Annotated in this window: 63 protein-coding genes, 4 tRNA genes and 1 pseudogene; 16 read left to right on the top strand and 52 right to left on the bottom strand. The window is 49.0% G+C overall.

Annotated elements, in window-relative coordinates; all coding sequences use genetic code 11:
• Positions 1-9: 9 nt before the first annotated feature.
• The 3 genes from DESHY_RS07715 to DESHY_RS07700 all read right to left on the bottom strand — a co-directional run bounded on the left by DESHY_RS07715 (position 10) and on the right by DESHY_RS07700 (position 3,059).
• Positions 10-708, bottom strand: coding sequence for a YkgJ family cysteine cluster protein (locus DESHY_RS07715; RefSeq protein WP_008411755.1), 699 nt, complete (start codon positions 706-708; stop codon positions 10-12).
• Between the two features lie 190 nt (positions 709-898).
• A complete protein-coding gene (locus DESHY_RS07710) occupies positions 899-2,326 on the bottom strand; it encodes an alanine/glycine:cation symporter family protein (protein WP_008411754.1) in 1,428 nt (475 codons plus the stop codon).
• A gap of 313 nt (positions 2,327-2,639) precedes the next feature.
• A complete protein-coding gene (locus DESHY_RS07700) occupies positions 2,640-3,059 on the bottom strand; it encodes a PPC domain-containing DNA-binding protein (protein ID WP_008411752.1) in 420 nt (139 codons plus the stop codon).
• 141 nt (positions 3,060-3,200) lie between these two features.
• Here DESHY_RS07700 and DESHY_RS07695 point away from each other — a divergent pair, with 141 nt between their 5' ends.
• From DESHY_RS07695 to DESHY_RS14725, 3 genes and pseudogenes are all read left to right on the top strand, one after another.
• Positions 3,201-3,788 (top strand): sugar diacid recognition domain-containing protein, encoded by a 588-nt coding sequence (locus DESHY_RS07695; protein ID WP_008411751.1) that lies wholly within the window; start codon positions 3,201-3,203, stop codon positions 3,786-3,788.
• Positions 3,789-3,826: 38 nt separating this feature from the next.
• A pseudogene (locus tag DESHY_RS14880) lies at positions 3,827-3,898 on the top strand (hypothetical protein); the annotation flags it as partial.
• A 28-nt stretch (positions 3,899-3,926) separates the two neighbouring features.
• Positions 3,927-4,052 carry a hypothetical protein gene (locus DESHY_RS14725; protein WP_008411749.1) on the top strand — a complete coding sequence of 42 codons (126 nt, stop codon included), beginning with the start codon at positions 3,927-3,929 and terminating at the stop codon, positions 4,050-4,052.
• 88 nt (positions 4,053-4,140) lie between these two features.
• Here the strand turns inward: DESHY_RS14725 and DESHY_RS07690 are convergent, their stop codons facing one another.
• Both DESHY_RS07690 and DESHY_RS07685 read right to left on the bottom strand, forming a co-directional pair.
• A complete protein-coding gene (locus tag DESHY_RS07690; RefSeq protein ID WP_048817984.1) occupies positions 4,141-4,995 on the bottom strand; it encodes a 1,4-dihydroxy-6-naphtoate synthase in 855 nt (284 codons plus the stop codon).
• Positions 4,995-5,675, bottom strand: coding sequence for a futalosine hydrolase (locus tag DESHY_RS07685; protein WP_008411747.1), 681 nt, complete (start codon positions 5,673-5,675; stop codon positions 4,995-4,997). Before DESHY_RS07685 ends, DESHY_RS07690 begins: the two co-directional genes overlap by 1 nt.
• 213 nt (positions 5,676-5,888) lie before the next feature.
• On the opposite strand from DESHY_RS07685, the gene DESHY_RS07680 reads away from it, so the two are divergent.
• A complete protein-coding gene (locus DESHY_RS07680; protein WP_008411746.1) occupies positions 5,889-6,476 on the top strand; it encodes a DJ-1/PfpI family protein in 588 nt (195 codons plus the stop codon).
• Between the two features lie 163 nt (positions 6,477-6,639).
• Here the strand turns inward: DESHY_RS07680 and rlmH are convergent, their stop codons facing one another.
• The 5 genes from rlmH to DESHY_RS07655 form a co-directional block, all read right to left on the bottom strand.
• A complete protein-coding gene (gene rlmH / locus DESHY_RS07675; protein ID WP_008411745.1) occupies positions 6,640-7,119 on the bottom strand; it encodes a 23S rRNA (pseudouridine(1915)-N(3))-methyltransferase RlmH in 480 nt (159 codons plus the stop codon).
• A 190-nt stretch (positions 7,120-7,309) separates the two neighbouring features.
• The gene (gene murA / locus DESHY_RS07670) at positions 7,310-8,563 is read right to left on the bottom strand and encodes a UDP-N-acetylglucosamine 1-carboxyvinyltransferase (protein ID WP_008411743.1); all 1,254 of its coding nucleotides are present in this window, start codon (positions 8,561-8,563) and stop codon (positions 7,310-7,312) included.
• Between the two features lie 103 nt (positions 8,564-8,666).
• The gene (locus DESHY_RS07665; RefSeq protein WP_008411742.1) at positions 8,667-9,566 is read right to left on the bottom strand and encodes a peptidase MA family metallohydrolase; all 900 of its coding nucleotides are present in this window, start codon (positions 9,564-9,566) and stop codon (positions 8,667-8,669) included.
• 88 nt (positions 9,567-9,654) lie between these two features.
• On the bottom strand, positions 9,655-10,242 hold the full coding sequence (locus DESHY_RS07660) for a tetratricopeptide repeat protein (RefSeq protein ID WP_008411740.1): 588 nt from the start codon (positions 10,240-10,242) through the stop codon (positions 9,655-9,657).
• 89 nt (positions 10,243-10,331) lie between these two features.
• The gene (locus tag DESHY_RS07655; protein WP_008411739.1) at positions 10,332-11,681 is read right to left on the bottom strand and encodes a LysM peptidoglycan-binding domain-containing M23 family metallopeptidase; all 1,350 of its coding nucleotides are present in this window, start codon (positions 11,679-11,681) and stop codon (positions 10,332-10,334) included.
• Between the two features lie 201 nt (positions 11,682-11,882).
• On the opposite strand from DESHY_RS07655, the gene DESHY_RS13630 reads away from it, so the two are divergent.
• Positions 11,883-12,077 (top strand): hypothetical protein, encoded by a 195-nt coding sequence (locus tag DESHY_RS13630; protein WP_072866196.1) that lies wholly within the window; start codon positions 11,883-11,885, stop codon positions 12,075-12,077.
• Positions 12,078-12,152: 75 nt separating this feature from the next.
• Here DESHY_RS13630 and scfB read toward each other — a convergent pair whose 3' ends face one another.
• The 23 genes from scfB to DESHY_RS07550 form a co-directional block, all read right to left on the bottom strand.
• Positions 12,153-13,505: a thioether cross-link-forming SCIFF peptide maturase gene (gene scfB / locus DESHY_RS07650; RefSeq protein ID WP_008411737.1), complete on the bottom strand. Its 1,353-nt coding sequence runs from the start codon at positions 13,503-13,505 to the stop codon at positions 12,153-12,155.
• A gap of 92 nt (positions 13,506-13,597) precedes the next feature.
• A complete protein-coding gene (gene scfA / locus DESHY_RS13625; RefSeq protein WP_008411736.1) occupies positions 13,598-13,741 on the bottom strand; it encodes a six-cysteine ranthipeptide SCIFF in 144 nt (47 codons plus the stop codon).
• Between the two features lie 147 nt (positions 13,742-13,888).
• Positions 13,889-13,963, bottom strand: a tRNA-Gly gene (locus DESHY_RS07645).
• A gap of 59 nt (positions 13,964-14,022) precedes the next feature.
• Positions 14,023-14,098: transfer RNA gene (locus tag DESHY_RS07640), tRNA-Lys, on the bottom strand.
• Positions 14,099-14,119: 21 nt separating this feature from the next.
• A tRNA-Glu gene (locus DESHY_RS07635) sits at positions 14,120-14,195 on the bottom strand.
• Between the two features lie 14 nt (positions 14,196-14,209).
• Positions 14,210-14,285 (bottom strand) — tRNA-Lys (locus DESHY_RS07630).
• Between the two features lie 273 nt (positions 14,286-14,558).
• Complete coding sequence (locus DESHY_RS07625; protein ID WP_008411735.1) at positions 14,559-15,845, bottom strand: adenylosuccinate synthase; 1,287 nt, start codon at positions 15,843-15,845, stop codon at positions 14,559-14,561.
• 364 nt (positions 15,846-16,209) lie between these two features.
• The gene (gene dnaB / locus DESHY_RS07620) at positions 16,210-17,532 is read right to left on the bottom strand and encodes a replicative DNA helicase (protein WP_008411734.1); all 1,323 of its coding nucleotides are present in this window, start codon (positions 17,530-17,532) and stop codon (positions 16,210-16,212) included.
• A gap of 33 nt (positions 17,533-17,565) precedes the next feature.
• Positions 17,566-19,506 (bottom strand): Lon family ATP-dependent protease, encoded by a 1,941-nt coding sequence (gene lonC, locus DESHY_RS07615; RefSeq protein ID WP_008411733.1) that lies wholly within the window; start codon positions 19,504-19,506, stop codon positions 17,566-17,568.
• A gap of 48 nt (positions 19,507-19,554) precedes the next feature.
• Positions 19,555-20,004, bottom strand: coding sequence for a 50S ribosomal protein L9 (gene rplI, locus DESHY_RS07610; RefSeq protein ID WP_008411732.1), 450 nt, complete (start codon positions 20,002-20,004; stop codon positions 19,555-19,557).
• Between the two features lie 28 nt (positions 20,005-20,032).
• Positions 20,033-20,992: a YybS family protein gene (locus DESHY_RS07605; RefSeq protein ID WP_008411731.1), complete on the bottom strand. Its 960-nt coding sequence runs from the start codon at positions 20,990-20,992 to the stop codon at positions 20,033-20,035.
• A 182-nt stretch (positions 20,993-21,174) separates the two neighbouring features.
• Positions 21,175-21,585, bottom strand: coding sequence for a MarR family winged helix-turn-helix transcriptional regulator (locus tag DESHY_RS07600; protein WP_008411729.1), 411 nt, complete (start codon positions 21,583-21,585; stop codon positions 21,175-21,177).
• 225 nt (positions 21,586-21,810) lie between these two features.
• Entirely contained in the window at positions 21,811-22,044 is a 234-nt protein-coding gene (rpsR, locus tag DESHY_RS07595; protein ID WP_008411728.1) for a 30S ribosomal protein S18, read from the bottom strand.
• Positions 22,045-22,084: 40 nt separating this feature from the next.
• Positions 22,085-22,492, bottom strand: coding sequence for a single-stranded DNA-binding protein (locus DESHY_RS07590; RefSeq protein WP_008411727.1), 408 nt, complete (start codon positions 22,490-22,492; stop codon positions 22,085-22,087).
• Between the two features lie 36 nt (positions 22,493-22,528).
• Positions 22,529-22,816 (bottom strand): 30S ribosomal protein S6, encoded by a 288-nt coding sequence (gene rpsF / locus DESHY_RS07585; protein WP_008411726.1) that lies wholly within the window; start codon positions 22,814-22,816, stop codon positions 22,529-22,531.
• Between the two features lie 144 nt (positions 22,817-22,960).
• Positions 22,961-23,176, bottom strand: a complete 216-nt coding sequence (locus DESHY_RS07580) for a DUF951 domain-containing protein (RefSeq protein WP_008411725.1) — start codon at positions 23,174-23,176, stop codon at positions 22,961-22,963.
• Positions 23,177-23,481: 305 nt separating this feature from the next.
• The gene (locus tag DESHY_RS07575; RefSeq protein ID WP_008411724.1) at positions 23,482-24,621 is read right to left on the bottom strand and encodes an IS200/IS605 family accessory protein TnpB-related protein; all 1,140 of its coding nucleotides are present in this window, start codon (positions 24,619-24,621) and stop codon (positions 23,482-23,484) included.
• A gap of 303 nt (positions 24,622-24,924) precedes the next feature.
• Positions 24,925-25,191 carry a hypothetical protein gene (locus DESHY_RS14600; protein ID WP_008411723.1) on the bottom strand — a complete coding sequence of 89 codons (267 nt, stop codon included), beginning with the start codon at positions 25,189-25,191 and terminating at the stop codon, positions 24,925-24,927.
• A gap of 343 nt (positions 25,192-25,534) precedes the next feature.
• Positions 25,535-25,819 (bottom strand): MerR family DNA-binding transcriptional regulator, encoded by a 285-nt coding sequence (locus tag DESHY_RS14595; RefSeq protein ID WP_008411720.1) that lies wholly within the window; start codon positions 25,817-25,819, stop codon positions 25,535-25,537.
• A gap of 59 nt (positions 25,820-25,878) precedes the next feature.
• Positions 25,879-26,736, bottom strand: a complete 858-nt coding sequence (locus DESHY_RS07565; RefSeq protein ID WP_008411718.1) for a mechanosensitive ion channel family protein — start codon at positions 26,734-26,736, stop codon at positions 25,879-25,881.
• A gap of 106 nt (positions 26,737-26,842) precedes the next feature.
• Positions 26,843-28,237 (bottom strand): aminopeptidase, encoded by a 1,395-nt coding sequence (locus DESHY_RS07560; RefSeq protein WP_008411717.1) that lies wholly within the window; start codon positions 28,235-28,237, stop codon positions 26,843-26,845.
• Positions 28,238-28,321: 84 nt separating this feature from the next.
• A complete protein-coding gene (locus tag DESHY_RS07555) occupies positions 28,322-29,152 on the bottom strand; it encodes a CvpA family protein (protein WP_008411716.1) in 831 nt (276 codons plus the stop codon).
• Positions 29,153-29,167: 15 nt separating this feature from the next.
• Positions 29,168-30,235, bottom strand: a complete 1,068-nt coding sequence (locus DESHY_RS07550) for a YkvI family membrane protein (RefSeq protein WP_008411715.1) — start codon at positions 30,233-30,235, stop codon at positions 29,168-29,170.
• A 148-nt stretch (positions 30,236-30,383) separates the two neighbouring features.
• On the opposite strand from DESHY_RS07550, the gene yyaC reads away from it, so the two are divergent.
• Positions 30,384-30,989, top strand: a complete 606-nt coding sequence (gene yyaC / locus DESHY_RS07545) for a spore protease YyaC (protein WP_008411714.1) — start codon at positions 30,384-30,386, stop codon at positions 30,987-30,989.
• A 99-nt stretch (positions 30,990-31,088) separates the two neighbouring features.
• Here yyaC and DESHY_RS14265 read toward each other — a convergent pair whose 3' ends face one another.
• The 3 genes from DESHY_RS14265 to DESHY_RS07535 form a co-directional block, all read right to left on the bottom strand.
• A complete protein-coding gene (locus DESHY_RS14265) occupies positions 31,089-31,247 on the bottom strand; it encodes a hypothetical protein (RefSeq protein ID WP_162829801.1) in 159 nt (52 codons plus the stop codon).
• Positions 31,248-31,288: 41 nt separating this feature from the next.
• On the bottom strand, positions 31,289-31,942 hold the full coding sequence (locus DESHY_RS07540; protein ID WP_008411713.1) for a phosphoribosyltransferase: 654 nt from the start codon (positions 31,940-31,942) through the stop codon (positions 31,289-31,291).
• Between the two features lie 179 nt (positions 31,943-32,121).
• Positions 32,122-32,622 carry a DUF4446 family protein gene (locus tag DESHY_RS07535; protein ID WP_008411712.1) on the bottom strand — a complete coding sequence of 167 codons (501 nt, stop codon included), beginning with the start codon at positions 32,620-32,622 and terminating at the stop codon, positions 32,122-32,124.
• Positions 32,623-32,754: 132 nt separating this feature from the next.
• On the opposite strand from DESHY_RS07535, the gene larC2 reads away from it, so the two are divergent.
• Positions 32,755-33,939, top strand: a complete 1,185-nt coding sequence (gene larC2, locus DESHY_RS07530; protein WP_008411711.1) for a nickel pincer cofactor biosynthesis protein LarC2 — start codon at positions 32,755-32,757, stop codon at positions 33,937-33,939.
• Positions 33,940-33,944: 5 nt separating this feature from the next.
• Here the strand turns inward: larC2 and DESHY_RS07525 are convergent, their stop codons facing one another.
• A complete protein-coding gene (locus tag DESHY_RS07525; RefSeq protein ID WP_008411709.1) occupies positions 33,945-34,793 on the bottom strand; it encodes a DegV family protein in 849 nt (282 codons plus the stop codon).
• A 262-nt stretch (positions 34,794-35,055) separates the two neighbouring features.
• Between DESHY_RS07525 and DESHY_RS14260 the strand changes: the two genes are divergently transcribed.
• Positions 35,056-35,214 carry a hypothetical protein gene (locus tag DESHY_RS14260; RefSeq protein WP_162829800.1) on the top strand — a complete coding sequence of 53 codons (159 nt, stop codon included), beginning with the start codon at positions 35,056-35,058 and terminating at the stop codon, positions 35,212-35,214.
• A gap of 110 nt (positions 35,215-35,324) precedes the next feature.
• On the opposite strand, the gene DESHY_RS07520 is transcribed toward DESHY_RS14260, so the two are convergent.
• The 14 genes from DESHY_RS07520 to rpmH all read right to left on the bottom strand — a co-directional run bounded on the left by DESHY_RS07520 (position 35,325) and on the right by rpmH (position 45,817).
• A complete protein-coding gene (locus DESHY_RS07520; protein ID WP_008411708.1) occupies positions 35,325-36,020 on the bottom strand; it encodes a DUF554 domain-containing protein in 696 nt (231 codons plus the stop codon).
• Between the two features lie 80 nt (positions 36,021-36,100).
• The gene (locus tag DESHY_RS07515) at positions 36,101-36,976 is read right to left on the bottom strand and encodes a ParB/RepB/Spo0J family partition protein (RefSeq protein WP_008411707.1); all 876 of its coding nucleotides are present in this window, start codon (positions 36,974-36,976) and stop codon (positions 36,101-36,103) included.
• Complete coding sequence (locus tag DESHY_RS07510; protein WP_048817997.1) at positions 36,969-37,730, bottom strand: ParA family protein; 762 nt, start codon at positions 37,728-37,730, stop codon at positions 36,969-36,971. The genes DESHY_RS07515 and DESHY_RS07510 overlap by 8 nt, the downstream gene beginning before the upstream one ends.
• A gap of 769 nt (positions 37,731-38,499) precedes the next feature.
• Positions 38,500-38,640, bottom strand: coding sequence for a hypothetical protein (locus DESHY_RS14035; protein ID WP_008411704.1), 141 nt, complete (start codon positions 38,638-38,640; stop codon positions 38,500-38,502).
• Between the two features lie 114 nt (positions 38,641-38,754).
• Positions 38,755-39,198 carry an Hsp20/alpha crystallin family protein gene (locus DESHY_RS07505; protein ID WP_008411703.1) on the bottom strand — a complete coding sequence of 148 codons (444 nt, stop codon included), beginning with the start codon at positions 39,196-39,198 and terminating at the stop codon, positions 38,755-38,757.
• Positions 39,199-39,384: 186 nt separating this feature from the next.
• Positions 39,385-39,543 (bottom strand): hypothetical protein, encoded by a 159-nt coding sequence (locus DESHY_RS14255; protein ID WP_162829799.1) that lies wholly within the window; start codon positions 39,541-39,543, stop codon positions 39,385-39,387.
• Between the two features lie 90 nt (positions 39,544-39,633).
• The gene (gene rsmG / locus DESHY_RS07500) at positions 39,634-40,356 is read right to left on the bottom strand and encodes a 16S rRNA (guanine(527)-N(7))-methyltransferase RsmG (RefSeq protein ID WP_008411702.1); all 723 of its coding nucleotides are present in this window, start codon (positions 40,354-40,356) and stop codon (positions 39,634-39,636) included.
• A gap of 2 nt (positions 40,357-40,358) precedes the next feature.
• The gene (gene mnmG / locus DESHY_RS07495) at positions 40,359-42,248 is read right to left on the bottom strand and encodes a tRNA uridine-5-carboxymethylaminomethyl(34) synthesis enzyme MnmG (protein ID WP_048817983.1); all 1,890 of its coding nucleotides are present in this window, start codon (positions 42,246-42,248) and stop codon (positions 40,359-40,361) included.
• 10 nt (positions 42,249-42,258) lie between these two features.
• Complete coding sequence (mnmE, locus tag DESHY_RS07490; RefSeq protein ID WP_008411700.1) at positions 42,259-43,644, bottom strand: tRNA uridine-5-carboxymethylaminomethyl(34) synthesis GTPase MnmE; 1,386 nt, start codon at positions 43,642-43,644, stop codon at positions 42,259-42,261.
• A gap of 80 nt (positions 43,645-43,724) precedes the next feature.
• Entirely contained in the window at positions 43,725-44,345 is a 621-nt protein-coding gene (gene jag, locus DESHY_RS07485; RefSeq protein ID WP_008411699.1) for an RNA-binding cell elongation regulator Jag/EloR, read from the bottom strand.
• On the bottom strand, positions 44,320-45,012 hold the full coding sequence (locus tag DESHY_RS07480; protein ID WP_008411696.1) for a YidC/Oxa1 family membrane protein insertase: 693 nt from the start codon (positions 45,010-45,012) through the stop codon (positions 44,320-44,322). Before DESHY_RS07480 ends, jag begins: the two co-directional genes overlap by 26 nt.
• Before the next feature lie 33 nt (positions 45,013-45,045).
• Entirely contained in the window at positions 45,046-45,252 is a 207-nt protein-coding gene (yidD, locus tag DESHY_RS07475) for a membrane protein insertion efficiency factor YidD (RefSeq protein ID WP_048817982.1), read from the bottom strand.
• Positions 45,252-45,593, bottom strand: coding sequence for a ribonuclease P protein component (gene rnpA, locus DESHY_RS07470; protein ID WP_008411694.1), 342 nt, complete (start codon positions 45,591-45,593; stop codon positions 45,252-45,254). The genes yidD and rnpA overlap by 1 nt, the downstream gene beginning before the upstream one ends.
• An 89-nt stretch (positions 45,594-45,682) precedes the next feature.
• Positions 45,683-45,817, bottom strand: coding sequence for a 50S ribosomal protein L34 (gene rpmH / locus DESHY_RS13620; protein ID WP_072866261.1), 135 nt, complete (start codon positions 45,815-45,817; stop codon positions 45,683-45,685).
• Between the two features lie 379 nt (positions 45,818-46,196).
• On the opposite strand from rpmH, the gene dnaA reads away from it, so the two are divergent.
• From dnaA to gyrA, 8 genes are all read left to right on the top strand, one after another.
• The gene (dnaA, locus tag DESHY_RS07465) at positions 46,197-47,522 is read left to right on the top strand and encodes a chromosomal replication initiator protein DnaA (protein WP_008411692.1); all 1,326 of its coding nucleotides are present in this window, start codon (positions 46,197-46,199) and stop codon (positions 47,520-47,522) included.
• A gap of 230 nt (positions 47,523-47,752) precedes the next feature.
• Positions 47,753-48,850 (top strand): DNA polymerase III subunit beta, encoded by a 1,098-nt coding sequence (dnaN, locus tag DESHY_RS07460; RefSeq protein WP_008411690.1) that lies wholly within the window; start codon positions 47,753-47,755, stop codon positions 48,848-48,850.
• Between the two features lie 13 nt (positions 48,851-48,863).
• The gene (locus DESHY_RS07455) at positions 48,864-49,076 is read left to right on the top strand and encodes an RNA-binding S4 domain-containing protein (RefSeq protein ID WP_008411688.1); all 213 of its coding nucleotides are present in this window, start codon (positions 48,864-48,866) and stop codon (positions 49,074-49,076) included.
• A gap of 10 nt (positions 49,077-49,086) precedes the next feature.
• Entirely contained in the window at positions 49,087-50,202 is a 1,116-nt protein-coding gene (gene recF, locus DESHY_RS07450; protein ID WP_008411686.1) for a DNA replication/repair protein RecF, read from the top strand.
• The gene (gene remB / locus DESHY_RS07445) at positions 50,202-50,465 is read left to right on the top strand and encodes an extracellular matrix regulator RemB (protein ID WP_008411684.1); all 264 of its coding nucleotides are present in this window, start codon (positions 50,202-50,204) and stop codon (positions 50,463-50,465) included. Before recF ends, remB begins: the two co-directional genes overlap by 1 nt.
• Before the next feature lie 103 nt (positions 50,466-50,568).
• Positions 50,569-50,841, top strand: coding sequence for a hypothetical protein (locus DESHY_RS14140; RefSeq protein WP_162470941.1), 273 nt, complete (start codon positions 50,569-50,571; stop codon positions 50,839-50,841).
• Between the two features lie 106 nt (positions 50,842-50,947).
• Positions 50,948-52,864, top strand: a complete 1,917-nt coding sequence (gene gyrB, locus DESHY_RS07440; RefSeq protein ID WP_008411683.1) for a DNA topoisomerase (ATP-hydrolyzing) subunit B — start codon at positions 50,948-50,950, stop codon at positions 52,862-52,864.
• A gap of 89 nt (positions 52,865-52,953) precedes the next feature.
• The gene (gene gyrA / locus DESHY_RS07435; RefSeq protein WP_008411681.1) at positions 52,954-55,392 is read left to right on the top strand and encodes a DNA gyrase subunit A; all 2,439 of its coding nucleotides are present in this window, start codon (positions 52,954-52,956) and stop codon (positions 55,390-55,392) included.
• A 69-nt stretch (positions 55,393-55,461) separates the two neighbouring features.
• Here gyrA and DESHY_RS14030 read toward each other — a convergent pair whose 3' ends face one another.
• Complete coding sequence (locus tag DESHY_RS14030) at positions 55,462-55,611, bottom strand: hypothetical protein (protein WP_160162487.1); 150 nt, start codon at positions 55,609-55,611, stop codon at positions 55,462-55,464.
• Positions 55,612-55,801: the final 190 nt, after the last annotated feature.

Raw genomic sequence — 55,801 nt, 5'->3', positions numbered from 1 at the left:
AATGAAAGGTCAGGCCGGGTAAAAGGCCAGCAGGGGCCGGTAATAGGCCAGGTCGATCAACCGGCGGCAAGCCGCCGGGTCATCCAGCAGCAGCAGCAGCCAAATTTCCAGGGGAGCCACAGTCAGGCCGGCAGCCGGCGGCTTAAGCCGGTTTAAGGGCCAATACAGTTCGCTATGGCGGCCGTCCGCATCCTCATAGTAATAAACCAAGTTGGTCAAAGTAAGCTGCTTGAGCACCTCTTCCATGTTGCACCATTCGCCAAAGCTGTCAAACTGACGGGCCTGTTTGTTGCAAATATGCCGGCCGAAAATGCTGCGGCGGCAAACCAGAGGGCGCCCGGCATAAATGGCACAGCCCGCACTTTCCAAAAAGGGGCACCGGCTGCGGCCCTCTTGCTCCAGCTGACCCAAGCGCCAAAGGAAAAACTGCTCCTGTTGCTGTTCCGGCCAGCCGGCCAGGTGGGGCAGCAGGTAAAAAAATTCGATGGGACGGCAAGCAAAGGGGAATTCACGGCAGCACCGGCCGCAGCGGTCACAATCGCCGGTATCCGGGTGACTGCGGATAATATTGTGCATTAGTTGCAGCTTGTTTTGCCAAACTTCCGCAGCGGGTAAAGGAGGAAAAAGCCGGGCTGCCGCTTTGACGGCGGGCACCAGGGCACGCCACCCGGCATATAGTTTTTGGTAATCGAGAGGCAACCTGGTCATCTTGTCACCTGCCCTTTTGGCAGTATCTTATCATGCCGGGGACAGCGGCAGCAGGGTAATTTATCTAAATATTTCGTCAAATTAGGCTAAGAAAAACGGCACTAAGCATCATTTAGTGCCGTAGAGTATTGCCAAGCCTTACCGGCGGTTTTTAATCCCTTTAGCGCTTCAGCGGCAGGGAATGACTTCCTTAGCCGGCCTTACGGTATGTTTCTGCCTCCGGCCAGCACTCTATGTTGCGCAATCCCCGGAGGTTGCTCCGGTAAAACACCGGGTCGAGGCCTTGCCGCTTTTGCTGCAGGTAGTCGTCCAGGGCCTGTTTGGCAATGCCGCCCAGCAGTGCAATGGCGATCAGGTTGGTTATAGACATGAGGGCCATGAACAAATCGGCCATATCCCAGACAATGCCGATTTTCGCCACCGAGCCAAACATAACCATGCCAACCACCGCCAGCCTGTACACCGTCAGCCAGGTTTTGCTTTCCTTGATAAACTCAATGTTGGTTTCCCCGTAATAGTAATTGCCAATTACTGAGCTAAAGGCAAACAGGAATACTGCAACCGCCACAAAACTGCCGGCCCACTGGCCGATATGCGAACTGAGGGCCGCCTGCACCAGCTCAATACCGGTAAGGCTGCCGCCCGGCCGGTATGCTTCAGACAGCAGAACAATGAAGGCAGTGGCACTGCAAACCACCAGCGTATCCACAAACACGCCCAGGGCCTGGACAAAGCCCTGCTTTGCCGGGTGGCTGACGTGGGCGGTAGCTGCAGCGTTGGGGGCACTCCCCATACCGGCCTCGTTGGAGAAAAGGCCTCTTTTAATCCCCATCATCAGGGCGGCGCCCATGGTGCCGCCTACCGCTTCTTCCAGCCCGAAGGCACTGCTGACAATTAATTTAAGTACGGCCGGCAGTTCGGATATATTGGTTAAGCTAATATACAATGCCAGCAAAACATAGCCCCCGGCCATAACCGGCACCATTATCTCCGCCGCCCGGGCAATTCTTTTGACGCCGCCGAAAATGATATAAGCAGTAAAAGCGGTAATCAACAGGCCCATAACAAACCGGTCAACGCCAAAGGCGTTATGAAAGGCCAGGGTTATGGTGTTGGCCTGCACCGAGTTAAACACCAGGCCAAAGCAGATGGTAATTAAAACGGCAAACAACACACCCATCCAGCGTTGCCCCAGGGCCTTTTCCATGTAGTAAGCCGGGCCGCCCCGGAACCCGTCGCCGCTTTTTACTTTGTAAATTTGAGCCAGGGTGGCTTCCACAAAGGCGGTGGCAGAACCGATCAGGGCAATCAGCCACATCCAAAAAACAGCGCCCGGCCCGCCTACGGCAAGGGCAATGGCCACGCCGGCCAGGTTGCCGGTGCCTACCCGGGAAGCTGTACTGATGCAAAAGGCGCCAAAGGAGGATACACCCTGCCGCTGTTTGGAAACGCCGACTCCATCGCCCAGTTGTTTAATCATTTCTCCCAGGTATCTAAGCTGCACAAAGTTGGTTCTGAAAGTAAAATAAATACCAAGCCCAATTAATAATGCAATCAAAACATAAGTCCATAGAATGTCGTTACTAATTGCTATAAATTTTTCCAACGCAGCCAACATCTGCACCTCGCCTTTCTGATAAATAGTTAATTAGTTGCTAAAAATACATTTGTCTTTACAAAATGTAATTTTAGCATGATTTAAACCGAAATTACACAAGAAAATATATCTAAAACAACAGTCGGGCGACAAGTGTAAATATTTAAAATATAATATAAATTGCAAATAAATGCTTTGTGCCCACCGGCAGTCCGCCTTAAAAAATATAAACCTGCATGGCAATGAGTGCAGGTTTCTCAACAAAAATGAATATAAATATTTTTGGTGGCTTAGCATCCCCTGTAACCCGGTCTGCATGGGAACCCGCCTTTATTTAAAATTTAAAAAGGTTTAACCCGATTTCTTCACTGAAAGCCCGGTCCAAACGGCCGTCAATGACATCAATGATAATTTCGGCGGTGGCGCTTACCGTGGCCGAGGTCAGGTGACCGCCAAAGGCCTGATAGGACGAGTCGGTTAAGGTTACATGCAGGTGCAAATAAACCTGCCCGTTCATTTCGGAGATATTTCCCTGCAAACCGGCAATTTCCATGTCACCGGTAAATTCCCGGGGGTGATAGGTTTTGCCGGAGGTTGCAAACAGCCCCACCACCGCTTGCTTAACCGCCCCAATGCCTGTTACAGCAGCCAGCCGGATACCCTCCTGCCGGCAGAGGGTTTGCAGACTGGTTATTATTTCTTCTCCTTTGTCCAACCGCACCACCAGTTTGCTGCCAAATCTTTTATATTCCATCCCAACACCCTCTCTTTTCTTTATCAGTATTTATTATATATCTAGAAAAAGTTTCCTGAAAGAAGCATCCAGGAATTTCTTGTCCTTATGTAGAAAAATAATTTAATTTGTCAAACTACGTGAACGGAAGGTGTTTGTGTTATGGAAATTAATAAAGATTTTGCTCATCTGATGGTAAACATGATAAAACGCCAGGTTAATGAAGAAGTTACTGTTTTCGGTCACGGCGGCGTTGTTATTGCAAGTACCATAGCCGGCCGGGAAGGCTCGGTACACGCTGTTTCCAAACGCATGATGGCAGGTGAAATGGATTATTATGGCGTAACCAAAGAAGAAGCGGCAAAATTAGAGAATGTCCGTGCCGGTGCTAACGTTATCATAAAATATAACAATGAACGGGTTGGCGTTATTGGCATTACAGGCGACCCGGAACTGGTCAAACCTATTGCAACCTTTGCTGCACAGGTTATTGAGTTGCGGCTGGCCCGGGATGAAAGCGAAATGAAAGCGAAAAGCACCGCCCTGCAGTTGAAAAACGGCCTTGAAACTCTTACGGCTCTTATTGAAGAAATGGCAGCCTCTTCCCAAGAACAGGCCGGCACCAGCAGTGTTATGGCGGCAACCGCCCTGGACTCACAAAAAAAAGCAGCAAATACGGAGGAAATTTTAGCTTTAATTAAAGGTATAGCCGACATGACTAAATTGTTAGGCTTAAATGCCCGCCATTGAAGCCTGTCGGGGCCGGCGAAAATGGCAAGGGCTTTAACGTGGTACCCAATGAGGTAAAGAAACTGGCGGACAACAGCGCCCAATCGGTTAAGCAGGTAGGCTTGGTTATAAAGGATATCCAGCAGGCCAACGAACAGGTTGCAGCATATTCACAGCAGCTGTGCCACAGGCAGCGAACAGTTATCCAAAGCGCTGCAGGAAATGGTTGCGGAAATAGAAAAGTTAAACTCCATTGCCAATGAGTTAACCTTATTATATAGCTAAGGAGGCGCTTGCCTCCTTTCAGACTGTAGACAGAGGTTATAAACCACCGATAAGGTTTGTCGATACTCTGTAGAGGCGCTTGCCTCCTTTAAATGTTTACTGCCTGACGCAACGCAGATAAATCCGCCTCAGGCACCAGGCCCGCCTGAGCGGCACGGCCCAGCAGGGCAGCCGCCGCCCGGTAACCTTCCTCGCCGATATGTTCGGTAAACCGATTAACATACAGGTTGATATGGGCCTGGGCCACCTCCGGCGACATTTCCTGAGCATGGCGCATGATGTACGGCATGGGTTCGGCCGGATGCCGCCAGGCATATTGCACGGATGCCCGCAGCCAACCGGCAATGGCTGTCAGGTCTAAATCACGTTTGGCCACTATGGCTCCCAGGGGGATGGGCAAGCCGGTATCAGCCTCCCACCAGTTGCCTAAATCCACCAGCATGTTTAATCCATAGGTATGATAGGTAAACCGCGCCTCGTGAATCACCAGTCCGGCATCCACCAGGCCGTCCCGTACCGCCGGCATAATGGCATGAAAGGGCAATACCACGATCTCGCCCACTCCCCCCGGCACATGCCGGGCTGCCCACAGGCGGAACAGCAGGTATGCGGTTGACCGTTCGCTGGGCACCGCTACCCGTCGACCGGCCAGACCGGCCGGGTGATCGGGACTGCCTGCTTTGTTTGCGGCCAGCAGCAAGGGCCCGCAACCCCGGCCCAGGGCCCCGCCGCATGGCAGCAAGGCATAGCGGGGCAACGCCCAGGGCAGGGCGGCAAAAGAAATTTTTGCTATATCCGGCCCGTTTTCGCCGGCCACCAGGCTGTTGGTGATGTCGATATCCGCATAGGCAACAGCCGGCGGGGGTGCGCCGGGGATCAGACGGTGAACCCAGGCATAGAAAACAAAGGTATCGTTGGGACAGGTGGAAAAAGCAATTTTCATCATAGCACCTCCGCTAATACACAGCCGGCTCTTTTTAAAAGCTCCAGGGCCTCGTTAATCCGCCAGGCCCCCCTATCCCGGGGCCCCACCAGGTTGGAAACAGTGCGTATCTCTAATACAGGCAGGCCGCGTTCCCGGGCCGCCAGGGCAACACCGTATCCTTCCATGGCTTCGGCGGCAGCCCCAGGTACCCGGGCAGCCAGTTCAGCCGCCCGGGCTGCGGTACCCGTCACGGTGGAAACTGTTAGCACCGGGCCGGTTTGCACCGGCAGCCCGGCCGCCAGCAGCCCCCGGACAACCTGATGCAGCAAGTTGGCCGCCACCGGAATACGGTTAGTGCCAAAACCCAATTCCTCAATACTGCAAAAGCCTGCCGGGGTTTCGGCGCCCAGGTCAGCTGCCACGATTTCGTCAGCTACCACCAGGGAGCCCACCGCCGCCCGGCCGGCAAAGCCGCCGCCAATCCCGGCGCTGATAACCAGGTCGTAAGGCGCTTCAGCCAGCGCCCGGGCGGTGCTTAGCGCCGCTTGAACCGGCCCCACCCCGGCGGCTGTTACAACAAATCTTGCATCGCTGCCCAGGCCGCCCAGCAAAGCCTCTCTTTCTGCTGCCACCGCAGTTATTACCAGTATTCGCCGCAGGGCTTTGCTTGGCCCACCGGTTGTTTGCTGTATTTTCATAACCTCTCCTTAGTTAACCATTAATGCTTTTTAAACCCTTTACCATTGTAACACAAAAAACATCAGCATTATCTCTGCATGTTTTCATTAATTTTTAGCCGCAGTTTCATGTCCAGAGAGCGTTTATATGGGATTGCCTTGGATTATCAAAGAAGGAATATTCTAATAATGAGCGTAATATTTAAATATAACTTTTATTGGAGGGATGCGGTTATGTCTGATAAAAAAATACTCATGCTGGTGGGCGACTTTGTTGAAGACTATGAAGCTATGGTCCCATTCCAGTGTCTTAGCATGCTTGGTTATACTGTACATGCAGTATGCCCGGGCAAAAACAGCGGTGATAAAGTGCGCACTGCGATTCACGATTTTGAAGGCGATCAAACCTACAGCGAAAAACCCGGTCATAACTTTGCTATAACTTACGACTTTGATAAAGTAGTGGTAGATGACTATGTAGGCTTAATCATTCCGGGCGGCCGCGCACCTGAATACATCCGCCTGAATGAGCGTGTGTTGGAAATCGTAAGGGAGTTTTCGGCAAAGCATAAGCCTATTGCTTCTGTTTGCCACGGCCAGCAGGTTTTGGCAGCTGCCGGGGTGCTGGAAGGAAAATTATGCACCGCCTATCCGGCTGTAAAACCCGACGTCCTGCGGGCCGGCGCTGCATGGGGCGAGGTGAACGAAACCTTCTCTAATGCTTATGTTGACGGCAACCTGGTGACGGCCGCCGCCTGGCCGGGCCACCCGGAATGGCTAAGAAAATTTGTCGAGCTGCTGGGGGCAGAAATTAAGATATGATATACGAAAGAGGTTGTTTTCCAAAAGCCAGGCTTTGGGAAACAACCTCTTTTCTTTAATTTAATCATTGGCGGATAAAGCAAAAATAGTTTTACCTACATTCCATAACGTTACTATTGTATAAGCATTTGAATATTTATTTAGTTTTACCAATAACCAGCCCTTACTTATGATACGGCTCGTTTTTAATAATCTTGAACCAGCGGTAAATTTGTTCCAGCAGCATCAACCGCATCAGTTGATGGGGAAAAATAAGTTTGGAAAAGGACAGCGTAATGTCGGCCCGCTGCAGGATCTCCGGGGCCAGGCCAAGGGAACCGCCTATGATAAAGGTAACGTCGCTGCGGCCCTTTAAAGCCAGCGCTTGCAGTTGTTGGGCCATCTCCTCGGAGGTATAGAGTCGGCCCCGGGGGTCAAGAACGATGAGAAATGTCCCGGGCCGCATTCTTTTCAGCAGGCGGCCGGCCTCTTTCCGGCGCACCCGGTCTTCCTCTGCCGCTGCTGCATGATCGGCGCAGGATTCATCGGGCACCTCAACGATATCAAGCCGGGCATAGGGGGTCAATCGCTTGAGGTATTCTTGAATGCCTGCCTCCAGGTATTTTTCTTTCAGTTTTCCCACAGCCAGGATGGATATTTTCATGGTCAGCCTCCTGTTCAACTAGCCTGATGTCTTTGAAAATTTGCCGGGCAACCAACGTATGCCTATGTTAATTATAACCTTAAATTAAATACTTCCCTCTTTTGTTAACACTTAAGGCGTGCCGCTGACGGCACGCCTTAAGTGTTAACAAAGTTTGTATACTAAATTCAAGTTAAGCAACACTGCCGATTCAAGTGCGGCGGATGCGGGCACCCAGACTGGTCAGCTTTTGTTCCAGATTGGCATAGCCGCGGTCAATATAGTTGACATTGCTGATCTCGGTTTCCCCCTGGGCCATCAGGCCGCTGATGACAAGGGCAGCGCCTGCCCGCAAATCGGAGGCTTTTACCTTGGTACCCTGCAGGGAAGGCACTCCTTCAATGACAGCCATACGTCCTTCCACTTTGATGTTGGCACCCATGCGTTTCAGCTCGTCCGCCACCCGGAAGCGGTTTTCAAAAATGTTTTCAATAATGATGCTGGTACCGGGTACCGTAGAAAGAAAAGACATCATTTGGGACTGCATATCGGTGGGAAAGCCGGGATACGGCATAGTTTTAATGTCAATGCTTTTAGGCTGCAAAGCGGTGGCTTTAATATGGATGGTATCTTCCCCTTCCCATACTTCCACGTTGGCTTCCCGCAGCTTGGCGCTGAGGGGCTCCAGGTGGCGAGGGATCACGTTTTCCAGCAATACATCCCCCCGGGTGGCAGCAGCCGCCACCATAAAGGTGCCTGCCTCGATGCGGTCGGGGATGACAGAGTAGCGGCCACCCTTCAAGCAGGGCAAGCCTTCAATTTTAATTAAATCGGTACCGGCCCCCCGCACCCTGGCCCCCAGGGCGTTGAGAAAATTGGCCAGGTCAACAATTTCCGGTTCTTTGGCAGCGTTTTCAATTACCGTCTGCCCCTCCGCCAGGCAAGCCGCCATCATAATGTTTTCGGTGGCCCCCACGCTGGGAAAATCCAAATAAACCCGGTTGCCTGTCAGGCGCCGGGAAATGCCTTGAATGCAACCCCGTTCCAGGTTTAGTTGGGCACCCAGACTGACCAGGCCTTTAAAATGCAGATCCATGGGCCTTACCCCGATATTGCAGCCGCCGGGCAAGGAAACCGACGCCCTGCCGTAGCGGGCCAGCATGGGGCCCAACAGTAAATTAGACGCCCGCAGTTGTTTTACCAGCTCGTAGGGCGCCTCTTCGGTTATTTGTTGCGGGCTGCGCAGGGAAACTGTATCTTCCTCCAGCCAGCGTACTTTGACACCCATGGTGCCTAATATTTCCAGCAAAATCCGGACATCACTGATATCCGGCACGTTTTCTAAAACAACCTCATCCTCCGCCAACAGAGCACCGCATAATATAGCGAGGGAAGCGTTCTTGGCACCGCTTATCCTTACCTTGCCATGGAGCGGGTATCCTCCTGCAATGATTAATTTGCTCAACTTATTTGACCTCCTAATCAGGTATCGCTCCCCGAATTATCAGTAATGTATTCTCTAAGCTGCCGAATAATTCCTGCCGTAGTATTAATTACCGCCAAAAGTCCTACAATTTTCCCTGTTTTGCTTGCTGTCTGGCCCACCGCTGATAATCTTGTTCAAAGGTTGCCATGTCCACCCCCAGCACTACGGCAAAGGCCCGGTCTATTTTGTGTTGTTGGGCCAAATTATGCAGGATATTTTTCAAAGCTGCTTCGCCGTAAACCTCTGCCACATAGCGGACAGCCAAATAGGACTGGCGGTAAGCCAGGGGCTGGTTGGGCAGGGTGTCAAACTGCCTGTCCATATCAGACAGCGGGTAGAAGGGCTGCTCCAGGGAGGCCTGCTCATCTTGAAATTCAAAGCCGGTTAACTTGTATTCTTCATACTGGGCAATTCCCTCGGTAAACCAGCGGGTGTAGTTGCCGGCGGTAACATAGTCCACCACCAGGTGGGCAAACTCGTGGGCCATGGGGCCGCTCTGGATAAACTCTTGCCGGTAAGCCCGGGGATCTGCTGCCGACACCCACAGGTGCGGCGAGAGAACCCGGATAACACCCGTCCAGTATACGCCCATGGCGCTTTCGTTGGACGGCCAGCCGAATTGGCGGTTTAATTCGGCCCGGGAAGGGTAAACAATGACCGGTACCCGGCTGCCGCCTGTATAGCCGTACTGTTCGGCAATGGGTTGGTAAAATCTTTCTGCTGTCGCCAGCACTAATTGAGCATCAGCTTCACTGCCTTTGCTATAGCGCACAATAAAATGCTCACTTTGCAAGGTTGCCATGTGGCGAGTGGTCCAGAGAGCCTTTTGTTTTTGCCCCTCCCGGAAAACCGTATAAGCAACTGATCGCATGGCATAGGGCAACTTCGTAAAAAAAGCCGCCAGCAGGATAAAGGCAGCCACTGTAATTCCCAACATGCGGTGCATGTCAGCCCCTTTAATGTTTTGGATCAAGCCGGGCATCACAGCACCTCCTTCTAATCAGTTAATCAGTTCTATTATATAATTGCAGCCGTACCGGTCCTAGTGGAAATATAAAGAAGCCGGACAATTACTGCCCGACTTCTTGCTGCCACTTCTCGACGGACTGCCGGGCTTCGTCAGCTCGGGGTCCTTCCTGCTTATTGATTTGCAAAAACTTTTTCATATGGGCTATAGCTCCGGCATAATCCTTTTGTTCTGCCAGCAGGTTAGCATACTGAAATAAGAGGTCGGCATTGTCCGGCTGTACTGCCAGCGCTTGTTTCAGGGCTTGCCCGGCAGCCGGCAAATCACCCTGGGCATAGTACAACAGGGCCAACTCCTGGCGGGCCGCTATATCCTTCGGGTCCAGTTGAATTGCTTTTTGGTAGGCTTCTGCGGCCTGCTTCAGTTTGCCTGCTTGCCTGTAATAGGCAGCCAGGGTAAGCAAAAGTTCCTTATCCTGAGGGTTCTTTTGAGACTGCTTTTCCAACAAGGCAAGGCGCTCCTCCGGGCTGTTCGGGGCGGCCTGCTCTTTCTGAAGGCTGCCCAGGCCTGTCCAAACCACAGAAGAACCAATTAAGCCCAGCGACAATACCGCCACCAGAATGCCGAACACAATCCGCTGCAGGCGTTTCTGGCGGGCCCGGGGGGATAAATGTTTAAAAAACAAGGTCATCACCTCAGCGCTTGATTGCTATGGAAATCATAGCAAATTGTGCCACAAAAGTAAACCTCCCGCGCAACTTCCGGGAGGTTTTATACGTCTTATATATAACCAATGGGGTTTTTTGGCACACCGTTAACAATTACTTCAAAGTGCAGGTGCGGCCCGCTGGAGCGGCCGGTGGATCCCACTGCCCCGATTTTTTGGCCGCGCTGGACGGTTTGGCCGACACTGACATTAATTGTAGACAGGTGGGCATAGCGGGTGACTATGCCGTTGCCGTGGCTGATATCCACGCATTTGCCATAGCCGCCGTACCAGCCCGCCCGGATCACCCGGCCTTCGTTATAGGCGCCTACCGGTGAGCCGTAGGGCCTGGCTAAATCCACCCCGGTATGCATACGGCCGTTGCGCATACCGAAGGGGGAAAGAATGGCGCCGCCGGGCCGATAACCGCGTGATGCCACCATGGTTTGGGCACTGCGTTCAATAATCTGCGGTTTTGCCTCTTTCAGTATTTTTTCTTGTAAAACCTGCCGCTCGGTTTCTAACCCGTTAACGGCAATAATTTTATAAGTAACTTCCTTCAGGCCGGTTTCGCCCTTTTGAATGACCACGGTCTTGCCAAAGGGCAGTTTGGCATTCTTGCGTACCTGCTGGGCCGCTACAATTTCCTCTTTTACTGTTTTTTCGGCCACCGCCACCACATTAATGATGGGGTCAGGCACGCCGACCATCTTAATTTTCTGGCCGATCTGCATTTTTTCCGGCTCGAAGCCAGGGTTGTTGGCAATTAAATCGTCCGGGCTGACTTTGCACTTAATGGCAATATCCCACAAGGTATCGCCTTCTTTAACTGTGTAATACCTGGGGGTATCCGATTCACCGCGCAGCCGCTTTAAAGCAGCCGCTTGATCCAGAATTTTATCAGCCCGTACAGGCACCTCCACTACCTCTACCTTTTCCTTGAAGCCTAATTTGAAATCAGGCCCCATTTGATAAGAATGTTTCAGGTTTTCCAGCACTTGATCGGCGGTTGCCTTATCTTTCACCGCTACCTTTAAGCTGCCGTTTACCTGGATGCCGGCAGCCACGCCTTCAAAGGTGAGCCTTTGGGACAACAGCCGTTTAAGTTCTTCTTCACTGACAACTTCATTTTTTAAGTCTTTGGCCGCTTTATATGTAACCTGCTGCTGCAGCTTAACTTTGGCCGCTTTGGCTTGGTGTTCCTTAACTAACGAGTTAACGACCGCTTCTGCCGCAGCCTTGCTTTTTACTACCGCCACCACCTGACCGTCCACCGCAACGGCACAGGCCCCGTTACCGGTTGCCGCAAAAACGACACTGAGCACCAGGACAACCGCTAATAACACACCTAATCCCTGTTGATAGGCTTTAGGCTGCTTGGCCAGCCAATTGGGCAGGGATTTCAGCTTGTCTGTAAACTGCATGGTTCAACTCCTTTCGAGAAGATAACTGCCAACTCTCTATGGAACCCTATTTAATTTGGAAAAGAAGTCGTTGTAAGGCAAATTAAGGCACATACATTTTATCACAATATTTTGTCCGGGTAAAGTTTTCGTAAAATTAAAAAGGTCTCCGTTTAACTCAAACGGAGACCGCAGGGTGTGGACAAACATTATCGGTGGTTTATGATCCCCTTTGGCTCCGGTCTACGCACCGACAGCACTATGATTCGCTACGGTCGCCATTGGGGTCGCCTCAAACGGGCCATCCTGGCCCGGTTCGGCTGGCGCCCACGTCCTGTGGGCGCCACCCCAATGGCTCCTTTCGCTCATCATGTGCTGTTACCGGTGCTTCGACAAGTCGCCGACAGGGGATCATAAAACCACCTCACTTTGTTTTACAACCTTTGGCGACAATCTGAGGCCTCCGTTTGATTAAACGGAGGCCGTTACTGTTTAGGCAAGACCTGCTTGTTTTACCTGTAAATAAATGGCACATTCAAAGCGCTTTTGGGCCAGCCGGCAGCCAATTTCGTAGGGCTCCCGCAGGTTGTTGTTGAAGGCCTGGGCGTTGGCATGGCAACCGCCGCTGCAATAAAATTTGGCCCAGCAACTGCGGCAGCGCGGTTTGTTATAAATGTGCGCCTGGCGGAACTGCTCAATAATGCCGGGTTTTTGAATGCCGCTCGTGACATGACCCAACCAAAACTCCGGACGTCCCACGAACTGGTGACAGGGGTAAAGGTCACCCTCGGGTGTCACCGCCAGGTATTCATAGCCGGCGCCGCAGCCGGACAAGCGCTTGGGCAGGCAGGGCCCGCCGCTCAAGTCAATATTAAAATGGAAAAAATTAATGGGTTGGCCGGCTTCCCGGCGGGCCAGCAGCAACCGGGTCAGCTTTTCGTATTCCTCCAGCAACAGGGGCAGGTCTTCCGGCCGGAAAGCATAATCGGTTTCGCTGCCGCCGACCACCGGCTCCACCGAAATATCCCGGAAGCCCAGCTCGGCCAGGTGCATAACATCCTGACTGAAATCCAGATTATGCCGGGTAAAGGTGCCCCGGATATAATAGCCGGCCGCCGGCTCTTGCTGCACATAGGCCTGCATGTGCGGCAGCACCAAAGCGTAAGAGCCCCGGCCGGAGGGAGCCGGCCGCATGGCATCGTGGACAGCCGGCCGACCGTCCAGGCTTAAAACAGCAGCCATTTGATTGTCCAGCAGAAACTGCTGTACTTCCCGGTTCAGCAGCACGCCGTTGGTGGTAAGGGTATACTTGATTTCTTTGCCGGCTTGCCGGGCCTTTTGCCTGCCGTAGGGCACCAGTTCCTTGATGACTTGAAAATTGAGCAGGGGTTCGCCGCCAAAAAAGTCGATTTCAATATGCTTGCGCGGGCCCGATTGTTCAAGGAGAAAATCTATGGCAGCCCGTCCTATTTGGGCGGACATTAAGCCGCCGGGCCCGCCGAACTGCCCTTGGCCGGCAAAACAGTATTTGCACCGCAAATTGCAGTCATGGGCGGCATGTAGGCAGAGGGCTTTTACCACTGTATCGGTCCGGGGCCGGTAGTTGTCCTGGTGCGGGTCAGCGGTAAACAACAGGCCTTCCTGCTGTAAGGCGCTTATTTCCGCCAAGGCCTGTTCGATCTCCGCCCGGTCATAGCGAGGGGAGAGGGCTGACATGATTTCTTCTCCGGCAGCCGTCTGGTATAAGTCCAGCAGATCCCATACCAGCTCATCCACCACATGAACCGCCCCGCTGTGCACATCCACCACAATGCGGACGCCGTCAAAGATGAATTTGTGTATCATAAAAAAGTCCCCCCAAAAAAAATTACCTTATCCCCGGGGAAAAACACTCCCGCAGAGACAAGGTTGTGGTTTTACCGTGTTGACCACCGGGCCTAGGCCTGCTTGGCGCAAACCTGGTTGCCTACTGTGCAAGAGGTTTTGCAAGCAGATTGGCAGGAAGTGGCACACTCACCGCAACCGCCGGTTTTCAGGGTGGCTGCTAAGGACTTCTTATTTAAGGTTTTAATATGTTTCATCAGTCGTTCATCCCCTTTCCGTATACGATTATATAGCACCTGGTTTGTCCAAGGCAAGCAAAAGTTGGCCGGCGTTAAGAAGGGGTTGCCGTTGTTGACAAAACAGCCCCCCGATTGCCGGGGGGCCTTGACTTTTCTCTAACAATATGGAGCGGGTGACGAGGATCGAACTCGCAACCCTCAGCTTGGGAAGCTGATGCTCTACCATTGAGCTACACCCGCATCTTATTATAATTATACCCGCCTGTTGTAAAAAATCAAACATCTGTTAAATAAAAATTTGGTGACCCATCCGCGACTCGAACGCGGGACACCCTGATTAAAAGTCAGGTGCTCTACCAACTGAGCTAATGGGTCAAGAGATAAAAAAACAAAAATTGGTGACCCCTACGGGATTCGAACCCGTGTTACCGCCGTGAAAGGGCGGTGTCTTAGGCCGCTTGACCAAGGGGCCACAAATTTTTGTGGTGGTGATCCATCCGCGACTCGAACGCGGGACACCCTGATTAAAAGTCAGGTGCTCTACCGACTGAGCTAATGGATCAGGTATTGAATTATCGGCCGTGCGACCTCACATGTGATATATTACAACAACACCGGATAAGTGTCAACATGTTTGTCTTCAAAACATTACTTTAATTTTTTAGCAAAAATACAACATAATACATATCTGCCGGTACCGCTGCGGGCAGTCCGGCAGCCTTGACCGGCTTTGCCTGCACCCTGAAATAAATACAACCCGCAGCACCGGCAAAGTGACACGGGTTGTTTGGCAAAATTGGCGGCATTACGGTTGAGAACCGCCTGCCGCTTAAATTTAATTGAACAGGTCTTCTATGATAATGGTTTGGTTGCGCTTGACGCCGACGCTGATCAGGGCAATTTTTACCTCGGTCAGCTCAACAATGCGCTCCAGGTAGCGTTTGGCATTGTCCGGCAGGTCTTGGTAACGGGTTACCCGGGAAATATCTTCTTGCCAGCCGGGGAATTCTTCGTAAACCGGCTCGCATTTGGCCAGCTCTTTTAATGAAGCCGGGAACTCCCGAATGATTTCCCCTTTGTAGCGGTAGCCGGAGCATAACTTAATCACCGGCAGGCCGCTCAATACATCCAGCTTGGTAATGGCCAGGCTGTCGAGCCCGCTGATGCGAGCCGCATAGCGGACAATCACCGCATCAAACCAGCCGCAGCGGCGGGGGCGCCCGGTGGTGGTGCCAAACTCATTGCCCTTGCGGCGAATTTCTTCCCCTGCGCCGTCCAGCAGCTCGGTGGGGAAAGGCCCTTCGCCCACCCGGGTGGTGTAGGCCTTGACAATGCCAAGCACCCGGTTAATTTTGGTAGGCCCGATGCCGGTACCCAGAGCAGCCGCCGCTGCTGTGGGGTGGGATGAGGTTACATAGGGATAGGTGCCATGATCCAGGTCCAGCAGGGTACCCTGTGCCCCCTCAAAAAGCACATTCTTGCCTTCTTTAATGGCGTTGTGCACCAGCAGGGAAACGTCTTCCACCATGGGTGCCAGCATTGCTGCATAACCCTCATATTCTTTAAGAATTTCCTCGTAAGCAAACCCCCGGACGGCAAAAAGTTTTTCAAAAATCACATTTTTACGCTCCAGGTTTTGCTTTAATAAGCGGGGAAATTCTTCTTGATCAATTAAATCCACCACCCGAATGCCTACCCGGGCAGCTTTGTCTGTATAGGTAGGGCCGATACCCCGGCGGGTAGTGCCAATTTTAGCTTCACCCTTTTGTTCCTCTTCCACCGCATCCATCAGACGGTGATAGGGCATAATGACATGGGCCCGCTGGCTGATGCGCAGCTTGCCGATAGGTACCCCGCGGGCAGCCAGGGAATCCAGTTCCTGTTTCAGTACACCCGGGTCGATCACCACGCCGTTGCCAATCACGCAGGTCTTTTCGGGATATAAAATGCCGGAGGGAATCAAATGCAGTTTAAACTCCGCATCGTCAACCACCACGGTGTGGCCGGCATTGTTGCCGCCCTGGTAACGCACAATCAGGTCGGCTTTTTCAGCCAAAAAATCTGTAATCTTGCCTTTGCCTTCGTCCCCCCACTGGGCACCGATAATGACAACTGTAGACACAATGACACCTCCTAATACCTCAAAAACCGCTGCGCAGGACGTTTCCCTAAAACATCCCGGAGAACGCTCTTTTCTTCACTAAGTGCAGGTTAACACCGGCTCCAATTATGCTAAACGGCGCTGTCTGGTAGGTATTCTTTCCATTAAAATAAAAATAACCCAAACAGAAACTAAAAAGTTTTCTATTTGAGCTGCTGTCCGAATACCCCCATTAATTTGCTTGATGCATTTAAATATTAGACTGTCGGTGTTACCAAACAGGAATATACTAACCCAGTTTCTTGCTGTTGTCAACCGGAATAAAGCCGCATAAAAGCAGAAAGAACCCGCCGTGGTTTTGTTCTTTCTTGCACAATGTTGTTTTCTAATCACGACGGGCTAAATTGACGAATTTTACAAATTCTTTAAAAAATCCCAGCTCTATGGTACCTACCGAACCGTTTCTTTGCTTGGCCACAATAATTTCGGCTATCCCCTTTTTCTCTGAATCAGGGTTATAGTATTCGTCACGGTAGATAAACATGATCAGGTCGGCATCTTGTTCAATGCTGCCGCTCTCCCGCAGGTCGGACATCATGGGGTGCTTGTCGGTACGGCTTTCCACCGCCCGGCTCAGCTGGGAAAGGGCCAGCACCGGCACCTGCAGTTCTTTGGCCAGGGATTTTAAACTGCGCGAGATTTCGGCAATTTCCTGCTGGCGATTTTCCGTGCGCCGGCCGCCCGACATCAACTGCAGGTAATCAATAATCAGCAAACCCAGGCCTTTTTCGGCTTTCAGGCGCCTGGCTTTGGCCCGGACTTCCCGCACTGTGACAGCGCCGCTGTCGTCCAGATAAACGGGGGCCCGGGAAAGATGGCGGGCGGCTTCGTGCAGCTTGGCCCAGTCATCGTCGGTTAAATCCCCGGTCCGCACTTTATGGGCGTCCAGCATGGCCTCGGAACACAGCATGCGCTGCACCAGCTGTTCTTTGGACATTTCCAAACTAAAGATGCCCACCGGCACCTGGTGCCGCAGGGCAGCATACTGGCCGATTAAAATGGCAAAGGCAGTTTTTCCCATACTGGGACGGGCTGCCAAAATAATCAGGTCGCCCTTTTGCAGGCCGTTGGTCATCCGGTCCAGGTCATGGAACCCGGTGGGAACGCCGGTTATTTTGCCCCGGTGGGTATAGACATGTTCTATTTCTTCAAAGGTTTTAACCAGGATTTCCTTGATAGGAACAAAGGTGTCGCTACTGCGCCGGCGGCTTAATTCTAAAATGGAGCGTTCCGCTTCGTCCAGCAGTTCTTCGGGATTTTCCGCCCCCTCGTAACCCCGGGCGGAAATACGGGTGGTAACAGAAATAAGAGCCCGGGTGAGGGCCTTTTCCTCCACAATGCGGGCATAATATTCAGCATTGGCGGCGGTGGGCACCAGGTTGGCCAGGGTGGCTACATAGCTAACACCGCCCACTTTCTCCAGGTCTCCCTTGGCCCGCAGCAGGTCGGTAACGGTTATCAGATCCACCGGCCGGCCGGATTCGGCCAGTTCCAGGATCACTTCATAGATCAGGCGGTGGCTGTCCCGGTAAAAGTCTTCCGGTTTCAGGAATTCCATCACCCGGAAGATAGCTTCCCGTTCCAGCAGCATAGCCCCCAGCACCGATTGCTCCGCTTCAATGTTTTGCGGTGGTACGCGATCTAACATGGTCTCACCTTTTTGGTCAGTTTGCCTGTTTTGTTAACTAACCAGCCAGAGAGCTGACTGGTGGTGCGGCCAGATGTGCGCCAGTATTTCCTCTACCCGCTGCACCGCGATTACTTCTATGCCCTTTAGGTCAGCCGGGACATCCGGCAGGTTTTCTTTGGGAATAAACACTTTTTTAATGCCGGCTTGTTTGGCACCGTAAATTTTTTCAAAAACACCGCCCACCGCCCGCACTTTGCCTTGAATGGAAATTTCGCCGGTTACTGCGATGTTTTGGGGCAGCGGCTGCTCTTCCACCGCGCTTAACATGGCCAGCATGATGGCCACCCCGGCAGAGGGCCCGTCAATGCGGCCGCCTCCCACCAGGTTGACATGGATGTCGTACTGGCTGATGTCTTTGCCGGTAAGTTTGCGAATCACCGCTGCCGCATTAAATACCGAGTCCTTGGCCATGCTGCCCGCCGTATCGTTGAATCGAATGGTGCCCTGTCCGGCGTTGCGGGCAGCAAAAGCCACCGCTTCAATCTCCAACACCGAACCCAGGTAGCCGGCTACCCCCAGGCCGAAAATTTTACCCACTTCGCATTCATCCGAGGCTTTGGTTAATACATATGGCGTTAAGCGGCTGACCTGGATTACTTCATAAACATCCTGCACCGTCAAATGCACTGAATTGGTTTCCTGGCGACGGAAGCAGGCCAACCCGTAAGCGTCCGCCAAAATGTTAATGGCCTTTCGTCCCTCAATGGTATACTCGGAAATAATCTCCGGCACCTGCTCATCCATATCCACCTGCAGCTTGGACGCCGCCTGCCGGATGATGTCTTGAATATCTGCCGGGGTGAGGGGTTCAAAAAACACCTCGGCACATCGGGAACGCACCGCAGGGTTGATTTCCTCCGGCTCCCGGGTAGTGGCGCCAATCAGCACAAAGTCTGCCGGCGCCCCTTCTTCAAAGATTTTTTTAATATACTGGGGAACATTGGGGTCATTGGGGTCATAATAGGCAGAATCAAAATACACCCGTTTGTCCTCCAGCACCTTAAGGAGCTTGTTTTGCAGGGCCGGATCAAGCTCACCGATTTCATCAATAAACAATACCCCGCCGTGGGCATCTGTAACCAGGCCCAGTTTAGGCTCCGGTACGCCGGTTTCCGCCAAATCCCGGCGGGCCCCCTGGTAAATGGGGTCATGCACCGAACCCAGCAGGGGATTGGTTACCTCCCGGGGGTCCCAGCGCAGGGTGGTGCCGTCCACTTCCACAAAGGGCGCGTCTTTGGCAAAGGGGGCCCCTTTAATCTGCCGTGCCGCTTCCAGCGCCAGCCGGGCAGCGGTAGTTTTACCTACGCCGGGCGGCCCGTAAAGGATGATGTGCTGGGGAAAGGGTGAAGCCAGTTTGGCCAGCAAAGACTTCACTGCCCGCTGCTGGCCCACCACTTCGTTAATGCAGGTGGGCCGCAGTATTTCCATGGCGGAAACAGCCAGTTTTTTAGTTTCCAGTTTTTCCAGCAGGGCCAGCCTTTTCAGGGTTTGGGCGTTTTCCGGACCGCTGCTTTCTTTAATCACCTGCATTTTAATTTCGCGCAGGTAGTCTTCGTGCCGCTGGTGCATCTTTTCGCCGATTTTCTTTTCCAGCTCTTCTTCCACGGTGCGGCGAGCCAGCACATCGGCCAGTTCGTCCTGCAGTGTTTCTAAAATTGCCGGGATCTCGTCAAGGGAAGGCAGATCTTCGTATGTTGGATCTTCAAATACCAGCTTTTGCAAAGCCAGTACCCTTTCCTCCAGCTTATCGGAACGCATTAACTGCAGAGCATCTAACTTTCCTGCCCGCAACACCAGTTTGTCGGCGCCGTAAATATTGCTTAACAGCCCGTACAATGCGGTAACCTGCCGCTGCAACCGGTCCTGTCGGGAAAATTGATCCTCTGCCGTTTCTTTGTTGCCGCCCATAAACCTTTCGAGGAAAACTTTCATGTGTGTTACTCCTTTCAATGCCTGTTCCTGTCCCGGTTCTTATGCGGTTTACTCCAGGGCCACCACATTTACATTGATTTCAGCCTGGGCCACCGGGTGAATTTTAACGGTAATTTTATGGTAGCCCAAGGTTTTAATGGGCTCTTTCAGGGCAATTTTTTTCTTGTCAATCTGGTAGCCGAACTGGGCTTTGAGGCCGTCGGCAATATCTTTACTGCTGACAGCACCAAACAGGCGGCCGCCTTCACCCACTTTAGCCTTTAAAACCACGCTTAAGCCATCTATTTTAGCCGCCAGCTCCCTGGCTGCCGCTTCTTCTTTCTGTTTCTTGGCTGCCTGGGCTTGCTTCTGAACGGCAATTTCCTTCAGCTTGCCCTGGGAAGCCGGGGACGCCAAGTTCCGCGGAAATAAAAAGTTGCGGGCATAGCCCTCGGTTACATTAACAATATCTCCCTTTTTGCCTAATTTAGCTACGTCTTGCAAAAGTACAACCTGCATGTAAATCCCCCTCTATATAAATTTAATCTTATGATTCTTTGTTGGCCAACGGGCGCCGCAGATTAAAGACGGTATCCAGCACCCCCAGCACCACAACGGCAGGGTAAACAAATGTAATGTAAAGTATTAAAAGAACGGCTAGGATGGTTTTAAAAGGTTTGGAAAACTTGATTTTTTTATAAAAATGCGCCACTACCGCCAGGCCGATGATAAAGAAAATAAAGAGAACCACCAGCAATATATTTTGCCCTGCCACTTTGAGGGTTGATAAGCCAAAATAGCTGCCGGCCAGGTAACACATCAGCCCCAGAATAATGCCCCAAATGGCATACCAGGGCAGCCGCCACCGGCTGAAGGGAGGCAGTGATTTAACCGGGTAATTCAGTTTTTTCAAAACCCGGTTGCCCAGCAGGTAGGACAGGGTGGCAGATACGATGCCGTGCAGCACAAAGTAGGCCGGCATTAACAGCAGGGAGGTTTTAACCGTCTGCCTGAAAAATTCCTGCTGCTCCGGGGAAACCGGGTTACCCGCCTCTTCATACATGCGAAAGGCGTTGTTAAGGGATTCATTAATAAAACTGTGCAAGGTTTCTAAATTAATCCCCGACACAAATACGGTCAGTGCAATAACCGTCAGGTAGGCCGCCGCCGACACCAGCGAGGCTGCCACCAGGGCGTGGCCGGCGGGTGCATAATTTTTATACAATAAGCCCAGCACCAGCCCCAGGGGGCCAAAGAGAATCAGCAGCAGCAGCACTTTCAGGGGATTAGGGTAAAGAACCATCAGCAAAAACCCTGTCACCACCAGTGACAGTATACCCGTATATAAATGCCGGCGTTTAACCAACACCGCCAGGGGAATCGGCATCAGGATACTGAAGAAGAACAAAAACGGGGGGATAAATATTCCCAGCAAACCAAGCACCGCCGTCAATGCTGCGGTAAAAGCGCCTTCCACCAGCGCCCGGGTATCTCGTAAGGCACCCAAACAAAAATCACCTCTTATATTTATTTTGCAAACCCTTAAAACAACTACTGATTCGCTGGCAGCCGGCTCATTTCCTGCCGGACGCCGTTGTTATTTGTTCCCGCCGCTGGTTAATTAAGTACACAGCACCGTTTTGCGCATAAAAGTGAAAGCTGTTGACCTTCCTGGTTAACAGCTTTTTATTACAGGGTTGCCTCCAGTTTGCGCAGCAGTTTAATTAACGTTTCTTGTTCCTCCGGCGTGAATTTGCCTTTAATAACTTCCTGAATGTATTCTTCAAACCCGGGAAAATTATTTTTTATCTGTTTCGCTTTTTCTGTGAGATATATCCTGACTACCCGCCGGTCTTCCCGATTTCTTTCCCGATATACCAGGCCGTCCCTTTCCATGCGGTCAATCAGGGAAGTAATGGTGCTGGCCTTTAAAGACAGTTTGTCTCCCAGTTCTGTAACGGTGAGGCCGTCCTGGCACCATAGTTTCATCAGGGCCGACAGGGGAGCGGGATCCAAACCCATTTGCTCCGCCAGGTTGGTAAAGTGAATTTGCAGTTTCTTGTAAGCCAGGTAAAGGCTTAAGGCCAGTTTACTCTCCATGTGTTTTTTCTCCGTTTTTATTTTTGCTATTATTATAAATTGAACCGGCTATCTTGTCCAATAATTAAAGCACCGTTACCGGTGCTTCCAAGGTTTCGACAAACATTATCGGTGGTTTGTAACCCCCTTTGGCTCCGGTTTACGCACCGGCAGGGGGATTATAAAACCACCTCATTTTGTTTTACAACCTTGCAAATAATTTCAAAACGGCCTTTCGGCCGTTTTTTAGGATTCTGCGGTAAAGGGCAGTAAAGCAATATTGCGAGCCCGCTTAATGGCAGTGGTCAGCATCCGTTGGTGATGCGCACAGTTGCCGGAAATGCGGCGGGGTAAAATTTTGCCGCGCTCGGTAATGTATTTCTTTAGCTTAGATACTTCTTTATAGTCAATGGTGGTTGCTTTATCTACACAGAAGCTGCAAACACGCTTTTTGCCTCTGCGTCCGCGTTCACGTTTCATGGTTTTCCCTCCTTGCTCGGGTGCCCGCTGTTAGTTAACCCTAAAACGGTATGTCATCACCGCTGAAGCTGATTTCGCTGCCGAAACCGCTGCCACCAAAGGAGCTGCCGCCTTGATTTTCCCGGTCTTTCGGCCAATCAAGGAACCTGATGTTGTCTGCCACCACTTCGGCGGCTTTACGGCGAATGCCCTGGCTGTCATCATAGGAACGAATTTGCAGGCGGCCCTCCACAGCTATCAGACGACCCTTGCCCAGGTTGTTGGCACAGGTCTCAGCTTGTTTCTGCCACACCACAATATCGATAAAATCGGCTTCTTTTTCTTTTTCCTTATTAAACTGAGGGCGATCCACCGCCAGCGTCATTTTAGCCACAGCAATACCGTTGGTGGTATAACGCAGTTCCGGATCTCGGGTTAGACGCCCAATTAAAATAACTTTATTGAGCATTTTAAACACCGCCTTGGGTTGTTCTATTAACAAAATCTACTCATCTTCGCGTGTGATCATGTGGCGAATGATGTCATCATTGATTTTCATAACCCGGTCTAATTCAGCGGCTGCAGCAGCTTCAGCTTTAAACTGCATTACAACATAGATGCCCTCTTTGAGGTGGTTGATTTCGTAAGCCAGACGGCGCTTGCCCCACTTGTCTACTTTGGTAACTTCGGCGCCTTTTTCTTCCACCAGGGCTTTAAATTTTTCAATTAATGCAGTTACGTTTTCTTCTTCCAACTCGGGTTTGATGATATACATCACTTCGTAGTTGCGCACAACAGTTCACCTCCTCCCCACGGACTAACGGCTCTATCCCTTGAATAGAGCAGGGTGGAAAAATGCCTCGTAAGGCACTGTAAAATTATATCATCAATATATACAAAGGGCAAGGGATTGTTCGGATAATTTTTGTATGCCCGCTTACACGCCCTTTTCCCCGGTTGAACTGCCCCCCGAACTGCTTAGTACAGCTTTTACACTTTTTTCAAATTTGGGACGTGGCAGTAAAAGAACCCGCCCGCATTTTTGGCACTTAATGCGAAAATCCACACCCGTGCGCATTATTTCCCAGGTATCATTGCCGCAGGGGTGTGGTTTACGGGTTTTTACCACATCACCCACCTGGAATTTACTCATTGTTTACACCTGGTTCAAAAAAGTTCACAATACCTAACAATAGTTAGATTTTTGTAAACCCCCCCCCCCCTGACCGGGGGGGGGGCGGGGGGGCAAAAGTTGCGCTGGGGTGACAGGGGACCTCGGCCCCGGGAGTCTCACCCGGACGGAAAAACAGTGCTTTACGGGCGCAAAACGCGGCCATATGGAAAACCACGGGGGGTTTCCGTCTTGCGTTGACCGTCCGGCGAAAGCCTTGCGGCTCTGCTTCCCGAGATCTGTTAGATGCGGCCTACCGGTTGTTACCGTACTCCGGCTAAACGGGGTCACCTACTTGATAAAGCAAGGTGTTTCAAGTCATGCCAGACAGAGTGAAACGATTCCTGTTTGTAACGGGTCAAACCGTTGTGTACAGAAATCTTTCCGTCCAGCCGCTTGAAGAGTTGCTTCACCTTTCGGGTCATCCCTCTTCCTTCCCCAGGCAAGGAATTTACCTTTTGACTCAGCTTCTCTTTGACGGCCTGAACTTTCTGCTTTAACTCTTTGGTAATGCGCTCTCTAAAACCTATCGCCCGCCGGGCTATCACTAATGCCGCGGCGTGGTGGATAGTTATGCCGTAACGCTCCATGTATTTGTAATAGCCGATGGTGGACGTGTGCGCCGGCCAGACTTGCTTTACACCGACGCCTTCTTTGAAGGCTTTACGGGTGACGGCCTCGACCATCTTCTTGAACGGAAAATTGGCCGCCATGCGGTTGAATTTCCGGTTGGTGTCAAAACGGTCTTTGCCGAAGTCCAGGCTCTCTAAAGCGATGGGTTTGCCTAAAGTTTTAGCTGTGTCCACCACTACTTTGGCAAGCACGCCAATTAAGTACGTGCGCCGGAAGCCCCGGCTGTAGGACAATTCTGGTACCTTGATGTAAAGAAAACCGTTCGGGTGCATGGTTATCTGAAATTCCCCGGCGAATTTGTGCAGTGCTTTCGGATAGGGTATGGTGAAACCTTCCGGCCAGGGCGTGGGCTGTCCGGTGTAACTGACGTTGGCCAGCGCTGCTCCGTCGGGGTTGGTGTCTACACCCAGGTAACCCTGGTTGGGGTTGGTCACTAAAACGGGGGCTGTAACGGCAAAGGTGATGTGCACCCTATACCGGCTGTCCCTACCTTTGATTAGTTCCACAGTGTAAGGCACACCTGATAAGAGCAGCTCCAGCACTTTTTGCCGGTGCTTCTCAGGCAGCCAGAGCTTGCCCGTTACCCGGGGGGCCCTGGTCATTATGGGTCTACCCTTCTTGTCTGTCCCTTTCTGTTCGGACAGGTGAGAGATGGTCACAGACAGGGTGAATTCTCCATTATGCCAGCTTATTTTGAGATTCGGGTTGCCGCCTTTGGTCTCGTCGCCGCGGGCGTATAGCCTGTCCTGCCGGGCCTGCCGCCATTCTTCTCTCGAAACCCTGCCTCTGCACACTCGCTTCCACAGAGAGCGGCCTCCGAAAATTACTTTTGGTATGGTGCCGTTGTCCCGGTGGACCTTTAGCTCGTCCAGCTTGTCAGCCAGCTTTTTTACCCTGGCTTTGCGGCCGTGTACGGTGTGCTTAAAGTCCTCGATTTTAGCCTGATTGTTTGCTTTAACGGCCCTGTCCAGGTCTTTTTCTGCCCAACGGAGTTTCTTCTTGGCGCGGGCCAGTTTCGTTTCTGTCTCTTCCCTTTCCAGTGTCAGCAGCTCTGTTTGCGATTCAGTTACGGCTTTGGCTTTCCGTACGTCGTCGTCTCAATAGCGGGAGTATATGCTGAATGTTCCTTGACCCTGCTTCTTTATCTCTGGGCGGGAATTATCTTCCTGTAACCGGTTGAAGGCCCAGCGGGTGCAGGAGCAGAACAGCCGCATCTCGGTGTCTAACGGATCCTCCATCCCGCGGCTCCACTTTTGAGAGCGGAAGGCAGGGTAAACCTCCGGAAAAAATTCGCCGCAGACGGTGTAGCTTATGCCGCCACCGGTCTTAGTCGGCTTCTTCTTGTTGTTCTTCCGTTTTTTCACTTTGAGATGCCTCCGCTATCAGTCCCCGAAAACCCTGCCTGACCTTCTTCCCGCCTCTGGCGCCATACAGCCGGGCCGAAAAAGACGTGACTATTGCCAATAAGTCCCTGACCAATTCGGATTGTGCGTCTTCCGGCTCTTTTTCAGCTATGGCTACGATCTCTACGCCACAGTACCTTAAATGCCGCTCAATGTGGCCACGCGTCGACTAGTCAAGCGGGGGGGGATATTCGATAATTAGTTTTTTGTACTCACCCCGCTCGGCCAGCTTGAGCACGTTTGTCAGACCGCGGCGTTTTTGGTTTAAACCGCTGGCTACGTCGGTGACCTCGGGTACAACAGGCTAATGCGACTCGATCACATATTGCCTCAGCCTTTCCAGTTGCCTGTTTAAGTTGCCGGCATCCGCCTGCTTTTTGGTGGACACCCGGGCGTACAGGACGACGCCTTCCTGCCCGGCGTCCAGTTGGCCGGACTGCAAAAGCCTGTTGAGTTCGTCCATGGAATACCGGCGCTGACCGCCAGGTAAACGGACAGGCTTAATCAAGCCTTGCTTCTCCCAGTTGCGCAGGCTGTTCGGATGTACACCTAATTTCTTTGCCGCTTTGCTTATAGTTAATAGTTCCATAAGTTTATTGTATTATGTTTGTTAAGTTTTATCAAGGTTTGTCAGAAATAAGATAACTATTACGTACCTCCCATGGAAATCAGCACCCGGCGGGGGTAGGGTATTTCTATGCCTTCTCGGTCAAGGGCTTCTTTTACAGCTTTTCTCAGCTGCCTTTCTATCTCCCACTGGCGCATGGGTTTGGTTCTGGCGGTGATGCGGATGACTACATCTGACTCGCCAAACCTGACCACACCCAGCACATCCGGCCCTTCGATTAAATCTGCCGCCCAGGTTTGGGCAAACTGCCGGCTCATTTGCTTAAGCACCTCAATAGCCCGGTCAATATTTTCTTCATAGGAAATGCCTATTTCTACTAAAGCCTGCATGCCGCCCCGGTTGAAATTGGTTACCATGGTAATGATGCCGTTAGGGATAATGTGCAACTGGCCGCCAAACTCACGAATTTTGGTCACCCGCAGGCCGATTTCTTCCACCGTACCGGTAACCCCGGCCACTGTCACATATTCCCCCACCGCATACTGGTCTTCAAACAGGATAAAAAAGCCGGTGATAATATCCCGCACCAGGTTCTGGGCACCAAAACCAACCGCCAGGCCCAGAATGCCCGCACCGGCCAAAACCGTCCTGGCTGCATTGGGAATAAAAATTTCCACTATGGAAATAACGGTTACAAAATATACCCCGTAGCGAAGCACGCTTTTTAACAACCCGGCCAGGGTTTGCGCCCGGTTGTCGCCCAAAATTTGACCGGGTTTGGCATTAAAAATTTTTTCCACCAGGCGGCTGCCAAAACGGATCAGCAGCCTGGCCAAAACCAGTGTAGCAATAATTCTTAAGGTAATACTCAGGGCCTGTTGTATGTCTTTGGTGGAAAACAGGCCCAAAAACCACTCTTTGACAGGTACAAAATCCATGCTGACCTCCTTGGTTGCAACCCTCCGGCATTACAGAATGCTTCAAAATGCCGGCACACCTTAACGGCGGTTTATGGCTTTGTTTTTTAAACCTTTGTCTTAAGCCTTAATCATTAAAGAATGCTTTATATGCCCTGTAACATTCATAAATATCCGCCTTGCTGGCAATCTCCAGCGGGGCGTGCATGGAAAGCAGCGCTACCCCGCAGTCAATTACTTCCATGCCCAGTTCTGCCATCATATGGGCGATGGTGCCGCCGCCGCCTTGATCCACTTTGCCCAATTCGCCGGTCTGCCAGGTAATTTGCTGCCGGTTGAGCAGGTTTCTTAACAATGCTACATATTCAGCGTTGGCATCGTTGGTATGATATTTACCCCGGGCACCGGTATACTTTGTTATCACCACCCCGCCTCCTAAGCGGGCAGCGTTAAGTTTTTCCAGCACCCCGTCAAAGTTGGGATCCAGGGCAGCCGTTACATCAGCGGAAAGCGCCCGGGATTGTGCCAGCATGCGGTAGAGGGACAACTCATTAAACTGCGGCGCAAGCCGGCAGCCGATTTCTGCCAGGGCATTGGTGAGGAATCTCCCCTGCATGCCGGTATTGCCTGTGCTGCCTATTTCCTCTTTATCCACAAACAGCGCCACCGCTGTGCATGCCGGTTCCTTCGTTTCCAACAAAGCCTGCAGCGAAGTATAAACACACACCCGGTCGTCCTGGCCATAGGCCCCCACCATACTGCGGTCCAATCCTACATCACAGGCTGCCCCTGCCGGCACTGCTTCCAGCTCGGCGCTGATAAAGTCTTCTTCAGTAATGCCGTATTCTTCGTGCAGCAGGGCCAAAATATTCATTTTAACGGCATTCTCTTTATCACTGTCCTGCCGGGGTTGCCCGCCGATTAATAAATTCAGTTGTTCGCCTGCCACAGCTTCGGTCATCTTTTTTACCATTTGGTCTTTGGCCAAGTGAGGCAGCAAATCGGTAATGGTAAAAACAGGATCGCCGGGCCGGTCGCCAATGGATATTTCCACCCTTTGCCCGTCTGCCAGGCAGACCACACCATGCAAAGCCAGCGGGATGGTTAACCACTGGTACTTTTTAATGCCGCCGTAATAGTGTGTTTTAAAAAAGGCCAGCCCTGCCTCCTGATACAACGGGTGGGGTTTTAGATCCAAGCGCGGCACATCAGTGTGGGAACCGATAAGGCGAATTCCTTTTTGCCAGTCCTGCCGGCCGATAACCGCCAGGACTGCAATTTTTTCCTTGGCCGTTATATAAACCCTGTCACCGGGTTGCAAGCGTTCGTACCGGTCAACCGGCTGAAAACCGGCTGCTTGAGCCCGCCGGATAATTTGCCGGACACATGCCCGTTCTGTTTTGGCACTGCTGATAAAAGTTTTATAATCCTCGGCAAAGGCCATGATTTGCTGTACCAGCTCATGGTTTGCCTGTTCCCAAACATTTTTACGGCTGTACTCCAGGTGCTCAACCTTTTTCATTTAAAGATGCCTCCTTACGTTGTTTACGGCCTTGTTGGCCGTTAAGTTATTATACCCTGCCCGCCGCCGGGTAATGGAACAAACCTATATTTGCGTACCCGGCCCCGCCGGCAGGTATTTAAACAAAGACTTGTCAAACCGGGGTCCCAGGGAGGGCAGGATGTGCAAATTTTGCACCAGCGGCTGCCATTTGGCTATGATTAAGGATTCACTGATACCTCTGGCCAACTCCGCCGTTAACCCCTGTGTGCCCAGTAAAGCCAGGGGGACCTGCAGGGGCACCAGCACGCTGATTATCAGCGTAATAATCACTATGCCGGTGCAAAAACCAAGCAGCAAACCGGCTAACTTGTCCACCGGCCCCAGCGGGCTGAATTTGACAATAAAGCTGACAACAGACATCAGCCATCCCGCTATGATCCTGACCGCCAGTATAACGGCCACCAGGCTGCAAATATTAAGCAAGGCGTGCGCCAATAATAAATTAAATGCCTGACCCACCGTGCAGTGCTGACCCCACCTGCCCAGCAGGTCAATTATTTCCGGCCAGGGGGCCGGCAAGACAAACTGAGAGCTGAGTTTTTGCAGCATTCCAACGGGCAGGCTTAGTATTTCCTGGCTGTTAAAAGGCGCCGGTAATTTTATAAAAGAGCCGAGCAATCGGGCCAGGTAATCTGCCCATCCCCATTGGTCTGCCAGCCATTGGGCCAACGGCCGGTGATAACGAACAGCTGCATAAAATGCTACCAGCCAGCCGGCCAGACGCAGCAAGCCGGCCAGTAAACCGTAAAAGAAGCCCTGCCAACTTGTTATGATCAGTAAAAAAATAAAAATATTGTCCAGCCAGTTGATTTTTTCCACCTCCGCTTTACACAACGCCTGATGCTTAGTTTGGTGTTCGCTGTTGCCGGACAATAATCCTGCCGCCGGCTATCTTTGCTTGCCGCCCCGGTGTGGTTTCCACAGAGGAGCAATTAAAAAAGAACAAAAAATAATTAGCCCGGCATAGCCAAACAAGGGATAAAGCACCCTGACCAAAAAAGAAAAATCAAACAGGGTTAAGGGCAGCACGGCCAGGCAAAGGATACAGCCGCACAGCCGGTAACGCCTGCCGCCCGCCGGCGCCAAGCGGCTGGCAAAACCATGAGCATTGGCAATGGCCGTGGTAAGGATGGCCAGCCAGATCAACAGGGCAAACAGCGGCCGCAGGACTGAGCTGACACAGGTGGCCATATACAGCAAGGGAACTTCATAATTAGCCACTTCCGGGTAAAATGCCAGGCCGGCGACGGTTACCAGGGCTACGGCGCCGCCTAAAATCAAGCCGCCCAAAACACCTGCGTAAACACCGGTTTTTTTATCTGCCGTACGCCCCAGGGATGATAACACCGCCACCGGTACGGTCATATTAAAGGAGACATACAGCAGGCTCGACCACAGCCAGTGCCCGCCTACCCCCGGCTGGTTGATGAAAGGCAATGCCGCAGGCAAACCGCGGTGCATCACAGCCAGGGCGGCAATCAGGCAAACCCCGGCCAGTTTCACCGGTACTAATATTACATTAGCCGTTAATAATCCTGTCAGACCATGCATAATGACATAAAAGACAACCAGCAAAGCAGCCGCTATGCCCAACCAGCGAGGCAGCCCCAGGTATTCCTCGGCCACCGCTCCGCTGCCCGCCAGCATTACACCCAAGCCTCCTGCCAGTATGGCCAGACTGATTAGATCCATCAATTGGGCAGTCCGCCGCCCCCATAAGCAGTTAAACACTTCCCGGTAACTGCCGGCCTTCAGGTTTACGCCCAGGTACATGGCCAGTCCGCCCAGGTAAGCAAACAGCAGTGACGCCAGCAGGGCACCCAGCAACCCTCGATAACCGTGCAAAATAAAAAACTGCAATATTTCCTGGCCGGAAGCAAAACCGGCCCCGATAACCGCCCCAACATAGGTTGCCGTCAAGCGGACTAACAGACCGGCCGATGCCTTATTGATCATGCCGCCACCCCTTAAGTTTTGCTTTCTTCCTAATACTATGCCGTTCAGGGTGCCGGCTGAACCTGAAAGAAAATTGATCAGTAAGTGAATAAACAATGCATAGACGGGGCATATATATAGTATGTTTGCCTTGAGAGGATGTGATAGGATGTCCGTTCATTTGGATACCTTACACCAGCAAGCAGTATTAGCCCCAAAAACCAGAATCAGTGTGGAAGATCCCTTTGCTGTGGACAGTTTTGCCCTGGATTTAACCGGCCGGTTGCAGGCCTGCGGCATCCGCAGTGATGATGAGGTGGTAATTGTTTGTATCGGCACCGACCGGTCTACCGGTGACTGCCTGGGTCCTTTGGTGGGAAGCAAGCTGGCTGCTGCCGAGGGGCATCGGTTTAGGGTTTACGGCACACTGGATGACCCTGTGCATGCCGGTAATATGAATGAAAAACTGTCTGAGATTATAACCAGGCACCCGGCTGCACCGGTAATTGCAGTTGATGCTTGTCTGGGCCACCTGGAAAATGTTGGCTGTGTGAACATTGGCGACGGTCCTCTGCTGCCCGGTGCCGGGGTAAATAAATCCCTGCCGGCCGTGGGTCAGTTTTATATTACCGGGGTGGTTAATGTGGGCGGCTTCCTGGAGTATCTGGTGCTGCAAAATACCCGGCTAAACCTGGTGATGCGGCTGGCCAACCTAATTGCCGACGGCCTGCTGCAAACCGCGCAAATATTGCAAAAGAAAACCCGCAGCAACTAACTGCGGGTTTTTTGTCGACAAACACCAACGGTGGTTAAAGGTTGTAAAACAAAGGGAGGTGGTTTGATGATCCCCTGTGGGCGACTTGTCGAAGCACCGTTACAGCACTTGATGAGCGAAAGGAGCCATTGGGGGGGCGCCCACAGGACGTAGGCGCCAGCCGAACCGGGCCAGGATGGCCCGTTTGAGGCGACCCCAATGGCCACCGTAGCGAATCATAGTGCTGTCGGTGCGTAGACCGGAGCCAAAGGGGATCATCAACCACCGATAATGTTTGGCAACAGTTTGACCCGCAGCAACTAGCTGCGGGTTTTTTGGTTGTCACAGTTATATTGTTGAAGAACAGCTATTACTTCATCATCTTTGACCTGACTGAAATCAAGGTAAAATTGCCCTACGGCGTAAAAGGGCTCTCGGGATACCAGACAAACCAAATGGTCCACTTCTTTCGCCAACCGCTGCACGGTTTCCGGCGGCGCCACCGGCACCGCCAAGGTGACGGATTGGCAGCCGCTGTTTTTAATTGACTGCAGGGCCGCTAAAATGGTAAAACCGGTGGCAATGCCGTCGTCCACCACAATAACATGCCGTCCTGCCAGGTTAGCTCCCGGCCTGTTGTTACGGTAAGCCGCGGTGCGCCTGTTTATCTCATCAATAATTTTTTGTACGGCCGGCTGCAGTTGTTTTTCTGATAATCCCAGGCGGCTGAGCAACTCTTGATGATAAATGGCTGTTCCGTCCTGGGTAACGGCACCCACCGCTACCTCAGGATTTTGGGGCGCTCCAACTTTTTTCGGAATGATAATATCCAAGGGTATGCCCAGCGCCCGGGCCACTTGATGGCCTACTACAACTCCGCCGCGGGGTATTGCTATAACAATGTCGGCGGGCCGGTTTGTTTCTTGCAAGGCAATTGCCAATTTCTGACCGGCCGCCATACGGTTTTCAAACAAAAGAACCCCCCCTTTTTAGTTTTTCAGGTGGGTTCAGAGTATTAATGTACCCGGTGGGCGTTTTTTCCCTTAAGCTCCGGTCAAATTTTAAAAGATTAGCTGCCGCCGTAAAGTTTCTTGGCCTTACCTGCATCCTGAACCCCCGCTTATATAAGGTGGGCCGGCCGGGGGTAAATTATTCACGCTTTCTCAAGGGTTTTTTGTACCGCCTGGGCTTCTTCTTCCGTTAAGCTGTAATTAGAGGTGCCTTTACGGATAGGTTTGGCATAAATGCGTGTTTCATCTCTGCCGTACAGGCCGGTTAACACCACACCGTCGCCCCGGCGGTCTAATAAGGCTACCGAAAAACTGAGGTCGCTGCCCATGTTGTCAAAGGCGTTAAAGCGGATTAAACCCGGGTTGTGAACGCACTGGGCCAATTTTTCTTGTAAAATTCCCTGCTGCTGCTTGATTTCTTGCCCCAAGGCTTCTAAATTCTTTACATCAACGGCATAACGCTGTAAAATTTCTTCTAAATCGGCACCCGACGGACCGCGCATTAATAAACGATAACGACGGCTGACTTCCCGAAAGCGGCGGAACAAAATTACTTGGCTGAGGCCAAGTATTAAGGCAAGCAGGCTAAGAACCAGCATAATATAAGGGGCATTTTTTTCTATTAACAGCCAGATTGGTTGCACAGTTGAATCACCCTTATTAATTACTGTAGTTAAACATTTTTAGTATGTCTTGTCTGTCATACGGCATCCGAAAATCATTATACCAGATATTGTTATATTGTAATAGAAAAAATTATAACAGAGGTGTGTCAATTGCATATCCTGTATATTGATGCTTGCTGCGGCTTGTCACTGGACAGGCTGCTGGGGGCACTGCTGCAGCTGAATGTTAAACAAGATGTTTGGCACCGGCAGCTGGCCGGTTTAAATATAAAAGGTTATAAACTGTCAATCAGTGAAATAAATGAGTACGGAATCACAGCAACATGTGCTGCTGTCAGTGTTGAGCAAAAAGATGCCTTTTATCCTGTTGGGGAAATAATGGATTTGTTGGAGAATAGTTCCCTTAGTGACAGGACAAAAAAACTGTGTGCGGAAACTGTCATCACTCTTGATCAGGCTCACTGCCGGGTAACCGGGCAGCCGTGGTCTGCCCCGGCGCGGCAAGATACCTTAATTAACCTTATTTTACTGGTTGGCATCGCCCTTTGTTTAGAGCAATTAGCTGTCAATAAGGTATTCCTGCCGTCCCTTACCCTGGGTACGGGTTTGCTTAAGGCAGCTGACGTCTGGCAGCCGCTGCCTGATCCTGTTACGGCTGAGCTGATCAAAGGGTTGCCGGTGCAGTGGAGCCCGGCGGCGGACCATTTGGTTACCCCCATGGCCGCCGCACTGGCAAAAGTATTAGTGGATGAATTTGCAGCGCCGCCGCTAATGATCCCTCTGGCAATCGGTTACGGCCTGGATCGCCGCCGGCGGCCGTTACCCGGCCTGCTCAGGGTTGTGCTGGGTCAGGTTATTGACCATACCGGTCAATTGGAAAAAATTGCTACAATAGAAACTAATATTGACGATATGAACCCTGAAATATACCCCTATATTATGGACATATTGCTAAAAAAGGGGGCTTTGGATGTTTTTTTAACACCGTTGATTATGAAAAAAGGCAGGCCCGGCAGCAAACTGACAGTTCTTTGCCGACCGGGCGATATTAAAATGTTAGCCGATATTGTACTCCGGGAAACTTCCAGCCTGGGCCTCCGTATCAGTTATCAAGACCGCATTACAGCCTGGCGGGAGGTAACAAAAGTAACCACTCGGTATGGTGCCATAGGTGTAAAAATTGCCCGTCGGCAGGCCGGGGCGCCGGTTTTAAGGGTAACGCCGGAATACGAAGACTGTCAAGCCGCCGCCGCTGCCTACGGGGTACCCATCAGCCAGGTTTATCAGGAAGCATACAGAGAGGCAGAAAAATTAATAACAAAAGATTACTTATAGGTTAATTATGCTTTGCAGATGCAAAAGCCAATGAGCCCCGGTCCGGCGTGTACCCCGATTACCGGGCCAACCTGCCCGAAATATGAATTGTTAACATTGGGCAGGGATTTTATTTTATTAAACAGTTCCCATGATTCTTCCGGGGCAGCGCCGTGCATAACAGCCAGGGTACCGCTTTTTTCTTTAAGTATTTGGCTGGCAATATCAAACAGACGCATAATAGATTTTTTCCTGCCCCGTACTTTATCGTAGGTATAATATTTACCTTCTTTATTTATTGAAATAATGGGTTTAATTTGCATGATTTCACCAATAGTTCCGGCTACATAACCAATGCGCCCGCCTTTTTTTAAATATTCCAAGGTGCCTACCACAAAATATACATCCATGTTATTTAAAATATCTTTTGCTTTATCTACAGCAGCTTGAAAACTTAAGGTTTTTCGTAATGTTTTAGCGGATTCTAATACCGGAATACCGAGGGCCATTGACAGGGCTTTGGAATCTATAACTTCTATAATCATGTTTTTAAATTCCCTGGCCACGGTTTTGACAGTGTTGTAAGTGCCGCTGAGACCGCTTGAAATATGGATGGAAATAATATGAGTATAACCTTCCGCTTGCAGTTTTTTGAATAAATCCATAATCTGGGCCGGTGACGGCAGCGATGTGGTGGGAATTTCTGCCGGCATGCGTTGATATATTTGATCCGGACTGATTTCTATTCTGTCCAAGTATTCTTCGTTATTGGAATAAATTACCTTAAGGGGCAGCACTTTAATATCATATTCTTGCACCGTTGCCTGGTCCAGGTCACAGGTGCTGTCGGTAACTATAGCAACTTTTTCTGCCATTTGAATTTCAAACCACCTTTGTTAATAAAATCTAAGATTTTCGGATTGTCGACCAACCTTTTTATAATTCAATTGGCACTATTCGACCGGCCCGGCAATAATTCCTTTTAAAGGGCAGGATGTATTTATGAAATATAATATCCCTATTACTTATCATGTATTAATACACATAGCTCAGACTGCCGTCAAAGATTATCAAAAATAAAGACAGAGTTGTTTTGATACTCCGTCTCAGAGTGTCAATAAACCTTATCGGTGGTTGATGATCCCCTTTGGCTCCGGTCTGCGCACCGACAGCACTATGATTCGCTGCGGCGGCCCTTGGGGTCGCCTCAACCGGGCCACCCCGGCCCGGTTCGGCCGGCGCCCACGTCCTGTGAACGCCGGCCCAAGGGCTCCTCTCGCTCATCAAGTGCTGTGACCGGTGCCTCGATAAGTCGCCGGCAGGTGATCATAAACACCACCTCGCTTTGTTTTATAACCTTTGTCTACAGTTTGAGACGGAGGTGTTATTATACTCCGTCTGCTTAGCTAAATATTTATATTTAATTTCTGCCACAGCCAGGAAAGAAAAACGGCCACTAAAATTGCCGGCAATAAATTGCCTACCTTTATTTTTTTAATACCCAGCACATTGCTGGCAATACCAACAATTAATAATCCGCCGGTGGCAGTCATTTCATTAATCATGCCAGGGTTTAGGAGGGATTTAAGAAAATCTGCCGCCAATGTGATGGCTCCCTGGTATATTAGTACCGGGATGGCAGAGAAGGCTACACCAAAACCCATAGTAGAGGTGAAAATTACCGCAGATGTGCCGTCTAATAATGATTTTGCGTACAGGGTGGTGGCATTGCCGGTCAAGCCGTCTTCCAGTGCCCCCATGATAGCCATGGCGCCCACGCAATAAATTAAACTGGTGGTAACAAAGGCCCTGGCCACTTCCCCTTCGCCAGCCCCAATTTTAGTTTCCAAATAAGTACCAATGCGTCCCAACCATCCTTCAATATCCAAAATTTCCCCTATAATACCGCCTAACACCAGGCTTAAGATAACAATTAATTCGTTTTCTGTTTTAAAGGCCATCTTAAAGCCAATCAGCGCCACCGCCAAACCAATACCGTTCATCACCGTTTGGTTGGCAGATTCGCTGATACCTTTACGAAATAAAAGGCCAATGGCTGTCCCGGCCACGATGGCCGCAGCATTTACTATGGTACCTGTCATACTAAATCCTCCGTTTTCCGCCCTTTTAAATTATGGCAGGCTATAGTTATAATGAATGGCTTAATGTTTCACGTGAAACATTAAGCCATCTGCCTGTTTTGCGCCAGCAGCAACTCCAGTAGTCTGTTTAAATCGTTATCATCATAGTAATCTATTTCTATTTTACCGCCCCGCCGGCTGGTTTTAATTTGAACTTTGGTTCCTAAACTGCTCCTCAGTTGATCTTCTATTTCCATAATGTCAGGGTTTTTAGTTTTTTCCTTTTTTACTTTTTCTTTTTCACTTTGCTTAGTTAAGAGATTGTTCACCAGTTCTTCTGCCTGTCGTACCGAAAGTTGTTTTTTAGTAATTAGCTCGCAGGCCTCCAGTTGCAGTTGGCGGGATTCTAAAGCCAACAACGCCCTGGCATGACCAACTGATATTTCACCGTTACTCAGTTTAATTTTTATTTCATTAGGTAATGATAACAAGCGGATCATATTGGCAATTTGCGGCCTGCTTTTACCCACCCGTTGAGAAACCTGATCCTGCGTCAACTGAAATTCATCCATGAGCCGGCGGTAAGCGGTTGCTTCTTCCAGGGGATTAAGGTTTTCTCGCTGTAAATTTTCAATTAAGGCAATGGCCGCCGATTGCAATTCGCCATATTCTCGAACAACGGCTGGTATATATTCCAACCCCAATTGCTGACAGGCACGCCACCGGCGCTCACCGGCTATTAATTCATAGCCGCCCGGCTGTGCTCTGACTACCACCGGCTGCACCACTCCGTACTCCCGGATGGACTCTACCAGTTCGTTAAGCTTGTCGGGATCTATTCTCAAGCGCGGCTGCTTGGGGTTAGGCCTTATATCCGTTACTCTGATTTCTTTTAAAACACCTTGACTGACAGGTTCACCGGCTGTCACAGGCATTAAAGCCTGCAGACCTTTGCCTAAGCCTCTTTTTTTAGTCAATACCCATCACTTCCTTAGCCAGTTCTCGATAAGCTTCCGCACCGCGTGATTTAGGATCATAAATTACCACCGGAATACCGTGACTGGGAGCTTCGCTTAAACGTACGTTACGGGGAATAATGTTTTTGTATACTTTATTGCCAAAAACTTTTTTTACTTCATCCACCACTTGAATGGATAAATTAAGCCTGGCATCAAACATGGTCAGTAAAACACCTTCTATTTTAAGACCGGGATTTAAGTGCTTTTGCACCAGTTGAATGGTATTCATTAACTGACCGACACCTTCCAGCGCATAAAACTCGCATTGAATAGGTATTAAAACAGAATCAGCAGCAGCCAGGGCGTTTAATGTTAATAAACCCAGGGACGGCGGGCAATCAATAATTATATACTGGTAACGTTCCTTTAAAGGGGCAAGGGCTCGTTTTAATATCTGTTCTCTGGCCATTAACGAAACCATTTCCACTTCTGCGCCGGCCAGTTGTATGGTAGAAGGAAGTAAATGCAAGTTCCTTATATCGGTGCTGATTAAAACTTCTTCCGCCGGTATTTCATTGATTAAAACATCGTAGATGCAGCGTTCTAACTTTGACTTATCTATACCCAAACCGCTGCTGGCGTTTCCCTGGGGGTCAATATCAACCAGTAATACCGGTTGACCCATCATGGCTAAACTGGCTCCTATGTTTACGGCAGTGGTGGTTTTAGCTACACCACCTTTTTGATTAGCTATGCAGATAATTTTGCCCAGGACGGACACCCCCTTCCTAAATTTACTTAAAACTAACTAAATCCAGGCAGAAACCTATCACGGTTTCTGTTTAATTCATCTGCACCATCAGGTCACACCTAGTGTAATCCCAGGCCACAGTGTACGTGGTACGACTTAAGTCTTCCATATAACCGAGGCACGACTTAAGTCTTTCAGTTAGCCTAACCACGGCAATAAATTTTTTTCCGGTTATATTGACAGGCTAATTATATCCCTGCTAAGTGTTGTCTGACCGTTAGGCGGGCAAATACCTCATCTTTGGGCCGCCTCTTTTCTTAACGGCCACAGAAGGAACAGGTTTTAGTGGTTCCTTCCTCTGCTACCTCTTTAACATGCTTGCCAGCCATCACCATAACCCATGACCCAGGCAATAATTTTAGCTTAGCAAGGGCTGTCCGGTTTAGCATCAAAGGGAGTATATTATCATCTTGGCCTGTTTTCAAGGTGGGGGAATAATTACCTATAATTGGACCGCTGTTTCACAGCGCTAAAATTATTGTTAATTTTCCTATTCAACAAAGAAATGAATTCTTCCTCCTATGTTTCACGTGAAACAAATTAATAAAAATTAGGCCACGCACGGGGCGAAGCCGGTTCGTATGCCATAAACCAAAATAATTTTAAGCCCCTGTAATTCCAGGAGCTTAAATTATTAGTAAAATTTGTCAAAAAGTATGATTCAGGCGGACTTGGTTGCTACAGCAAAAGTTTAAGCCCCTGAGATTCAGGGGCTGTAAAAATTTTTTACTTACTTTTTCTTCTTGTTTTTTACTTTAGACGCTTTGGTTTGTTCTGTAAGACCAAGCTCTGTACTTACTTCTTCATTAAAGTCGCCGCCTGCGTTATAACCAGCGGGAAACAATCCTCTTCTTTTCTGAGAACTTGGCATGTTCATACCCCCCTGATGTTTAGGTTATTAATAATTTGCCTGGTCTAACGAAAAATATAAGGGTAATTATATGCCAATTTATTAATAATCAGGAACTTGCAGATAAAATTAGGTTTAGTGAAACTCAACGTCAATTCTTTTTCTGTTATCAGTTTGCAGTTTGGGCATACGCACTTCCAGTACACCGTTCTTATAAGTGGCCCGTACACCGGCGGCATCAACCTGGACAGGCAGGCTGACTGATCGCTGAAAACGCCCTAAAAATCTTTCTTGCCGGTGCATGTGTTCTTCTTTTACTTCATTTACCTTATTAATGGCACCGCTAACGGTAAGCAAATTATTGTCAATGTAAATATTAACATCTTCCTTTTTTTCCAGACCGGGCAGATCACAAACAGCTACCACTTCCTGATCTGTTTCGTAAATGTCAATTCTTGGATTTCCAAAACCTAAACCAATATTATTTCTTATCGCAGGTATCTCATGGCTGAAAAAACGGTCAAACTCACGGCGAATGTTTTCTAAATGGCGAAAAGGTTCGTAAGGTATTAATGACATGATTGTTCCCCCCTATATTTTTTTACATCATTTTATTGCCCAGAAAAAATAAATTATATGCATAGGTAATTCTCTAAAAGAAAAAAGGGTGGTTTTTACATTAAACCACCCCTGAGTGTCGCCAAAGGTTGTAAACAAAGTGAGGTGGTTTGATGAACCCCTGCCGGCGACTTGTCGAAGCACCGGTCACAGCACTTGATGAGCGAAAGGAACCCTTGGGGGGGCGCCCACAGGACGTGGGCGCCAGCCGAACCGGGCCAGGATGGCCCGTTTGAGGCGACCCCAAGGGCCACCGGAGCGAATCATAGTGCTGTCGGTGCGTAGACCGGAGCCAAAGGGGATCATCAACCACCGATAATGTTTGTCGACACTCTGAAGAAGTTTTTACATTAAACCACCCGGGAAATTTTTGTTAATTTACTGGTATTTAGCAAGTTATAATATTGGCTTTTTGGCCGGCAGTCCGGCCTTGCGAGGGTAAGTAGCGGGAGTCGGCTGTATTTTTTTGATGACAACCAGGCTCCGGCCATCCCCAATGAGAGGCAGTTGTATTTTTTTAACTTCTGTCAGTTGACCGCCCAAAATTTTAATTGCCCGGGCAGCTTCCTGAACTTCCTGCTCAATGTCAGGGCCCTTTTGAGAAATAAAGTAACCCCCTGGCTTGACACAGGGCAGGCAGTATTCAGCCAGCACCGCCAGCCGGGCCACCGCCCGGGACACTACAATATCATAATTTTCCCGGTCGGCCGGACGCCGCCCGAAATCTTCCGCCCGGTCATGCACCGCCTGAATATTTGATAATCCTAAAGTGTTCAAGGTTTCTTTTAAAAAAACAATACGCTTGTTTAAAGAATCCATCAAGGTTACATTTAAATCAGGGCGGTAAATTTTAATGGGCAAACCCGGAAACCCTGCCCCGGTGCCCACATCCAGCAGCCTGGCTGCCTGGGGGAAATTAACCGCTGTTAAGCAGGTAAGGGAATCAATAAAATGTTTAACGGCTACTTCCAACGGTTCTGTAATGGCAGTAAGATTAAATTTTTGATTGCCTTCCAGCAGACATTGATAATATTGTTCAAAAAGCTGCAAGTGGTGATTGGATAAAGGAATATTTGTCTCCTGAGCAGCCCTGGTTAAAGAGTTAAGCAGCTCGTTCATAATTAATGACCTCCGGCGGCCTTGCGCCGTTCTTGCTCCAGCCAAACTAACAGAACTGAAATGTCTGCCGGGCTGACGCCGGATATACGGGAAGCCTGTCCTAACGACGCCGGCTTATGCTGGGACAGTTTTTGCCTGGCCTCTACTGAAAGCCCTTTGATGGCATGATAATCAATATCTTCCCTAAGTCTGCGGCCTTCCATTTTTTCAAACCTTTCTACCTGGGCCAGTTGTTTTTTGATATATCCTTCATATTTTACTTCAATATCAACTTCTTCAATAACTTCCTCCGGTAAATCAAGATCTTGTTTGATTAATTGTAAAAGTGATTTATAGCTGATTTCCGGCCTTTTTAATAAATTAATGGCCGGTGTTGCCTGGCTGATTTCGCTGGAGTTTAATTCCTTTAAAAACGCATTGGTATCCGGGCCGGCAGGTACGGTAATGTTCTTTAACCTTTCTATTTCATGCCGCACGGCCTGCCATTTTTCTTGATAGCGGCGGTACCTGTCTTGGCTGACCAAACCAATGCGGTATCCTTTTTCTGTTAAACGGTAATCTGCATTATCCTGCCGCAATAACAGGCGATATTCAGCCCGGGCAGTCATCAGGCGGTAGGGTTCATTGGTGCCTTTGGTAACCAGGTCGTCAATTAAAACACCAATGTAAGCCTCCGACCGGGAAAGGGTAAAGGGCTCCTGTTCTTTTACCTGCAGGGCGGCATTGATGCCTGCCATTATCCCCTGGGCGGCAGCTTCTTCATAGCCGGAAGTCCCGTTAATTTGCCCGGCTGTATAAAGGCCGCTGATTGTTTTTGTTTCCAGTGTTAATTTTAACTGGGTCGGCACCACATAATCATACTCAATGGCATAACCGGGCCGCATTATTTCCACCTGCTCCAACCCGGGCACAGACCGCAGCATGGCCAGTTGGACATCCGGCGGCAAACTGGTGGACATACCCTGCACATACATTTCATATGTGTTTAAGCCTTCCGGTTCTATAAAAATCTGGTGCTGCGGCTTATCGGCAAAGCGTACCACCTTATCCTCAATTGAAGGACAGTAGCGAGGACCCACCCCTTCAATCATGCCGGCATACAAAGGTGACCGGTGCAGGTTGTCACGAATGATCTGGTGCGTTTGTTCAGTAGTGTAAGTTAACCAGCAAGGTACTTGCTCCCGGTGTGTTACCGGACTGATAAAAGAAAAATTATGCAGTTTTTCATCGCCCGGTTGAATAATCATTTTAGAAAAATCTACCGTCCGGCGGTCAACCCGGGCCGGTGTGCCGGTTTTAAAGCGCCCCAACTGTAATCCTAAATCCTTTAAGTTATCGCTTAAATTAACTGCCGGAAACTGACTGTTGGGACCGCCGGGAAAATGTACCTGGCCGATGATAATTCTCCCTTTGAGATAAGTCCCGGTTGTAACCACCACCGCCCGGGCGTTAAAGACAGCGCCGATATGAGTAACAACACCGGTTACCCGTCCGTTGGCAACCTGTATTTCTTCTGCCATTAATTGCTTAATATCAAGGTTTTCCTGGGTCTCCAAGGTTTTTTTCATTAATACCTGATAGCGGTTTTTATCAGCCTGTGCCCGCAAAGCATGAACAGCCGGGCCTTTCCCGGTATTAAGCATTCTCATTTGAATGGCAGCTAAATCTGTATTTATTGCCATCTGGCCGCCCAAAGCATCAATTTCCTTGACTAAGTGAGATTTTGCCGGGCCTCCTACCGCAGGATTACAGGGCATCAAAGCAACGTTATCTAAATTTAAGGTTAAAATTAATGTTTTACATCCCATTCTGGCGGCAGCCAGAGCTGCTTCACAGCCGGCATGCCCGGCCCCCACCACAATGACATCATAATTACCCGCATGATAGCGCAATTTTTCCACCTCATTTACCTATACAAAAGTCTGCAAAAATCCTGTCAATTAAATCTTCGGTCACATGACTGCCGGTTATTTCACCTAGTATTTCCCAGGCTGATTTTAAATCAATAGCCACTAAATCCGCCGGCACAGCTGCCAACAGCCCCCGACGAGCCTCTTCCAGGTGCTCTTTAGCCCTTTCCAGAGCATTTTTATGACGGGAATTGGCCACCACTATTTGATCTGCAGCCGTTACTTTACCGGCCAAAACTAAGTTTAATATTGACTGCTCCAGACGTTCCAACCCGATGTTCTTCTGAGCGGAAATTTCCAGAATGTCGCTGTAACTGATAAGCTGCTGCAGTTGCCGCAAATCAATCAGCGAACGGTCAATATCTATTTTATTGATAATTACCAGCACTTTTTTGTCTTTCACTAAATCAACCACTTGCAGGTCATCATCGGTTAATCCGGTGGCGGCATCTAAAACCAGCAGCACTAAGTCGGCCTGTTGCAGCAGCGCACGGGATTTTTCTACTCCTAATTGTTCCACTAAATCCTGGGTTTCTCTAAACCCTGCGGTATCAATTAATTTTAAAGGTACCCCTTTAATATTAATTACTTCTTCTATCACATCCCGGGTTGTGCCGGGAATGTCGGTGACAATAGCTCTTTGTTCCCTCAGTAAGGCGTTGAGCAGAGAAGATTTGCCCACATTAGGTTTCCCGACAATAACAGTTCTCAATCCTTCCCGGTAGACCTTGCCGGTAGCCGCATGTTCCAACAGTTGATCAAAAACTTTAATTAGCGCGGTACAACGATCGACCATGTTTTGCAGACTTTCATCGGGAATGTCATCTTCCGGAAAATCAATGGTCGCCTCAATACCGGCCAATAAACCAAGCAATTCCTGCTGCAGTTCATTAATTTGTTGAGATAATTTACCCCCTAACTGGGATATGGCTATTTTCGCCCCGGCATCAGTTTTGGCCCGGATAATATCAATAACAGACTCTGCCTGAGCTAAATCCAGACGACCGTTCAAAAAGGCCCGCTTGCTGAATTCTCCCGGCTCCGCCAGGCGGGCTCCCTGGCGCAGCACCACTTCCAATACCCGACGCAAAGGCACTATGCCGCCGTGGCAGCTGATTTCCACCACATCTTCCGCTGTAAAACTGCGCGGGCCCCGCATTACAGAAAGCAGCACTTCATCAATGATCTCCCCGTTTGCCGGATCAACCACATGACCGTATACCAATTTATAATTATCTTGAACATACCAGTGACGGTTAACTTTAGGCTGAAAAACCCGTCGTCCCACCGCAACGGCCTCGGGACCGCTGATGCGGATGACACCGATACTTCCTTCTCCGAGAGGTGTAGCAATGGCAACAATGGTGTCGTTTAACACTTTTTAACCTCCCTAAGGTTTATTATGTAACAGTATTTGGAAAAACCCAGCAGCGCCGGCTGCTGGGTTTTGAAAGCAGGTTATTTTTTTGGCGAAATTATAATTTTTCTAAAGGGCTCTTCACCTTCACTGAAAGTATAAATATCATCCCGTCCCTGCAGGGCGGTATGAATTATCCTTCGTTCTTGGGAATTCATAGGCTCCAGTACAACACTGCGGCCCCGCATTTTTGCCTTATCAGCCAGCCGCATAGCCAGTTTTTGCAGAGTTTCCTCGCGACGCCGGCGGTAGCCTTCAACATCCAAAATAACTTTCCGTTTTTGTTCTTGGTTTTTGTTAACAGCCAGATTAACCAGGTATTGCAAAGCATCCAGTGTTTCACCCCGGCGTCCGATTAATACGCCCAAATCCGGCCCCTGTAAACTAACCTGCAATACCTGCTCCCTTTCCTGAATATCCATCTCCACGGGAATTTCCATGGCCCGAAAAATATCTTTTAACAACCGGTCTGTTCTCCTGGCAGGGTTGTCCTTCAAGGTTAATCTTACCCGGGCAGGACGAGAACCAATAATACCGAATAAACCCTTAGAAGGTTCTTCCAATACTTCAATAATAACTTCGTCCCGCAATACCCCGAATTCCTGCAGGCCATGCTCAATGGCTTCATCAATGGTCTTACCGACCTTTTCTACTACCTTCAACTCCGGTTACCCCCTCTTTAAGCTGCAGGGTCTCTTTATTAATAAACCACTGTTGAATTGTTCCTACAATATTAAATACTACCCAGTATAATGCCAAACCTGCCGGTACCGTGCTGGCAATCCAACCGATTAATAAAGGCATCATATACAGCATAGTTCTCTGGGTTTGGTCTTGGGTATTGGTGGTCAGTTTTGACTGTAAATAAGTGGTGACTGCTGCCAATATGGGCAAAATAAAATAAGGATCTTTTTGGCTTAGAGATGTTACCCAAAAAAAGTGTGCATGATCAGGGTTCTTAAAGGGGAATGCGTACAGGGCCCGGTAAAGGGCAATCAAAATTGGCATTTGCACCAACAAAGGCAAGCAACCGGCCATTGGGTTGACGTTGTGCTCTTTATATAGCTCCATAATTTTTTGCTGCATCATTTGCGGGTCTTTGTTTTTATACTTATCCTGAATGGCCTTAATTTCAGGGGCCAGTTTCTGCATCATTACCATTGAGTGCATCTGTTTTTTAGAAAGGGGGTACAATGCCACTTTAATGATCACAGTCAATAATATAATGGCAAGGGCATAGCTTGGCACACCAATATTGACAGTGAGTTCATACAACCAGTTCATCAATGCAGTCATGCCGTTAACAATGGCATCAAACCATCCAAACAATAGTCGTTACCTCCTTAAAAGCCCCGGTTAAATTTAAACGGGGTCATATCCGCCCGGGTGGAAGGGATGGCATTTAGCCAATCTTTTTACAGTTAACCACAGCCCCTTGACCACTCCGTACTTTTTGACAGCTTGTATCGAATATTCAGAACATGTAGGGTAAAACCGGCAAGTAGGCGGCTTTAAAGGAGAAATAAACTTTTGATAAAACATGAGGCCAAGCAAAACAACCTGCCGCATTATTCCCTCTCCTGATGATTAAGTTTACCCAGAACATGCCACACATGTTTTTCCATTTGATGATAGTTCTGATCAGAGGCAGCCTGCCGAACAATAAATACAAAATCGTGTCGATCAGGAAAACGCTCTAAATTAAGCCTGCAGATTTCCTTTAAAATACGACGCAAACGGTTACGGCAAACAGCTTTACCAACTTTTTTACTGATGGAAAAACCAAACCTGCGACCACAACCCTTATTAGGAAATTGATATAACACCAGATAACGGTTTGCTGCTGACATTCCATGACGGTAAACAGTTTGAAAATCAGAATTCTTCTTTAAAGATATAAACTTTTCCATAGAGTCTTCCTAATAAAGGTTTTTATTGGATATCTTATCCAAAGCAACGAAAAGTTATACAAATTAGGAAAAGGCCACCCAAAGCGGCCTTATGCAGTCAAACGTTTTCTACCTTTTAAGCGTCTTCTTTTTAGTACGTTGCGGCCCGATTTAGTAGACATTCTCTTTAAAAAACCGTGTACCTTTTTATGCCGGCGGTTCTTTGGCTGAAATGTGCGCTTCAAACGATATACACCTCCTTCAGCAAGATCAGTATATAAAAAAAGATGGAAATACCAGACAGTCACTGAAAATTATATTAAAATTAACGCTCTTAGTCAAGATATATGGTTTTTTGAAATTATTAGTTTACCTAGCTATCCATACCAGCTGTGAATATCATTTCTTTGTTGATAACTCTTGGAAGTTTTGGTATTATTGATTTACACTTGTGGATAATTTTAATTATCCAAGTTTTGCACAGGTTGTGGATAAAATTGTGAACAACTTTGTTGATTTTTAAGGTTTTATCTCTAAACATAACCGCATTTGTTTACCGCACTCCCTTAGTTAAATTAAGGGATTTTTTTAGCAATTTACAGTTCAGGGGGTTTTAAAAAGCATATGCAAAGCGATATTCTGGCCAGGTGGGAACAGGTTTTAATCCGCTTGGAAAAACAGGTAAACAAACATTCCTTTGAAACCTGGCTCGCCCGTTGTAAGCCGGTGGCTCACTATGACAATACGATTATTATAGAAGTCCCTGATCACTTTTCCAAAGGCTGGCTGGCTGACCGCTACGCACCGCTGATTAAACAGGCTTACGAATCAATTCTGCACCGGGAAATATCTTTGCAATTTATTCTGGCAGGTCAAGAAGTTGACCAACCTAAACCAAAGGAAAGATTACAGGAAGATACTTATATTAATATTCTTAATCCCAGATATACCTTTGACACCTTTGTCATCGGCAACAGCAACCGCTTTGCCCATGCGGCTTCCCTGGCGGTGGCGGAATCACCGGCCAAAGCCTATAACCCTTTATTTATTTATGGCGGGGTTGGTTTAGGCAAAACCCACCTGATGCATGCCATTGGCCATTATATATTAGAAAACAATCCTCGTTTAAAGGTTGCCTATGTTACCTCAGAAAAATTTACCAATGAATTGATTAACTCCATTCGGGATGATCAAACGGTAGAATTCCGCAATAAATATCGCAGCATGGATATTCTTTTAATTGACGACATTCAATTTTTGGAGAAGAAAGAACGAACCCAGGAAGAATTTTTCCATACATTTAATACCCTGTATGAAGCCAATAAACAAATTATTATTTCCAGCGATCGCCCGCCCAAAGAAATTGCTACCCTGGAAGACAGGCTGCGCTCCCGTTTTGAGTGGGGATTAATTACTGATATACAGCCGCCTGATTATGAAACAAGGGTAGCTATTTTAAGGAAGAAAGCTCAATTAGAAGGTATTTCCAATATACCTGACGAGACTATTGCTTTTATTGCCGACAAAATTCATTCCAACATTCGGGAACTGGAAGGCGCTTTAATCCGGGTCAGCGCTTTTTCTTCCTTAGAAAAAAGAGAAGCCACTCCCCATTTGGCGGCAGAAGTGTTAAAGGATGTTATTTCACCCAGTAAGCCGAAAGTAATTACGGTGTCATTAATTATGCAATGCGTGGCTGATTTTTACGGCTTGCGTATTGATGATTTAAAAGCTAAAAAAAGAACCCGGTCAGTGGCTTTTCCCAGACAAGTAGCCATGTATCTCACCCGGGAATTAACCGACTTATCCCTGCCCAAGATCGGTGATGAATTCGGCGGCCGGGACCATACCACCGTACTGCACGCCTGCGAAAAAATTGTGGCTGACCTGCCCGGCGACCCGGTACTGCAGGAAACCATCAAAGAATTAAAAAAACGTATCAGTGAATAATGTGAATATGCAGTGGACAAGTTTGTTAACAACCGCTGTCAGGTAAAAGGCATCATTTTTAAGGTTAAGTCTGTGAATAAGTTTTAGATTCTTTTTCCACAGCTTTACTACAGCCCTCAAGCCAGTTACAGCATGGTTTGAAGCGCCTTACACACAAACTCACAGGTATTATTACTACTACTAGCTTTAATTTATATTTATAATAAAAATAAAAATAACGGGGGAGGACTATGAAAGTAATCTGTACCCGTCAGAACCTGGTCCAGGGTGTTACCACCGCCCAGCGGGCCGTTTCTGCGAAAAACACCATGCCTGTTTTAGCCGGCATACTTATTACCGCCCGGGATCATTACCTGGAGTTTCAAGCCACCGATATGGAAATGGGTATTCAATGCACCGTTCCTTGCACGGTGCAAGAAGCTGGTTCCATCGTGTTGCCTGCCAAGTATCTGGGTGAGATTGTCAGAAGATTGCCGGACGCACCCATACAAATTGAAACCGGTCAGGGTACCAATGTTGTCATACGGTACGGCCAATCCGAAATTTCCATAAACGGTTTTCACGATGAGGAATTTCCTGTTTTCCCTAAGCAACAAGGAAAAACTTCCATCACTATACCCGAAGAGGATTTAAAAGAATACCTGCGGCAAATTCTTTTTGCAACTTCCACAGAGGAAACCCGTCCTGTCTTTACCGGTGTACTGATGGAATTGAGCGAAGGAAACTTGCGCCTGGTGGCTACCGATACTCACCGCTTGGCCCTGCGGGATGTTAAAATTAATACCGAGATATCAGATGTGAGCATGATTATCCCTGGCAAAACATTAAATGAATTGGCCAGGGTAATTGGTGCTGCTGATCAAGAGGTTACTATTTCCCTGGCAGAAAATACAGTTATCTTTGGCATGGAAGATACCGTGCTGGTTTCCCGGTTAATTGAAGGGCAGTTTCCCAATTACCGGCAGGTTATACCGCAAAGCTATAAAACCAGAATACGGGTTAAGACGAAAGAACTGCTGGAATCTGTCGAACGGGCCTCTTTATTGGCCAGAGTAGGTACACAAATAATTCGTTTACATATCGAACAAGATAAAATTATTATTACCGCCAATACCGAAGTGGGCAGAATCCACGAAGAAATTGCGGTATATTTGCAAGGGGAACCCATGCAAATTGCCTTTAATGCCAATTATTTGATTGATGCCCTGCGGGCTTGCGGCAGTGACAACATTTACTTGGATTTATCCGGCCCCTTGAGCCCCGGTATTTTACGGCCGGTGGAAGGCGAAGATTACCTCTCGCTGATTTTACCGATGCGCACTATTTAAGGAGAGACAGCCCATGACCCAAAAAATAAAAGTTAACACTGAAATAAGACTGGATCAATTTTTAAAGTGGGCTAACATAACTGATACAGGCGGTCAAAGCAAAATACTGATTCAGTCAGGTCAGGTAAAAGTAAACGGAGTTACTGAAACCCGGCGGGGTAAAAAACTTAAAGCCAACGATACGGTAGAAGTGGCCGGCGCGGGAAGTTTTATGGTTGTGATGTGAAGGTGAAACCTTGCTGGTATCCAGTGTTACACTAAGGAATTTCCGCAATTACAAAGAACAGGTATGGCAGCCCCACCCGGCAGTTAATTTAATTACCGGCCCCAATGCCCAGGGTAAAACCAATTTACTGGAAGCTGTTTATTACAGTCTGCGGGGGCGTTCTTTCCGGGCCGAAAGAGATAAGGACATTATACGCTGGCAAACCGAGCAAACCTGGCTGCAAACCAAAGTGGTCTATCAGGATCGGCATTTAACAATTGAATGGAAAATTAAGGAAGGTAACAAAAAGTTACTGGTTAACGGTTCAGAAACACCTCGCAACCGGTTAGATTACCTGGGCGTTATTTTATTTTGTCCGGAGGATTTATCTTTAGTAAAAGGCTCGCCGCAGGAAAGAAGGCGTTTTTTAGATTACGACGTAGGGCCTTTAAGCCCTTCCTACAGCGGCACCTGGCGGCAGTATGCCAGGGTTTTAACCCAGAGAAACACTCTGCTGAAGGAAATCAGAGACCGGCGGGCCAGCCGGGATATGTTGGAAATATGGGATGAGCAACTGTTCAGGTATGGTGCCCGGTTAATTTACCTGCGTCTGCAGGTATTAAGCAAATTAATTCCCATTGCCCGCCGTATTCATCATGAACTAACCGGGGGCAACGAGGAGCTGCAAGCAAAATATCTTTCCTCGCTGGTGTTGGAGCCGGGCTTACAGGAAGCGCAGATATATCAAATATTTGCAGCGGCTTCCCAGAGGGTGCGGCAGTCAGAAATTCAAAGATGCCAGACCCTGTTGGGACCCCACCGTGATGACCTGGCGGTTTTAATTAACGGTACGGAAGCCAGAGTATTTGGTTCGCAAGGGCAGCAGCGTACGGTTACCTTGTCTTTTAAATTGTCCCAGTTGGAGTTATGGTTTAAAGAATATGGCCATTATCCGTTACTGCTGCTGGATGATGTATTGTTTGAACTGGACCGCCGGCGGCAAACAATGCTTTTACAGCGGGTGCTTAACCGGGTGCAAACTTTTATTACCACCAGTTTTACGGGCAATATAGAAAAAACCATCGGGGGAGCCGGTGCCCTTTGGCAGGTAAATGACGGCTCTCTCACGAAAAAGGAGGAATTATAGTGTTTTTGCATTTAGGCGGGGATGTGGTAGTGTTAAAAAAAGATATTATTGCCATCTTGGATGCCCGGACAAAAAATTCAGCCATTACCAGGGAATTCATTGAGATTGCCAAAGATGAAGGGTTTATCCAACCGGTGTCCAACCAGGAAAAAGAGAAGTCTTTTGTGATTACCAGTAAGGAGATATTTGTTTCGCCAATTTCTTGCACTACTTTAAAAAAGAGATCAGACAACATCACGGACAATACAGAAGATGAGGCTTAAACAAAGGTTGCCGGTAATTTACTTAAACTCCGGTCATTATTAAAGTGGCGCCCACAGAGCGCGTGGGCGCCACCGGCATGTCGACAAACATTAGCGGTGGTTTATGATCCCCTTTGGCTCCGGTCTACGCACCGACAGCACTGTGATTCGCTCCGGTCGCCCTTGGGGTCGCCTCAAACGGGCCATCCTGGCCCGGTTCGGCTGGCGCCCACATCCTGTGGGCGCCCCCCCATGGCTCCTTACGCTCATCAAGTGCTGTGACCGGTGCTTCGACAAGTCGCCGACAGGGGATCATAAGACCACCTCACTGTCTTACGACATTTGTCTACAGTCTGTGGGCGCCCATGCTCTGTGGGTGCCATTTCTTTTAGACTAACCAATAACATAATTTGTTGTAATTTTTCTGTTAATGTATATCCTTGAATAGGGAATACTAATTATGGTATAATATGGAGTCAATGTAATTAGATGGAGGTCATTTTATGGACCAACAGCAGCAGACCAATAAATACAGTGCGGATCAAATTCAAGTTCTCGAAGGCCTGGAGGCGGTTCGCCGCCGTCCCGGCATGTATATTGGCAGTACCAGTGCCAGAGGCCTGCACCACCTGGTCTATGAAGTAGTGGATAACAGTATTGACGAAGCCCTGGCCGGTTATTGCGATAAAATTGCGGTTACCGTTCATCGTGATAACTCCGTCACAGTGGAGGATAACGGACGGGGTATTCCGGTGGATATCCACCCTAAAGTTGGCAAACCGGCTGTGGAAGTAGTATTAACCATGCTGCATGCCGGGGGTAAATTTGGCGGCGGCGGGTACAAGGTTTCCGGCGGCTTGCACGGGGTGGGCGTGTCAGTTGTGAACGCCCTGTCAGAAATACTTTCCGTAGAAATTAAACGAAACGGCCATATATACAGGCAGGAGTTTGCCCGGGGTATACCAACCACAGAACTTAAGATAATTGGCAAAAGCAAATCCACCGGTACGAAGGTGACTTTTAAACCGGATGCCGAAATTTTTGAAGAACTGGTATTCAGCCTGGAAACCCTGACCCAACGAATCAGGGAACTGGCTTACTTAAATAAAGGCGTAAAAATTACCCTGAAGGATGAACGTAAAGACCCGCCGGTGGAACAGGTGTTCCAGTTTGAAGGCGGCATTAAGGATTTTGTTAAACACTTAAACAAAACCAAACAAGTGCTGCACCCCAAGCCGATATATATCAGCGGGGAAAGGGAACAAGTTATAGTTGAAGCGGCTTTGCAATACAATGACGGGTATACGGAAACCATGCTGTCCTATGCCAATAATATTCATACGGTGGACGGCGGTACCCATGAAATAGGTTTAAAAACAGCCCTAACCCGGGTTGTTAATGATTACGGCCGCAACCACAATATATTAAAAAACAACGATGCCAACCTTACCGGCGAAGATATTCGGGAAGGTGCTACCATTGTGATCAGTGTTAAAGTACCGGAACCCCAGTTTGAAGGGCAAACCAAAACCAAGCTGGGCAACAGTGAAGTAAGGGGTATCGTTGAATCTATTTTTGCTGAAAAATTTTCCACCTTCCTGGATGAAAACCCCTCAGTGGCCAAAAAAATTATTGAAAAGGCGGTTACCGCCGCCCGAGTCCGGGAGGCTGCCCGTAAAGCCCGGGAACTGACCAGGCGCAAAAGTGCTCTAGAAACCATGTCTTTACCCGGCAAACTGGCGGACTGTTCGGAAAAGGACCCCAGTATCTCCGAATTATATTTAGTGGAGGGCGATTCTGCCGGCGGTTCCGCCAAGCAAGGCAGAGACAGGCGTTTTCAAGCCATCCTGCCGCTGCGGGGTAAAATTATTAACGTGGAAAAGGCCAGGATGGATAAAATTTTGGCCAATGAAGAAATCAGAGCCATGATTACCGCCCTGGGTACCGGTATAGGTGAGGATTTTGACTTAAACAAAGCCCGTTACCATAAAATAATTATTATGACTGATGCTGACGTGGACGGCGCCCATATTCGCACCTTGCTGATGACATTTTTCTATCGGCATATGCGGCCGTTAATCGAAGCCGGCTATTTATATGTGGCTCAGCCGCCGTTATTCAGAGTGCGGAAAGGCAATCTTGACAGTTACGTTTACAGCGAAAAAGAATTGGAAGAGCTGCTAAAAAGGATTGGTCACGACAAAGTTAATATTCAGCGTTATAAAGGGTTGGGCGAGATGAACCCTGAGCAGCTATGGGAAACTACCATGGACCCGGATACCCGAACCATGCTGCAGGTAACCTTGCAGGATGCCATCGAAGCAGATGCAACCTTTTCTATGCTGATGGGCGACCGGGTTGAACCGCGCCGGGATTTTATTCAGGAAAACGCCAGATACGTCAGAAACTTGGATATTTAAAATATAAATAATTTGCGCCAACAGCCTGACCAGGCCGGCGTTTTGCCCTTTTAATTTACTAAACGTTTACTATTTCGGAGGTATAAAAAATGGCTCCCCAAACTGGTAAGGTTATCCCTCTGGACATTAACAACGAAATGAAAAATTCCTACCTTGATTACGCTATGAGCGTAATTATAGGCAGGGCTTTACCGGATGTGCGGGATGGCCTCAAGCCTGTTCACAGACGAATTCTTTATTCCCTCCATGAATTGGGGTTAACCCCGGACAAGCCATATCGTAAGAGTGCCGGGATAGTTGGTAAGGTAATGCAGGATTTTCACCCTCATGGCGATATGGCTATTTATGATGCCATGGTGAGGTTGGCCCAGGATTTTGCCAGCCGGTATCCTTTAATTCAAGGTCATGGCAACTTTGGTTCGGTTGACGGTGACCCGCCGGCGGCCATGCGTTATACTGAAGCCCGCATGGCCAAGATAACCATGGAAATGCTGGCTGATATTGATAAAGAAACTGTCGACTTTGCTCCCAACTATGATAACCGTACCGAAGAACCTGTTATTCTCCCCTCGAAAATTCCCAACCTGTTAATTAACGGTTCTTCCGGTATTGCGGTGGGGATGGCCACCAATATACCTCCTCACAACCTGGGCGAAGTTATTGACGGTATTTTAATGATGATTGATAACCCGCAAGTTACCTCCGATCAGCTGATGAAGGTAATTAAAGGGCCTGACTTTCCCACCGGAGCAAAAATAATGGGACGGGAAGGCATCCGCCAGGCTTACCGCACCGGCCGGGGCACCATTAAAATCCGGGCCCAGGCCACTATTGAACAAAAGGCCAACGGCAGGCCGGTTATCATTGTGCATGAAATTCCTTACCAGGTAAACAAAGCCAGGCTAATCGAAAAAATTGCTGAGCTGGTCAGAGATAAAAAAATTGAAGGCATTTCCGACCTGCGTGATGAGTCTGACCGCCGGGGTATGCGCATTGTCATTGAATTGAAAAAAGACGCCAATCCCAATGTAATTCTTAACCTTTTATACAAGCATACCCAAATGCAAGAAAGCTTCGGCATCATCATGCTGGCTCTGGTTAACAACGAGCCCAAAGTATTAAATCTGGCGCAGCTGATTTTTCATTATCTGGAACACCAAAAGGATGTAATCACCCGCCGGACCAAATATGAGCTTAAAAAGGCCGAAGCCAGGGCACACATTGTAGAGGGCTTGCGCATTGCACTGGCCAACCTGGATGAGGTTATTAAAACCATCCGGGAATCAAAAAATACCGAAGAAGCAAAAAAGGGCCTGGTAAACAAATTTAACCTGACCCAGGTGCAGGCTGAAGCCATTGTCGAAATGCGCCTGCGCAGTCTTACTGCCTTGGAAGTGGAAAAATTAGAGGCAGAGTATAAAGAGCTGCTGCAAAAAATTGATTACTTGCGCTCGGTGCTGGCAGATGAGAAAAAAGTACTGGGCATTATTAAAGATGAGCTGCTGCAAGTGAAAGAAAAATTTGCCGACCCCCGCCGAACGGTTATTACCAATGAGGCTGCCGGCGAATTTGATATTGAAGACCTTATTGATGAAGAAGATATGGTGGTAACCCTTACCAATCAAGGTTATATTAAGCGAATTTCCCTGGATACTTACCGCAGCCAGCGCCGGGGCGGCAAGGGGATTACCGCCATGGGCACCAAAGAAGAAGATTTTGTTAGGCATCTGTTTATTGCCTCAACGCACCATTTTCTCTTGTTCTTCACCAATAAAGGCAAGGTGTATCGCTTAAAGGTGCACGAAGTGCCGGAAGCATCCCGAACCGCCAAGGGAACGCCCATTATTAATTTATTAAACTTTGATCATGACGAATATGTATCTACCGTGATACCTATTAAAGAATTTGCTGAAGACGCTTTCTTATTCATGGCTACCAAAAACGGCACCGTTAAAAAAACACCCCTTACGGAATATAATTCTTCCCGCCGGGACGGCATAATCGCCATCACTTTGGATCAAGAGGATAAACTGGTAGCGGTGGAATTAACCTATGGCAAGGAAGAAATTATTCTGGGCACCCAGGAGGGAACCGCCATCCGTTTTTCTGAAGATGACGTAAGACCTATGGGGCGGGCCGCCAGGGGTGTTAAGGGTATTACCCTGTCAGACAATGACTTTGTGGTTAACATGGATGTGGTAAAAGAAGGCGCTGACCTGTTGACGGTAACTGCCAACGGTTACGGCAAACGAACCCCCCTCAGCGAATACCGGTCCCAGTCCCGCGGCGGTAAAGGGATTATTAATATCAAGACAACCAAAAGAAACGGGCCTGTGGTGGGCGTACAGGTAGTTAAAGAAGAAGATGAGATCATGATGATCAGTGCCGAAGGAATTATCATCAGATTACCGGCCCGGGATGTTTCCTCTATGAGCCGCAATACCCAGGGAGTGACCCTCATGAAAACCGCAGAAAACGACCGCATCGTGGCCATTGCCCGGGTGGTTAAAGAAGACAGCGAACAGTAGCAATAAGGGTAACATTGTGAAATAAAAACAACACTGTTAGGGTGGTATATAATCTCTTGCAGCTTGGGTCTACGCACCGGCACCATGATTTGTTTCAGTGGTAATTAGAGTCGCCGGAAGCGTTCCTTCCCGGCCCGGTTCGGCCGGCGCCCACGCTTTGTGGGCGCCAACCGGCAAGTGCTGTGACCGGTGCTTCAATAAATGCCGGCAGGGGATCATAATACCACCTAAACTTTTCTTGTAGACAATTATTTTAAACTCACTTAGTAATAAAATTCACATTGACACAGGACAAAATTATGTGATATATTAATTTACGCCGATGCGGCAACCTTACTGGCAGCACTGAGATTAAAAACCAAACAAACCGGTCAAAAAGTAATTGACTTAAGGTTAACAAAGTGCTATT

The sequence above is a fragment of the Desulforamulus hydrothermalis Lam5 = DSM 18033 genome, assembly GCF_000315365.1.
Taxonomy (GTDB): Bacteria; Bacillota; Desulfotomaculia; order Desulfotomaculales; family Desulfotomaculaceae; genus Desulfotomaculum; species Desulfotomaculum hydrothermale.
The sequence above is the reverse complement of the archived record's forward strand: the minus strand, read 5'-3'. Positions and strand labels throughout refer to the sequence as shown.

Bases quoted from the DNA above. Each gene is read 5' to 3' on its own strand.
- DESHY_RS07715 (WP_008411755.1), bottom strand. From the start codon at position 708: ATGACCAGGTTGCCTCTCGATTACCAAAAACTATATGCCGGGTGGCGT.
- DESHY_RS07710 (WP_008411754.1), bottom strand. From the start codon at position 2,326: ATGTTGGCTGCGTTGGAAAAATTTATAGCAATTAGTAACGACATTCTA.
- DESHY_RS07700 (WP_008411752.1), bottom strand. From the start codon at position 3,059: ATGGAATATAAAAGATTTGGCAGCAAACTGGTGGTGCGGTTGGACAAA.
- DESHY_RS07695 (WP_008411751.1), top strand. From the start codon at position 3,201: ATGGAAATTAATAAAGATTTTGCTCATCTGATGGTAAACATGATAAAA.
- DESHY_RS07690 (WP_048817984.1), bottom strand. From the start codon at position 4,995: ATGAAAATTGCTTTTTCCACCTGTCCCAACGATACCTTTGTTTTCTAT.
- DESHY_RS07685 (WP_008411747.1), bottom strand. From the start codon at position 5,675: ATGAAAATACAGCAAACAACCGGTGGGCCAAGCAAAGCCCTGCGGCGA.
- DESHY_RS07680 (WP_008411746.1), top strand. From the start codon at position 5,889: ATGTCTGATAAAAAAATACTCATGCTGGTGGGCGACTTTGTTGAAGAC.
- rlmH (WP_008411745.1), bottom strand. From the start codon at position 7,119: ATGAAAATATCCATCCTGGCTGTGGGAAAACTGAAAGAAAAATACCTG.
- DESHY_RS07665 (WP_008411742.1), bottom strand. From the start codon at position 9,566: ATGCCCGGCTTGATCCAAAACATTAAAGGGGCTGACATGCACCGCATG.
- DESHY_RS07660 (WP_008411740.1), bottom strand. From the start codon at position 10,242: ATGACCTTGTTTTTTAAACATTTATCCCCCCGGGCCCGCCAGAAACGC.
- DESHY_RS07655 (WP_008411739.1), bottom strand. From the start codon at position 11,681: ATGCAGTTTACAGACAAGCTGAAATCCCTGCCCAATTGGCTGGCCAAG.
- DESHY_RS13630 (WP_072866196.1), top strand. From the start codon at position 11,883: ATGATCCCCTTTGGCTCCGGTCTACGCACCGACAGCACTATGATTCGC.
- scfB (WP_008411737.1), bottom strand. From the start codon at position 13,505: ATGATACACAAATTCATCTTTGACGGCGTCCGCATTGTGGTGGATGTG.
- scfA (WP_008411736.1), bottom strand. From the start codon at position 13,741: ATGAAACATATTAAAACCTTAAATAAGAAGTCCTTAGCAGCCACCCTG.
- dnaB (WP_008411734.1), bottom strand. From the start codon at position 17,532: ATGTTAGATCGCGTACCACCGCAAAACATTGAAGCGGAGCAATCGGTG.
- lonC (WP_008411733.1), bottom strand. From the start codon at position 19,506: ATGAAAGTTTTCCTCGAAAGGTTTATGGGCGGCAACAAAGAAACGGCA.
- rplI (WP_008411732.1), bottom strand. From the start codon at position 20,004: ATGCAGGTTGTACTTTTGCAAGACGTAGCTAAATTAGGCAAAAAGGGA.
- DESHY_RS07600 (WP_008411729.1), bottom strand. From the start codon at position 21,585: ATGGAGAGTAAACTGGCCTTAAGCCTTTACCTGGCTTACAAGAAACTG.
- rpsR (WP_008411728.1), bottom strand. From the start codon at position 22,044: ATGAAACGTGAACGCGGACGCAGAGGCAAAAAGCGTGTTTGCAGCTTC.
- DESHY_RS07590 (WP_008411727.1), bottom strand. From the start codon at position 22,492: ATGCTCAATAAAGTTATTTTAATTGGGCGTCTAACCCGAGATCCGGAA.
- DESHY_RS07580 (WP_008411725.1), bottom strand. From the start codon at position 23,176: ATGAGTAAATTCCAGGTGGGTGATGTGGTAAAAACCCGTAAACCACAC.
- DESHY_RS14595 (WP_008411720.1), bottom strand. From the start codon at position 25,819: ATGGAACTATTAACTATAAGCAAAGCGGCAAAGAAATTAGGTGTACAT.
- DESHY_RS07565 (WP_008411718.1), bottom strand. From the start codon at position 26,736: ATGGATTTTGTACCTGTCAAAGAGTGGTTTTTGGGCCTGTTTTCCACC.
- DESHY_RS07560 (WP_008411717.1), bottom strand. From the start codon at position 28,237: ATGAAAAAGGTTGAGCACCTGGAGTACAGCCGTAAAAATGTTTGGGAA.
- DESHY_RS07550 (WP_008411715.1), bottom strand. From the start codon at position 30,235: ATGATCAATAAGGCATCGGCCGGTCTGTTAGTCCGCTTGACGGCAACC.
- yyaC (WP_008411714.1), top strand. From the start codon at position 30,384: ATGTCCGTTCATTTGGATACCTTACACCAGCAAGCAGTATTAGCCCCA.
- DESHY_RS14265 (WP_162829801.1), bottom strand. From the start codon at position 31,247: ATGATCCCCTTTGGCTCCGGTCTACGCACCGACAGCACTATGATTCGC.
- DESHY_RS07525 (WP_008411709.1), bottom strand. From the start codon at position 34,793: ATGGCAGAAAAAGTTGCTATAGTTACCGACAGCACCTGTGACCTGGAC.
- DESHY_RS14260 (WP_162829800.1), top strand. From the start codon at position 35,056: ATGATCCCCTTTGGCTCCGGTCTGCGCACCGACAGCACTATGATTCGC.
- DESHY_RS07520 (WP_008411708.1), bottom strand. From the start codon at position 36,020: ATGACAGGTACCATAGTAAATGCTGCGGCCATCGTGGCCGGGACAGCC.
- DESHY_RS14035 (WP_008411704.1), bottom strand. From the start codon at position 38,640: ATGCCAAGTTCTCAGAAAAGAAGAGGATTGTTTCCCGCTGGTTATAAC.
- DESHY_RS07505 (WP_008411703.1), bottom strand. From the start codon at position 39,198: ATGTCATTAATACCTTACGAACCTTTTCGCCATTTAGAAAACATTCGC.
- DESHY_RS14255 (WP_162829799.1), bottom strand. From the start codon at position 39,543: ATGATCCCCTTTGGCTCCGGTCTACGCACCGACAGCACTATGATTCGC.
- rsmG (WP_008411702.1), bottom strand. From the start codon at position 40,356: ATGAACGAGCTGCTTAACTCTTTAACCAGGGCTGCTCAGGAGACAAAT.
- yidD (WP_048817982.1), bottom strand. From the start codon at position 45,252: ATGCGGCAGGTTGTTTTGCTTGGCCTCATGTTTTATCAAAAGTTTATT.
- rnpA (WP_008411694.1), bottom strand. From the start codon at position 45,593: ATGGAAAAGTTTATATCTTTAAAGAAGAATTCTGATTTTCAAACTGTT.
- dnaA (WP_008411692.1), top strand. From the start codon at position 46,197: ATGCAAAGCGATATTCTGGCCAGGTGGGAACAGGTTTTAATCCGCTTG.
- dnaN (WP_008411690.1), top strand. From the start codon at position 47,753: ATGAAAGTAATCTGTACCCGTCAGAACCTGGTCCAGGGTGTTACCACC.
- DESHY_RS07455 (WP_008411688.1), top strand. From the start codon at position 48,864: ATGACCCAAAAAATAAAAGTTAACACTGAAATAAGACTGGATCAATTT.
- DESHY_RS14140 (WP_162470941.1), top strand. From the start codon at position 50,569: ATGATCCCCTTTGGCTCCGGTCTACGCACCGACAGCACTGTGATTCGC.
- gyrB (WP_008411683.1), top strand. From the start codon at position 50,948: ATGGACCAACAGCAGCAGACCAATAAATACAGTGCGGATCAAATTCAA.
- gyrA (WP_008411681.1), top strand. From the start codon at position 52,954: ATGGCTCCCCAAACTGGTAAGGTTATCCCTCTGGACATTAACAACGAA.
- DESHY_RS14030 (WP_160162487.1), bottom strand. From the start codon at position 55,611: ATGATCCCCTGCCGGCATTTATTGAAGCACCGGTCACAGCACTTGCCG.